We start from the raw sequence: 57,671 nt of genomic DNA on the forward strand, positions 1-57,671 counted from the left end.
ATGTCGGGTCGATGCGGACGCACGAGCCGGACCATCCGCAGCGGCAGTTTGTGCAGTTTGTCGACGTGCGCGAAGTACCGGAACTCGGCCCACCCCCAGCAGGCAGCGAACACCAGTAGCGCGACGGCGTCCATCGTGACGGTGTTCCAGGGGCGGTGTGCGATGTGGATCGGCACCACGACGAGGGCGATCGCCTGGATGACGTAGGAGTCGAGACTGCGGGTGCCGGTCATGACGAGTGGACGCAGCCAGTCGTGATGCCACCGCCTGAGCAGCAGTCGGAAGATCCCGTAGACGGCCGGGATGGCCAGGTAGGCGCCGATCGCGCGGGCCGGGCGGAAGTCGAGTTTGTCGGCGACCGCCGGTTCGAGATGGGCCCACGGCCCGTAGTCGATGCCGAAGTGGAAGAACAGTGCCACCGCGAGCGCGACGGCGACGATCGCGATGATCCAGCGGTCGACGAACTCCGACACACGCCACTGCGACCAGTTCCAGCCGATCACCAGTGCCGGGACGAACATGATCTGCCAGCCGGCGACGTTCTGGATGTGCGGTGCCGCCTGGTAGGCGCTCAGATAGAACCAGTCGGGGGAGTGGACCAGCGAGATCAGGTACAGGGCGATCGAACCGGCGAGCACCCAGCGCCACCAGCCCTGACGCAGGAGGGGGAACAGCCCGAACGCGGAGATGAGCAACACCATGTACAGCAGCAGGATGTTGCCGCCGCTGGGCAGATAATCCATGGTCAGCGCCAGGCGCAGGCCGTCACCCCACCCGTCGACCGGCAGCAGGAGCGTCAGCCATCGGTGACCGGCCAGGGCGGCCGCGACCGCGACGAGGGCGATCGCCAGCTGGCACAGATAGAGGACGACGATCCGCTTGGCAAGACGCTTGTAGGCGAAGGCCAGCCCATGGCGAGCGACCCACCGTTGATAGACCAGACCCAGCACGACGCCCGAGAGCATCACGAACGCGGACATGCCGTCGACGTACGGGAAGGCGTGGGTCGGGGTGGCCAGCACGGACTCATGCGCGAAGTGCGCGGTGATCATGCTCCAGATGGCCACCCCGCGGGTGGCATCGATGGCCAGGTCTCGTTTCATTGACTTGCACGATAGACAGCGCCGCGGCCCGGGGGCATCCCGGGCCGCGGCGAGTCGTGAAGAGAGATCCGCTCAGGTGTAGAGGTCGGCGATCGCTTCCTTGTGCGCGTCGTGGATGACGTTGCGCTTGAGCTTCATCGTCGGGGTGAGCTCACCGGTGTCGATGGTGAAATCGGTGTCCAGGATCGAGAACTTTTTGATCGCCTCGGCGTTGGAGACCTTGGTGTTCGCCTCTTTCACCGCGGCGTCGATCTCGGCCTTGAGGTCGGCGTTCTCGACCAGGTCCGAGATCGGGGTGTCGGCGGGCAGGCCGTGACGGTCCAACCAGCCGGGCACGGCCTCGGGGTCGATCGTGATCAGTGCGGCGATGAAAGGCTTGTTGTCGCCGACGACGAGGCACTGGCTCACCATCGGGTGCGCCCGGATGGTGTCCTCGAGCTGTGCCGGCGAGACGTTCTTGCCGCCCGCGGTGACGATCAGTTCCTTCTTGCGGCCGGTGATGAAGAGGTAGCCGTCGTCGAGGGTGCCGATGTCGCCGGTGTGGAACCACCCGTCGCGGATCGCGTCGTCGGTGGCGGCCTGGTTCTTCCAGTACCCACCGAACACGACCGGCCCCTTGAGCAGGACCTCGCCGTCGTCGGCGATGGCGACGGTGACGCCGGGGATCGGGCGTCCGACCGAACCGACCTTCTGGTTCTCCTCGTTGTTGGCCGTCACCGCGGCCGTGGTCTCCGACAGTCCGTAGCCCTCGTACACCGGGATGCCGACGCCGCGGAAGAAGTGGCCGAGGCGCGCACCGAGCGGAGCGCCACCGGAGATCGCTCCCTCGCACTGGCCGCCGAGGGCGTCGCGCAGCTTTCCGTACACGAGCTTGTCGAAGACGGCGTGCCGGAGCTTCAGGCCGAGGCCGACCTTGCCGGCCGCCGTCGCCTTGCTGTATTCGATCGCCGTGTCGGTGGCCTTGTCGAAGATCGACCCCTTGCCGCCGTCGTAGGCCTTCTGCTTGGCCGAGTTGTACACCTTCTCGAACACGCGCGGCACCGACAGCACGTAGTTCGGCTTGAACACGCCCAGGTCCGCGACGAGGTTCGTCAGGTCGTTGGTGTGGCCGAGGATCACGCCGTTCTCGACGCAGCCGACGGCGACGACGCGGGCGAAGATGTGCGCCAGCGGCAGGAAGAGCAGCGTCGACTTGCCCTCCCGCATACCGGCGCCGACCGCGTCGCGGGTCGCGGCCGTCTCGGCGAGGAAATTCGCGTGCGTCAGGACGACGCCCTTCGGCCGTCCGGTGGTGCCCGAGGTGTAGATCAGCGTGGCGGCATCCGACGACAACGCATTCGCCTGACGCTGGTCGAGGTCCGCGTCGGCGGTCTTCGCGCCGCGCTTGGTGACCGTGGGGAGCGCGTGGTCGTCGATGACCAGGGTCTCCTTGAGGGTGGGCGTCTCGTCGATGACCCGGAGATGGCGGGTGTAGTGCTCATGGTTCTCGACGAACAGGAGCTTGGCGCCGGAGTCCTCGAGAATCCACTGGACCTGGTCGGGGGCGGACGTCTCGTAGATCGCGACGGTGCACGCCCCGGCGCGCCAGATCGCGTAGTCCAGCACGGTCCACTCGTAGCGCGTCGACGACAGGATCGCGACGCGGTCGCCGGCCTGCACACCCGAGGCGATCAGACCCTTCGCGACCGCGTCCACCTCGTCGGTGAAGTGCTTGGCGGTGACGTTGACCCACTGGTTGTGCGAGCGCTTGCGGAAGAGCGGCATCGTGGGGCGCTCCGCGCGGTAGCGCAGGATCGTGTCGACGGTCGTCGCCTTGTCGTCGATCGTCAGATCGGACGGGGTGGCGTACTGCTGCTGCATGGCACTCCTGAGACGAGAGAACAAATGGACATTCCGGACATCGGTGTGCGTGTGACCGGGACCGATGGCCGGATGAGTGGCACTGACAGTACCAGTATTCGTTAGATGCATCACACCGGTGACCGAACGTGGCTCGTGCCCTGCTCAGGGGGCTGATGCGACCCCGCCCGGGCGTGATGCCGACTTTCTGGTGGACGGCCATTACAGTTGAGGGCGATGAATGAGACTTCCGCCGCATGAGTACCTCGAATCACGGCGAGCACGACGCCCCCGCCGACCCGCAGGTCGGCTCGTTCGACGACCTCGAGATCGACCCGCGGGTACGCGCGGCCATCACCGACGTCGGCTATGAAACCCCGTCGCCCATCCAGGCGGCGACCATCCCGCCGCTCATGGACGGACGCGATGTCGTCGGCCTCGCGCAGACCGGTACCGGCAAGACCGCCGCGTTCGCCATCCCGATCCTGTCCCGCCTCGACACCTCCGCGCGTACCCCGCAGGCGCTGATCCTCGCGCCGACGCGAGAGCTGGCACTGCAGGTCTCCGAGGCCTTCGGCAAGTATTCGGCGCACATGCCCGAGGTGAAGGTGCTGCCGATCTACGGCGGGCAGTCCTACGGCGTCCAACTCGCGGGTCTGCGTCGCGGCGCGCAGGTCATCGTCGGCACACCCGGTCGGGTCATCGACCACCTCGATCGCAAGACCCTCGACATCTCCGGTCTGGAGTTCCTGGTCCTCGACGAAGCCGACGAGATGCTGACGATGGGCTTCGCCGAGGACGTCGAGCGCATCCTCGCCGAGACCCCGGACACCAAGCAGGTCGCGCTGTTCTCGGCGACCATGCCCAGTGCCATCCGGCGCCTCGCGCAGAAGTACCTGAACTCGCCGCAGGAGATCACGGTCAAGTCCAAGACCGCGACCGCGCAGAACATCACGCAGCGCTATCTCCAGGTTTCCCACCAGCGCAAGCTGGACGCGCTGACACGCTTCCTCGAGGTCGAGACCTTCGACGCGATGATCGTGTTCGTCCGCACCAAGCAGGCGACGGAAGAACTCGCCGAGAAGCTGCGCTCGCGCGGGTTCTCCGCGGTCGCCATCAACGGCGACCTCGCGCAGGCGCAGCGGGAACGGACCATCAACCAGCTGAAGAACGGCTCGATCGACATCCTCGTCGCGACCGATGTCGCGGCCCGCGGGCTCGACGTCGACCGCATCTCGCATGTCGTGAACTACGACATCCCGCACGACACCGAGTCCTACGTGCACCGCATCGGCCGTACCGGGCGCGCCGGCCGCTCGGGCAACGCGCTGCTGTTCGTCTCGCCGCGCGAACGCCACCTGCTGCGTGCGATCGAGCGCGCCACGCGGCAGACGCTGACCGAGATCGGCCTGCCCAGCGTGGACGATGTCAACGCACAGCGGGTCGCGAAGTTCGCCGACTCGATCACCCAGAACCTGTCCTCGGACAACCTGGATCTGTTCCGCGGGCTGATCGAGAACTACGCGCGGGACAACGACGTCGCGATGGCCGACATCGCGGCCGCGCTGGCGCTCGAGACACGAGACGGCGGTTTCCTGATGACGCCGGACCCGCCGCAGTCGGAGAAGCGCCCCGAGCGTGAGCGTGCTCCGCGGCGCCCGGGCGCGAGCTTCGCGACGTACCGCATCGCCGTCGGCCGCAAGCACAAGGTGTCGCCCGGTGCGATCGTCGGTGCCATCGCCAACGAGGGCGGCCTGACCCGTGCCGACTTCGGCAACATCAGCATCCGCGACGACTTCAGCCTCGTCGAGCTTCCCGATGATCTCGACAACGAGACCCTCTCGTCGCTGCGGCATACCAAGATCGGGAAGAACCCGATCGACATCCGCAAGGACATGGGCGCACCGCGCACGCGCGGGGGCGCCAAGCGCGGAGCCGGCGGGCACGGCGGCGGGCGGGACGGTCGTCGTGGCGACAATTGGGGTAAGCGTCCGTCCCCGCGTGTCGCGGGCCGCGGTCGCCATTCCTGACCCTGACGGTTCCGCTGCGGCTCGTCTAGCAGAGGGAGCGCATGAATGCGCCCTTCTGAGAGCTGTGTGAGAAAACTTGTCAATTCGAGATCGTTCCGTAACCTGGTCGACGGGGGTCATTCACGCCACGGCCGTCACCCGATGGCCGTCGCGAACGCATGAACACGGACAAATTCGAGCAACAGGATTGGTGAGTCACCGGTGTCAGTGGTGAATTCGATTTCGGCAGTCGAGGCAATGAATCACAGCCGCGAGGGGAACGCGGTCGTCGTCGACGCACGGCCCCAGGTGGTCCGGCATCAGGGGAGTCTGCCCGGTGCCCTCGTGGTTGACCCGACCGAGGTGCCGAAGCGGTTCACCCCGACCCCGTCGGGCACCTTCCCGGTGATCCGCGACCGCGACACCGAGATCGCCGTGGTGTCGGTCCGTTCGGAGGCCCCGCGGATCGCCGAACAGATCGCCGAGTGCGGATACACCAACGTGCGCTATGTCGACGGCGGATACCGCGCGCTGCGTTCGAGTTCCGTCGGCTGACCGGCCCGGTGTCGGGAATCCGGCCGACCCGCGCGGCGGCACGGAGTTCCTCTGACCAGCGTCTTGTAGCGTAGGAGTCGCCGGCGACGAGAGGAACACATCGGTATGCAGGATGACACGCGCGAGACGTTGCGCGATCAGGTCACCCGACTGATGACGTTTCTGGCCGATCTCGTCCGGTCTCGCTCCGGTGACGTCCACGACATCTCCGACCACCCCGGCCATGTCTGGGTCGGTCCGTCCACCGCCGTCGCCGTACGGTCGAACGCGGTGCCGGGCCAGGTCGTGGTGGAGGTCGGCCCGGACGATCCCGACGCCGCTCGGGCCGGCGCGGTCCACGCCGAACTCGCCGCGTTGGTCGACGCGCTCGGCGCGGAGCCCGAAGAACTCGAACTCGTCATCGCGTCCGCACTGGTCACGGTGCGGGACGCAACAGACGCGGACGCCGACCCGATGGTCCGCGAACACCTCCTCAGTCAGGTTCTGGTCGCCGACCGCGACGCGGACGACACGATCCGGTTGACGCTCGGGGCGGGCTCGTCTCCCGCGGTTCGCGATACCCATCTGCTCGCTGCTCTCGACGGTCTCGATCTCGCGGGTGCTGTCGGGATCCGCGGCAAGCTGTCCGCGCAGACCTCGGTGCTGTCGCCGAAGACCGCCGAGCTGACGGGCGAATGGCGCGAGGCGATCGAGGTCGACGCCGAGCGTGTGTCGTTGACGGTGGAGAGTCGGCCCGCGGTGGTCCTCCGTCGCCGCGGGGTGGAGAGTTCCCTCGCGTTCTACGACGCCATCATCGACGACCTGCGGGACGAGGAGTCGGAGGTACCGGTCGGGCTGACCCAGCTCGTCCGCCCGATCGAGGCTCCCGACCGTCTCGCCGCCCTCCGCGCCCCCGGCGTCCTCGATCCAGCGGACCTGGTCGCCGATGCGCTGTTCCCGTTGCCGTCCAATGCCGAACAGCGCGATGTGCTCGCCCGGCTCGGGTCCGACACCGGTGTGGTGGTCGAGGGTCCGCCCGGAACCGGCAAGACCCACACCATCGCCAACGTGACCTCGGCCTTGCTGGCGAAAGGACAGCGCGTCCTGGTCGTCAGCGAGAAAGCCCATGCGCTCCACGTGCTCCGGGACATGCTGCCGCCCGCTCTGCGGGCGCTCACCGTGTCGATCGCCGACGTGTCCCAGGACAGTTCCGAGGGCATCGTCGATGCGGTGACCGAGCTCGCCGAACGCAAGGCGTCGTTCACGCCGGGGGTCGCCGACGCGGAGATCGCCGACCTGGCCGCGCGCCGCGATCACGCTCTGCGACAACGGGATCAGCTGCTCCGCGAACTCTGGGAACTGCGTGCGGAAGAGACCGAGGTCCACGAATGGGTCGCGGGGGACTATCGGGGATCCCCGGCGGAGATCGTCCGCCGGGTGCGGGCGGACGCCGCCGCGTTCGACTGGATGCCCGGGCCGGTCCACGGCGCGGTGCCCCCGCTGGACTCGGCCGAGTTCGTCCGGCTGGCGGACCTGCTCGCGAGCACCGGTGGCTCCGGATCGCGTCTCGCGCAACGGTTCGTCGACCTCGACCACCACCTGCCCGAGCCGGGGGAGATGGACTCCGTCTGCACCCGGATCGCCGCGCGGCCCCGCGAGCCGATGGCCGGCGCCGGGACGCTGCTGTCCGTGCTCGACGGGGTCGACAGTGACCGGTTGGTCCGGATCAAGGACATCTGCGACGAACTCGCCGTCGCCTCCGGCGAGGTGGCGTCGTACCCGGAGCCGATCGTCGACATGGCGGATCGGCTGCTCGCCGGACGCGCCGCGCACCTCTGGTCGCGGGTGACGACGCTGTCACCGGTCATCGCCGAGGCCGCTCGTCGGGACCGTGACCTGGGCGCGCACGCGGTCGTCGTCGACGGGGCGCGGCCCGGCGACGCCGCGTTGTTCGACGCCGCCGCCGACTTCCTGCGGGACGGCGGTCAGTGGCGGGGACGGTTGCGGCGTTCGCCCGAGCAGCGCGCGGTCGAGGAGTCGCCGGTGCGGGCCACCGTGGACGGGCGGCCTCCTCGCGACGAGGCCTCGTTGCGCCGGGTCGCCGATCACCTCACCGTCATCGACGCGGTACATCAGGTGCATCGCATCCTGGCGGACCTGCACGTCCCGGTGGACGCGTCGGGGTCGCGGTCGGCGCAGCTCGACCACCTCGTCCGCCTGGACAACCAACTGGCGTGGATCTCGAGGCTGCTCACCGGCCGGGAGCATCTCGTCCGTGAACTCGAGGCGATCAGCCCCGGCGGCCCGAGACCACGTACCGTCGCCGAGGCAGCCGAGGTGGCCCATCAGGCGCGATCGGTGGCGGCCGCCAACGACGCGGTCCTCGCCGAACAGGAACTCGCCGACCGCGTGTACGGCCTGACGACCGAACTCGAACAGGGGCCGTCGCCGGAGGGTGACGCGCTGCTCTCGGCACTCGCCACGGCCGACCCGGTCGCGATCCGAGACGCGCGGCGCGCGTTCGCGGCCGCCGCAGCCGAGGCCGACGAGCAGAATGCCCTGGAGCTTCTCGGGCTCCGATTGCGCAGCCGGGCACCCGAACTCGCGAAGACGATGTGGTCGAGCGCGCAGGACCCGATCTGGACCGAACGCGCCCGGGACATGGGCGCGGCGTGGGCGTGGCGGTTCGCCCACACCTGGGCGGAGGAACGCAGCGATCCGTTTGCCGAGGACCGGCTGCAGTCCGACCTCGACGCCGTCGAGGTCGACATCGCGGCCCTCACCACCCGGCTCGCCTCTGCGCGCGCCGTCCGCGAGGTGCTGGCGCGCACCACGGCCGGCGAGTTGCAGGCCGTGCAGTCCTACCGCGACCACATGATCAACCTGGGCAAGGGATCGGGCAAACATGCCAATCGTTTCCGACGCGCGGCGCGCGAGGCCATGGCCGAGGCGCGCAACGCCGTGCCCGCCTGGATCATGTCGATCAGCCAGGTGGCCGAGACCCTCCCACCGCGCCGCAACTCCTTCGACGTCGTCATCGTCGACGAGGCGTCCCAGGCCGACATCACCAGTGCGTTCCTTCTCTGGCTGGCCCCGCGCGTGATCGTCGTCGGTGACGACAAGCAGTGCGCGCCCGTCGGTCTCAGCGGCACCAGCCTCGATTCCGCGTTCGCCGAACTCGATGCCACGCTGCCCGACCTCCCGACATACCTACGCGACGGGTTGACGCCGCGGTCCAGCCTGTTCTCGTTGTTGCGCAGCCGTTTCGGCAACGTCGTGGGACTGCGGGAACACTTCCGGTCCATGCCCGAGATCATCGAGTTCTCGTCGCGCCAGTTCTACGGGTCCGCGCCGCTGATCCCGGTGCGCCAGTACGGTTCCGACCGGCTCGAACCATTGCGGACGGTCGCGGTCGACGGAACGGCCACCGGGACCGGCAACGGCATCAGCAACGAGGCCGAGGCGGCCGCCATCGTCGACGCCCTCCGGGGGTGTCTGGCCGATCCGGCATACGACGATCTGGACTTCGGTGTGATCGCGTTGCAGGGCGTCAAGCAGGTGGAGACGATCGAGAAGGCGCTGCGCGCCGCGATCGACACCGAGACCTGGCGCTCGCGTCGTATCCGCGTCGGCTCACCCCCGGACTTCCAGGGAGACGAGCGGCGCGTGGTCTTCCTGTCGATGGTCGTCTCGGACGCCGGTGCGATCTCCGCGCTGACCCGCGCGGAGTCCCAACGCCGGGTCAACGTGGCGGCCACCCGGGCCATGGACCAGTTGTGGCTGTTCCATTCGATCGGACTCGACGAGTTGCGCCCCAACGACCTTCGTGCCTCGCTGCTGTCCTATGTGTCCGCCAACGAGGGTCCGTCGATCGGGGCCATGCCGTCCGACGTGCCCGACGATCGACGCGTGAGCCCGTTCGACAACCTCCTCGAACAGCGCGTGTTCAACCGTCTCGCGGCGCTCGGCTATCACGTGACCCCGAAGGTCACGGTCAACAACCGGATCGTCGACCTGGTCGTGTTGGGGGCCGATGCGCGCATGGCCGTCGAGTGTGATGCCGACGAGTTCGCCGGGACCGGGCAGCAGGCTCGGTCGGATCTGGAGCGCGAGCGTGAATTGCGCCGTTGCGGTTGGGAATTCGTCCGCGTGCGCGAGTCGGAGTTCGAACTCGATCCCGACCGCGTGCTCGATCATGTCGCCGCCGTGCTCGACGAGCGCGGGTGCAAGCCGGGGTCGCTCGTCGCGGTTCAGACGACGGACGACGTCGGGAGATGGCAGCCGATCGACCTCACCGCGGGGGAGTGACGCCGCACCTCGTCAGCCGAGTGACGCGAGCAACGCCGGCAGACCGACGGCGGCGGGCATCCGCAGACTGTGGGTCACGATGTCGGACAGCGCGGACGGCGACGGGTTGAACTCGATGACCGGGATGCCCGCACGCACCGCGCGTTCGGGTAGCGCGGCTGCCGGGTAGACGATCCCGCTGGTGCCCACGACGAGCACCACCTCGGCCGCACGGAACGCCTGATCCGCTCGCTGCCAATCCGATTCGGGCAGTGCTTCGCCGAACCACACGATGCCGGGCCGTACCCTCCCGCCGCAGCGCGGACACGTGGGCGGGTCGACGCGCGGGTCATCCGGCGCGGTACCGGTGTCGCCGGGATCGGGGAATGCGCCGGGGCCGTCGTACGGGGTCCCACAGACCGAACACCGGGGGGCGAACAGGCTGCCGTGCAGGTGGCTGACGACGTCGCCGCCGGCCCTCTCGTGGAGATCGTCGACATTCTGCGTCACGATCATGACGGTGCGGCTCGTGGCGAGTTCGGCGAGCGCGCGGTGGCCCGCATTGGGCTGCGCGGCAAGCACTTCGCGGGCGCGCCAGCGGTACCACCCCCAGACCAGTGCGGGGTCGCGCGCCCACGCTTCCGGGGTGGCGAGTTCGGCGGGATCGAACTTCTCCCACAAACCGGTCTGGGCGTCCCGGAAGGTGGCGATGCCGCTCTCGGCCGACATACCCGCGCCGCTGAACACCGTGATCCACTCCGCGCGACGCACGAGGTCGGCCACCGCGTCCGGAATCCGGGTCCCGGCCCCGGTGTCCGGGTCGGGCTCGCCGGCGAAGGTCATCCGACGGACTCGATCCCGGCGCGCACCGCAGCCGCGGTCTCGTCGGGGTCGGGGTCGCGGCGGACGAGGAAGCCCTTGGCGAAACTCAGCTTGTCCCCGTCGTGTCTGGGGACGACGTGCAGGTGGGTGTGGAAGACGGTCTGGAAGGCCGCGCGGCCGTCGTTCAGTGCCAGGTTGACCCCGTCGGCGGACACCGGTCCGGTCTTCATCGCGGTGGCGACTCGTTGGCCGGCGCGGAAGAGAGCGGCGCCGAGGGTGGGGTCGAGGTCGTCGAGCCCGGAGGAGTGGACCCGGGGCACGAGGAGGGTGTGCCCGCGGGTCACGGGCCGGATGTCGAGGAACCCGAGGACGTCGTCGTCGGAGTAGACGATGCGACCCGGGGAGGTGCCCGCGATGATGGCGCAGAAGATGCAACTGCTCATGCGGCCGACTCTAGTGGGGTGTCTCGATGGCACTCGGCCTGCGGCTCGGCTGGACCGCGACGCGCAGTGGTGCCCCACATCACATAACGGTTTGATAACGGTTGACCGAGCGAGAGTTCGGGCGCACGCGTACCCCTGGGTATGTTGCCTGGCCTGGCGGTTTTCCGACGCTTCCCATGGTGGTTGACACGGTGCCGAAAGTTACCCGCGCGGTTACTGGTCGGTATACCGACAGGTCACCGACAAACATGAGGGTTCCCTCACTTTCGTGTGTCATCATAGGTGTCATGTTCACGCCGACGCCGGCTCCGGACAAAACCGGTGCGCGCCAATGTTGTTGTGCGGCAGGCGTGTTCCTTTGTTGTACCAGCTAGTTCGATCCGGCGGTGTCGCCACCGCGGCCGGTCGTGCGCGACGGCGGCGAGACCGATCACGTCAGCGCACGGAAAGGCCGCTGCCGACAGCGTTTCTCGCGCCGCCGCGACTCGCAGACCAACCGCACAACACCCATAGACATCTACTGCACCGCACCTACGCACTCCGCAAATCCACACTCTGAGACCGACCACCACAGAGGAGTATCCGTGACCGTCGACCAGTTCCGCTCCGGCTCGCAGGGCGCCGCCAACGCAGAACGGCCCACCACCACGCTCATCGAGCGGCTCACGCAGGGCGAGCCCTACGCGATCAGCTTCGGCGGGCAGGGCGGCGCATGGCTGCCCACACTGACCGAGCTGGTCGTCGACGCCGACCTGGAACACCGGGTCGCCACCATCGTCGATTCCGCCGAACGGCTCGTCGAGCCGGTTGCCGACGAACTCGTCGTGGCACGGGTGTCCGGATTCCACCCGCTCACCTGGGTGCACGCGCACGACGCAGGCGAAGACGTGCCCGCCGAGGCCACTCTCGCCGACTTCACCCTCTCGGGTCCGGGTGTGCTGCTCACCCAGCTCGCCGCCGTGGAGGCACTCCGCAAGCAGGGCCTGGACACCGCCGTGCTCCCGCCGAAGGCCGTGGTCGGGCATTCCCAGGGCTCGCTGGCCACCGATGCGGTGGGCGCCGACGGCCGGATCGCCGAGTCCGGTCAGGGCCTGCTGCTGGCCGTCGCGCACCTCATCGGCGCCGCCGGTTCGTTGACCGCGCGTCGCCGCGGGCTGGGCGTCACCACCGACGGCACGCCGATGCTCGCACTGACCAACGTCAGCCCGGCTCGCGTCGACGAGATCCTGGCGCAGTACCGCGCCGGCCTGTCCGACAACGATCTGACGACCGCCCCGGTGGTCGCCATCAAGAACAGCCGCACCGCCGTCGTGCTGTCCGGGGCACCGCGGCACCTCGCCGCGTTCGCCGCCCTCTGTGAGCGGGTCGCCGCGACCGAGGCCGACGAGCGCAAGCGCAAGCGCACCGGCGGGGCGCCGTTCGCGCCGAAGTTCGACCACCTGCAGGTGTCGGTGGCCTTCCACCACCCGGCGATGGCCGAGGCTGTAGAGCTGGTCGGCCAGTGGGCCGACCGCTGCGGCATCGACCGTGACCTCGCCACCCGCCACGCCCACGACATCCTCGTCGGGCACGTCGACTGGGTCGCCTCGGTCGACTCGATCGTCGCCGGCGGCGCCAAGTGGGTCCTGGACTTCGGTCCCGGGGACATCGCGACCCGTCTCACCGCATCACTGGTCCGCGGGCAGGGTGTCGGCCTGGTGCCCGCCGCGCTGCGCGTCGGACAGCGCAACCTGTTCAGCCCCGGCGGCGTGCCCGAGGTCGCGACCCCGTGGTCGCAGTTCGCGCCGACCCTCGTCGAGCTGCCCGACGGCCGTACCGTCGTCGAGACCTCCTTCACCCGCCTCACGGGACGTTCGCCGATGCTGCTCGCCGGCATGACGCCGACGACCGTCGACCCGGCCATCGTCGCCGCCGCGGCCAACGCCGGACACTGGGCCGAGCTGGCCGGTGGCGGTCAGGTCACCGAGGAGATCTTCGCGCGCAACATCGCCACGCTCACCGATCTGCTCGAGCCGGGACGCGAGGCGCAGTTCAACGCGTTGTTCCTCGACCCCTACCTGTGGAAGCTGCAGCTCGGCGGCAAGCGCATCGTGCAGAAGGCCCGCGCGCAGGGAGCCCCGCTCGACGGCGTCATCGTCTCGGCGGGCATACCCGAACTCGAGGACGCGGTCGCGCTCGTCGACGAGTTCGTCGAGGCCGGACTCCGGTTCGTCGCCTTCAAACCCGGCACCGTGGAGCAGATCCGGTCCGTCGTGCGCATCGCGGCCGAGGTTCCGCATCACCCGATCATCGTGCAGATCGAGGGCGGCCGCGCCGGTGGCCACCACTCGTGGGAAGACCTCGACGACCTGCTGCTCGCGACCTACGGCGAGCTCCGCGCCCGCCCGAACGTCGTGATCTGCGTCGGCGGTGGCATCGGCACGCCCGAGCGCGCCAGTGAATACCTCACCGGCAGCTGGTCGGCCGGCTACGGCTACCCGACGATGCCGCTCGACGGCATCCTCATCGGCACCGCCGCCATGGCGGCCAAGGAAGCGACGACGACCCCCGAGGTCAAGCAGCTCCTCGTCGACACCGCCGGCATCGACGAGTGGATCGGTGCCGGTCACGCCACCGCCGGAATGGCCTCCGGCCGTTCGCAGCTCGGCGCCGACATCCACGAGGTCGACAACACCGCGTCGCGCTGCGGCCGGTTGCTCGACGAGGTCGCCGGTGACGCCGACGCCGTGGCCGCCCGCCGCGACGAGATCATCGCCGCGATGGCCGACACCGCGAAGCCGTACTTCGGCGACGTCGCCACCATGACCTACCGCGAGTGGCTCGACCGGTACGCCGCGCTGGCCGTCGGTGACGCTCGGGGCGAGCAGGCCCCGTGGGCCGACATCACCTGGCAGCAGCGCTTCGTGGAGATGCTGCAGCGCACCGAGGCGCGCATGCACCCGCAGGACTCCGGGCCCATCCCGACGATGTTCGCCGAGGTCACCGCCGCCGCCGATGCGTATGCCGCAATCGACGCGCTCGGCAGCGTGTACCCCGAGATCGACACCGACATCCTGCATCCCGCGGACGTCGCGTTCTTCCTGGAGCTGTGCCGCACCCCGGGCAAGCCCGTCAACTTCGTGCCGGTGATCGACAAGGACGTACGCCGCTGGTGGCGCAGTGACTCCCTGTGGCAGGCCCACGATCCGCGCTACGGCGCCGACGCGGTCTGCGTCATCCCGGGGCCGGTCGCCGTCGCGGGCATCACCCGCGTCGACGAGCCCGTGGGTGAACTGCTCGATCGGTTCGAGGCCCGTGTCGCGTCCGATCTGCAGGCCTCCGGGGAGCGCCCGGTCGCCGTCGCCTCCCGGCACCGGGCCGGGCTGGCCGAGGAAGCCGGCGTGCTGACCTCGGTGCTGGAGTCCGACGACGTCAGCTGGGCCGGCCGGATCGTGGCGAGCCCGATCGCGCTGCTCGGCGATCGCGACGCCTGGACCGTGGTCGGACCCGAGCGGGCCGAACACGCCGTCAGCGGCGCCGTCCTGGAGCAGGTCTCCGCCGACTCCGACGCCACCCGTTTCGACCTCGTCGTCCCCATCTCGGGCGCTTCCGTGCGTATCCCGCTGCTGGCCGGCGAGAGCCTGCGCGACGGTGGTTCGCCGCTGGTGGGCCTCGACGACGCGTCGACCGCGATGCGCGAGATCCTTACCGTGGCCGCCGGCGGCAGCCTGGCCGAGGTGACCGATGGCGTGTCGGTCACGACCGTCTCCTGGCAGCCGGACTCGGTCGCCGATCACGCTGCGGTGACCGGGTTCTCCCTGCCGCCGCACCTGCGTCCGACCACCCCGACCGACCCGTTCGGTTTCGCCGTGCCCGACACCCTGGTCGGCGCGTGCTGGCCGAGCGTGTTCAGCGTCATCGGCGCCGCCCGCACCGATTCCGGTGACCCGGTCGTCGAGGGTCTGCTCGACCTGGTCCACCTCGATCACGCGATCGCGCTGACCGGGGAGATCCCCGCGACCGCAGCCGAACTGACCGTCACCGCACGGACCGGCGCGGTCCGGGATGCCGACGTCGGTCGTGTCGTCGAGGTCACGGTGGAGATCGCCGGACCAGCCGGCCCGATCGCGACGCTCGAGGAGCGTTTCGCGATCCGTGGGCGTCTGGGCGCCGCCGAGCTCACCGACCCGGCCCGGGCCGGCGGTGCACCCGCCGCCGAGCAGTCGGCCACCCGCAAGCTGCTCCGGACGGCCACCATCACCGCGCCGAACCGGATGACCGGTTTCGCCGTCGTGTCCGGTGACCGCAACCCCATCCACACCGACGCCGCAGCCGCGAAGCTGGCCGGTCTCGGCGACCCGATCGTCCACGGGATGTGGCTGTCGGCCGCCGCGCAGCAGGTCGTCACCGCGACCGACGCGAAGAATCCGACGCCATCGCCTCGTCCGCTGATCGGCTGGACCGCACGCTATCTCGGCATGGTCCGGCTCGGCGACCGCATCTCGGTGCGCGTCGACCGCGTGGGTCTCGACAACGGCCGCGAGGTCGTCGAGGTCAGCGCCAAGGTCGGCGACAACCTCGTGATGAGCGCGACCGGTCTGCTCGCCGCGCCGCGGACCGTCTACGCGTTCCCCGGCCAGGGCATCCAGAGCAAGGGCATGGGACTCGACGCCCGCTCGCGGTCGAAGGCCGCCCGCAAGATCTGGGATCGTGCCGACAAGCACACCCGTGCGGCGCTGGGCTTCTCGATCCTCGCCGTGGTCCGCGACAACCCGACGACGCTCGTCGCCAACGGGACCACCTACAACCACCCCGACGGCGTGCTGTACCTGACGCAGTTCACCCAGGTCGCCATGGCGACGCTCGGTGTCGCGCAGATCGCCGAGCTCAAGGAGTCCGGTGGCTTCGTCGAGGGTGCCATCACGTGTGGTCACTCGGTCGGTGAGTACAACGCGCTCGCCGCATGTGCCGGCGTCCTCCCGCTCGAGGCCGTCCTCGAAGTCGTGTTCCAGCGCGGCGAGGCCATGCATCACCTCGTCCCGCGAGATGAGCAGGGGCGCAGTGACTATCGGATGGCCGCCATCCGGCCGAGCCAGTTCGGTCTGGCCGACGCCGAGGTCACCGACTTCGTGTCCGGCGTGGGCGCCGCGGGCGGCGAGTTCCTGGAGGTCGTCAACCTCAACCTCCTCGGCTCGCAGTACGCGATCGCCGGCACGGTTCGCGGTCTCGAACTGCTCGAGGCCGAGATCGACCGGCGGCGTGCGGAGTTCGGGGGCAAGCGCGCGTTCATCCTGATCCCGGGCATCGACGTCCCGTTCCACTCGAGCGTGCTGCGCGCCGGGGTCCCGGAATTCCGCGGCAAGCTCGCCGAGCTGCTGCCCGCCGACATCGACATCGACATCCTGATCGGCCGCTACATCCCCAACCTGGTGCCGCGCCTGTTCAACCTCGGACGCGACTTCGTCGAGGAGATCGCGGCGCTGGTGCCGTCGGATCCGCTGAACGAGGTCCTCGCCGACTGGGACGCCTGGGAGGCGACCCCGAGCGAACTGGCCCGGGTGATCCTGATCGAGCTGCTCGCCTGGCAGTTCGCCAGCCCGGTGCGGTGGATCGAGACCCAGGAACTGCTGTTCAGCGGTCCCGAGCGGAACGGGCTGGGAGTCCAGCGCTTCGTCGAGATCGGTCTGAAGGGCGCCCCGACGCTGTCGGGTCTGGCCACCAACACCCTCAAGCTCGACGACTACGCCGCGGCCACCACCGAGGTGCTCAACGTCGAGCGCGACACCGACACGATCCTGGCCAAGGACGCCGGGCACGAGCCCGACGAGGACGAGCTCGACGTTCCCGCAGCGGCCGAGACGTCGGCGGCGGACGCGGCTCCGGCCGCCGCGGCGGCGCCCGCGCCTGCTGCTCCCGCGGCACCGGCGGCACCAGCCGGCGGCCCGCGTCCCGACGACATCGCGTTCACGCCGTCGGATGCGGTGAAGTCCGTGATCGCGCTGTGGACCAAGATGCGCGTCGACCAGATCGGGTCCGCGGACACGATCGAGGCGCTCTGCGACGGTGTGTCGTCGCGTCGTAACCAGCTGCTCCTCGACATCGGCGGCGAGCTCGGACTCGGCGCCATCGACGGTGCCGCCGAAGCCGACATGACCGCGCTGTCGTCGACCGTGGAGACCCTCGCCCGTGGCTACCGGCCGCTGGGTGCGGTGCTCACCGATGCGGTCAGCGACCAGGTCCGCAAGGTGCTCGGCCCGCTGGGCAAGCGCCAGAACTACATCACCGACCGCGTGTCGGGTGTCTGGCAGCTGGGTCCGGGGTGGGGTCTGCACACCACCGTCGCGCTGGCGTTGGGCACCAGGGACGGCGCGTCCGTCCGCGGCGAGGCGCTGGGCAATCTGCTCGACGGCCCGCTGACGGACACCGATTCCCTCGACGCCCTCATCGACAAGGCCGTGTCCGCGGTGGGTGCGGTCAAGGGCATCCCGGTCGGCAAGCCGGCCGCCGAATCCGGTGGTGGCGCAACGGTCGACGCCGCGGCGCTGGGAGAGTTCACCGAGCAGATCACCGGCCGGTCCGGCGCGCTGGCCTCGGCCGCGTACACCCTGCTGGACAAGCTCGGACTCGCCGAGGTCGCCGATCTCGCCGAGGCCGTGGCCGACCCGAACGCCGAGCTCGCCGAGCTGGTCAGCGCCGAACTCGGGTCGGACTGGGCCCGTACGGTGGCGCCGGCCTTCGACGCGGCCAAGGTCGTCCTCATCGACGACCGGTGGGCAACCGCCCGTGAGGATCTCGTCCGACTCTGGCTGACCGACGAGCAGGACCTCGACGCCGACTTCGACACCATCGTCGGCGGGTTCGCCGGAGCCGGTGACACCGTCGCCGACCACGCCACCTGGTGGCAGGGCAAGGCCCTCGCGAACGGAAACGCCGTGCACGGCCGCATCTTCGGCGCGATCGCGCACGCTGCGGAGAATCCCGAGAAGGGTGCCTACAGCCGCGAGATCGCCGTGGTGACCGGTGCGAGCAAGGGTTCGATCGCCGCCGGCGTGGTCGCCGGGCTGCTGGCCGGTGGCGCGACCGTGATCGCCACGACGTCGCGCCTGAACTCCGACCGTCTCGCCTTCTACAAGAAGCTGTACCGCGAGAACGCCCGGGCCGGTGCCGCGCTGTGGATTGCTCCCGCGAACATGGCGTCGTACGCCGATGTCGACGACCTCGTCGGCTGGATCGCGGGGGAGCAGACGGAGAACCTCGGTGGCACAACGGCAGTGGTGAAGCCGGCGATGAAGCCGACGCTGCTGTTCCCGTTCGCCGCACCGCGGGTCGCCGGTGATCTCACCGACGCCGGTGGTCGCGCCGAGCTGGAGATGAAGGTGCTCCTCTGGTCGGTGGAGCGGCTCATCGGCGGTCTCGCCGACGTCCATTCCGATCACGACATCGCCGCCCGCGTGCACGTCGTGTTGCCCGGTTCGCCGAACCGCGGCATGTTCGGCGGCGACGGTGCCTACGGCGAGAGCAAGGCCTCGCTCGACGCACTCGTACAGCGCTGGTCGGCCGAGGAGTCCTGGGGTTCCAAGACGACGCTCGCCCACGCCCTGATCGGCTGGGTGCGCGGCACCGGGCTGATGGGTCACAACGACGGGATGGTCGACGCGGTCGAGGCGGCGGGTGTGCGCACCTGGAGCACCGACGAGATGGCGGCGAACCTGCTCACCCTGTGCCGCCCCGAGCAGCGGTCGGCCGCGGTGAGTGCGCCGATCCTGGCCGACTTCACCGGCGGCCTGGACAGCTCGACCGACCTCAAGGCGCTCGCGGCCACCGCGGCGGCGGCCGCCGAGGAGTCCGCGGACACCGACGAGGTGTCGGCGACGACCGTCGCGGCGCTGCCGGCACCGGCGCGCGCCCCGAAGGCGATGCGTCCGCAGTGGCCGTCGATCGACGCCCGACCCGAGGACCTCGTGGTCATCGTGGGTGCCGGCGAGCTCGGCCCGTTCGGTTCGGCCCGCACCCGCTTCGAGATGGAGGTCGACGAGAAGCTTTCGGCCGCAGGCGTTCTCGAGCTCGCCTGGAACACCGGACTGGTGCACTGGGATTCGGCGCCGAAGCCGGGCTGGTACGACACCGCGTCCGGAGACCCGGTGCCGGAGAGCGAGATCGCCGAGCGGTACCACGACGAGGTCGTCGCCCGCTGCGGTATCCGCCGCTACGCCGACGACGGGGCGATGGTCGACAACACCTCGCCGCTGCTGACCTCGGTCTTCGTCGACGAGGACCTGACCTTCACGGTCAACTCCGAGGCCGAGGCGCGAGCATTCGCCAGTGCCAACCCGGAGAAGACCCGGGTCACGCAGAACGCCGACGGCGACTGGCAGGTCACCCGGTTGGCGGGCACCGAGATCCGCGTTCCGCGCCAGTTCGCGCTGACCCGGACCGTGGGCGGTCAGATCCCGACCGGTTTCGACCCGACCCGCTGGGGCGTCAGCCCCGACATGGTCGAGTCGATCGACCGGGTCGCCCTGTGGAACCTGGTGGCCACGGTCGACGCCTTCCTGTCGTCGGGCTTCACGCCGAGCGAACTGATGCGCTGGGTGCACCCCGGTCTGGTCGCCAACACGCAGGGCACCGGTATGGGCGGCATGACCTCCATGCGCGACCTGTACATCAACACCCTGCTGGGCGAGGCCAACGCCAACGACATCCTGCAGGAGGCCCTGCCGAACATCGTGGCGGCACACGTGGTCCAGTCGTATGTCGGTAGCTACGGCGCGATGATCCACCCGGTGGCGGCATGTGCGACCGCAGCTGTGTCGGTCGAGGAGGGCGTCGACAAGATCCGCCTCGGCAAGGCGCTGTTCGCGGTGGCGGGCGGCTTCGACGACCTGGGTATCGAGGGCATCGTCGGCTTCGGCGCGATGTCGGCGACCGCCGACTCGGCGAAGATGACCGCGCGCGGCATCGACGATCGCCGGTTCTCGCGTGCCAACGATCGCCGACGCGGCGGGTTCGTCGAGTCGGCCGGCGGCGGCACGATCCTGCTCGCCCGCGGCGATGTCGCGGCCGAGATGGGTCTGCCGGTGCTCGGTGTGGTCGCGTGGGCGCAGAGCTTCGGCGACGGTGTGCACACCTCGATCCCGGCTCCGGGTCTCGGTGCCCTGGGCGCGGCTCGCGGGTCGCTGTCCTCGCCGCTGGCACGTGCGCTCGGTTCGCTCGGCGTCAGCGCCGACGACGTGGCGGTCGTGTCCAAGCACGACACCTCCACCAAGGCGAACGATCCGAACGAGTCCGAACTGCACGAGCGGCTCGCGGCGGCCATCGGCCGCGGCAAGGGCGCACCGCTGTTCGTGGTGTCGCAGAAGTCGCTGACCGGTCATGCCAAGGGTGGCGCGGCGGCCTTCCAGCTCATCGGTCTGTGCCAGATCCTGCGTGACGGCGTGATCCCGCCCAACCGCAGCCTCGACTGTGTCGACGACAAGATGGCCGAGTACCCGCACCTGGTCTGGCCGCGGGAGACCCTCCAGCTCGGCGAGCGGTTCCCGCTCAAGGCGGGTCTGCTGACCAGCCTCGGCTTCGGTCACGTGTCCGGACTGATCGCGGTGGTGCACCCGGAGGCGTTCATCGCCTCGCTGAACCCGGAGGAGCGCGACGCCTACCGTCAGCGCGCCGACGAGCGGACCCGCCTGGGCAGTCAGCGCTTCCTGCAGTCGATCTGCGGTGGCGAGCCTGCCTACCAGCGTCCGCCGAACCGTCGCTTCGACGAGTCGGTCGACGAGCACGACGCCGAGGCGGGCATGCTCCTCGATCCGCAGACCCGTCTGGACGGCGCCGACGTCTACGTCGCCGGTGAGCCGGTGGCGGGTGGTCGGTGACACCCGGTGAGGCGAACGGCGCGAGTGACTCCCAAGGGATGAGCGTGCTCGGTGTGGGCATCGACATCGTGTCGATCCCGGAGTTCGGCGAGCAGCTCCGGCAGCCGGGTACGACGTTCGCCGACCGGTTCACGGTCGGCGAGCGTCGGGACTCGGCCGCCGGGACCGGCGACGACGCCCGGCATCTGGCCGCCCGCTGGGCGGCCAAGGAGGCCGTCGTGAAGGCGTGGTCGGTGAGCCGCTTCTCGCGGTCTCCGCTGCTGCCGCTGATCCGACACAGCGACATCGAGGTCGTGACCGACACGTGGGGCCGTCCGGCCATCCGCCTGTCCGGCGAGATCGGCGAGCATCTGCGCGACACGACCGTGCACGTGTCGCTGACCCACGACGGGGACACCGCTGCGGCGGTGGCCATCCTCGAGGGCAGGTAGCCCGCACGGCTCTCAGACCGTCGTCGACTCCTCGAGCAGCAGATAGCCCGCGAGCATCCGCTTGAGTTCGGCGACGGTCTCGTCGTGGTCGTGGCCGTCCTGTACGGAGAAGCTCAGCAGCGAGTAGGCCGTGTGGACGAGCACCTGGGACATCATCTCGCGGCGTTCGCGCTGCGACGGCGTGAGCGGCGCGATGATCCGCGCGACCTGTTCGGCGAGCACCCGTTCGTTCAGCGACGCCGTGGCGCGGGTCGCCGGTGTCGACTGGACGGCCAGCCACACCGCCCGCCGCGACGGGTCGGTGCGCCACAGGGCCGCCAGGTGATCGAGGAACTTCTCGAGCAGGCTGGGCCACTCCAGGGACGGCACCTCCGAGGAGAACGCCGTGAGTTCCTCGCGGACGTCGACGGTGTCCTGGCGGTCCAGCTCGCACACGATGACGTACTTGTTCGCGAAGTACTGATAGAGCGTGCCGATGGGGACCTCGGCCCGGGTCGCGATCTCCTCGCAGGTCAGCGATTCGAACCCGACGTCGATCAACAGCTCGCGTGCTGCTTCGAGCATCGCCTGGAACTTGCGCTTGCTGCGTTCCTGAGTGGGCCGCTTGCGCGGCACCAGCGGTTCGGCGGACTCGGGCATCGGGGCCGGCTCAGACGGACAGGTCGCGGCGCAGCTTGGCGACGTGTCCGGTGGCCCGGACGTTGTACTGCGCGAGTTCGATCGTGCCGTCGGCGTCGACCAGGAACGTCGACCGGATGACGCCGGTGACGGTCTTGCCGTACATCTTCTTCTCCCCGAATGCGCCCCACTCGGTGAGCACCTTCTTCTCCGGGTCGCTGAGCAACGGGAACGTCAGGCCCTCGGCCTCGACGAACTTCGCCAGCTTCGCGGGCTTGTCGGGGGAGATGCCGAGGACCGCGATCCCGGCCTCGTTCAGCTCGCCGAGGTTGTCGCGGAAATCGCACGCCTGCTTGGTGCACCCCGGGGTGGCCGCTGCGGGATAGAAGTAGACGACGACCTTGCGGCCGGCGTAGTCCGACAACGAGACCGGGTCGCCGTTCGCGTCGGGCAGCGTGAACGACGGCGCCGTGTCGCCCACGGACAGTCGGGTGGTGGTCTCAGCCATGAGAGCCAGGCTAGTGCATGGCGACATGCCCGGATGCCGGGATGTCGTAGCATCGAGACGCTGCCATCTGGCGGTTCGTCCCCGGCGCCGAGAGGTCGTGCGGCGGCCGGGAAGTGAGAAGACCAACGAGAAGCGCCGGAAGGATGCAACGTGGCCGGAGATACCGAACGTATCGAGCAGGACATCGCCAAGGCCCGTGAGGACCTCGCCAGTACGCTCGACGCGCTGGCCGAGCGCGCCAACCCCCAGCGGCTCGCCGACGACGCCAAGTCGAAGGCTCTCGCGACACTGCAGACGCCTGCGGTGAAGTACGCACTCGCCGGGGTCGGCGCCCTGGTCCTGCTCGTCGTCGTCCGCAAGGTCGCCTCGCGATGACCCGCTGATCCAGCAATCGGCGGCGCGACCTCGTCCGCACGGGCCCGTCGAACGGCAGAAGCCGCTCCGACCAGGCGATTTCACTTCTGCCGCGGGGGTCCTGTAAGGTTCCATCTCGCACCGCCAAGCGCCATTAGCTCAATTGGCAGAGCAGCTGACTCTTAATCAGCGGGTTCGGGGTTCGAGTCCCTGATGGCGCACAGAGTACTCAAGACGCCTCGCATCGAGCGAGGCGTCTTGTGGCGTCTCAGACGGTTTCGACCGCGGCCGGTGGTCGATGAACGGCAGATGAACGTTCGGCGTTTCGGGTGCGCAACACGCCGCTCGAATGGATAACGGCCGAAGCGTTCGGTCCGATTTCTCGTACACTGGTCCGCGACATCGGGGTTCGGAATGTCCGTTTCGGATTCGGGGTGTGCAGTGTTCTCAAGGTTGCGAGGCAGCGTGACCGACCGGTTCGGGGTCGGGGCGTCGACAGGCGGGAGTGAGATGGGGATCGGTCGTACTCGGCGGATGCCGCTGATCATCAGCGGTGTGATGTTGGCAATCGTCGCGCTGGTGACGTCGTGCACGCAGGAGGCGTCGTACTCCGACAACGTCAGCAGTTCGAGTCTCTTCGACGATCTGCTCAAGCCGGGTCTCGAAATCACCGAGTGGGCCGAACGTCCCCTGAACGACAACGCCGTCGGCGTGCAGCCGGGTGCGCCCATCAAGGTGAAGACCAGTGAGGGCACCATCAGCCGGGTGCTGATCAAGAAGTCCGACGGCACCCCCGTCAAGGGCACCCTCGCCGACAACGACACGGTGTGGGTCAGCAACGAGGCCCTGGGCTACAACCGCACCTACACCCTGGAGACCGACGCGGTGGGCATCGGTGGTGCGGTCACCAAGAAGGTCACCTTCACCACGAGCAGCCCCAACAACCTGACGCAGGCGTATCTGACACCGAGTCCCGGCGAGACCGTCGGTATCGGACAGCCGGTCGCGGTGAAGTTCGACGAGCCGATCGCGGATCGTCGTGCGGCGCAGCGCGCCATCCGGATCACCACCGACCCTCCGGTCGAAGGGGCCTTCTACTGGATCAGCCCGAGCGAGGTGCGGTGGCGGCCGGCGGAGTACTGGAAGCCGGGCACCAAGGTGCGGGTCGCGGTCAACACCTACGGCATCGACCTGGGTGACGGCCTGTTCGGCCAGGAGAACGTGCGGACCAACTTCACCGTCGGACGCTCGATGATCGTCACGGCCGACGACAACACCAAGCAGGTCGTCTTCGAACGCGACGGCAAGGTCATCCGGACCATGCCGACGTCGATGGGCAAGGCCGGCGACGAGACCGACAACGGCATCTACCTGGTCTCGGACAAGCACGACCACATCATCATGGACTCATCGACGTACGGCGTGCCGGTCAATTCGTCGAACGGTTACCGCACCCCGGTCGACTACGCGACCCGGATGTCCTACAGCGGCATCTTCTTCCACTCCGCACCATGGTCGGTGTGGGCGCAGGGCAACACCAATACGAGTCACGGTTGTCTGAACCTGAGCCCGGAGAACGCGCTGTGGGTCATGGAGAACACCCTCCGCGGCGACCCGGTCATCGTGAAGAACACCACAGGCGGAACGTTGTCGGGCACCGATGGTCTCGGCGACTGGAACATCCCGTGGTCGGTGTGGCGCAAGGGCAACGCCGACAACGCCTGACGCTCAGCACGCCTTCGGACGCCACCGAACCGCACCGCGGTCGGTGGCGTCCGTGCGTCAGCGGGACCCGATGCGGAACGTGCGACTCGTCCCGGAGACGGGCCTCGTCGACCCGTTCGCATCGCGGCTGTCCCCGAAGTAGCGGATGCGGTGCATCCCGGACGCGTCCGTCGGCGACCGCCAGGTGATCGTGATCCGCGACGTGTCGGTGCTGCCGGCCGGGCGCGCCCACCGGAACTCCGTGGACCAGTCGTTGTCGTCGGCGACCGTCGTCCACTCGCTGCCGGTACGCCGCTGCACCTCGAGATAGGTCCGGCCGTGCCGGAAGTCGTTGTTGGGATGCGCGCCGACGAACTGCACGGTCACGGTCGAACCGGCGCGGTACGTGGCGTCGGGTTCACGCAGGACGTCGCCGTAGCGTCGGCCCGGTATCGGACGGTCGGCGGGGACCGGGGGCACCAGGTCGGGTTGCAGTGCGGACTTGTCGACCGGCGCCGGACCACGGCCGATCCGGCGTCCGGACGACATGGCCGCGGCGAGTGCGGCGAACTCTTGCAGGTAGGCGGGCAGGGTGTATCGCCCGAATTGAGTCTCGCCGCCTTCGTAGTGCTGCAGGTCGTATTCCTCGGGCGTCGTGACGTACTGGGTGTAGGCGTTCGCGAACCCCTGCACGAGGACGTTGTCGACGTCGGTCCGCAGTTCGCCGGCGACCACTTGACGCAGCCGCAGACCCGCGACGATGGTGACCTCGGCGGGTACGGCGACGAGCACGAGTTCGCCGATGCGCATGAGCTGCAGCGGCACCACCGACGGGATCCAGCCCGAGGGCGGCAGCAGACCGAGCGGGAACGCGATCAGCTTGGGCGCCTGCATGTCTCGCATCCACGGCGCGATCGGTGGGACGCGGTCTCCGCCGAGCGCGGTGACGAGGGGATTGGTCATGCCCTCGACGAGGAAGGGGAGCGGTTTCTCGTAGTTGTCCTCGCTGCTGGTGGCCACCGCGCCGGCGCCCATCATCGCGGGGGTGGTCGACGCCGGTCGGCCGTCGGGTGTGTAGGTACCGGAGATCCGGACCGCCGACATGTCGACGTACCGCACGATGGAGTCGACGCCGCCCCGGGTCATCGGACGGGCCGCCTCGAAGCCTCGCCGTCCGGCGATGTACTGACGCTCGCCGATGAGTTCGCAGTTGCGTCTGTTGTCCGATGTCGGTCCGCGCGGATCGAACTGCGCGAGTGCGAGGTTCGGCGTCATGTCGCCGGAGTTGGTCTGCGGGAAGGCGGCCACGAACCCGGGCTGGGTGCGCTCCCACAGGTGGCTCGCGTAACCTTTGTTGTCGCCGGCGATGAGGACGTTGCGGTCGGTGAGAGACGTGCCGTGTGTCGGGAACCAGGTGATGGCACCGACATCCCGGCCGCCGGAGGTGTCGTGCTGCCGCAGTCGTAGCACCGTGACCTGAGGGTCGATCGCATCGGGGAAGTGCCGCTTGTCTGCCGACGGGTTCGCGTCGAAGGCGACCCGGGATCGATTCCGGCTGGCGTTGTGCAATTCCTCGCGGCCGATCGTGACGCTGCCGGGCGCGAGATTCTCGTGCGCGCGAACGATCGCGGCGAACATGCCGTCGATCTCGGCGTCGTAGGAGTTCTTCTTGAACCCGAACGCGGCGAGCGAATACGCGTAGTCCCAGGACGTGCCGCCGCAGGAGGCGTGCGTGTGCTGTGCGTTCAGATTCACGTTCGATTCGGTGTACAAGGAGCCGAATCGGTTGCGCAGCTTGGCCATCAGGCCCATGTGGTGCGACTGGAACAGGCACGCGAGGTCGGCGGTCAGGAAGACGACGCGCCGCCCGGTGGCGGGATCGACGATGATGTAGGCCCGCGCCCAGCAACGCTGCAGGAGCCCGGCCGCGACCTGCTCGGGATTCGAATACCCCATCATGCCCTGGCCGGCGACCGCGCCGGTGACATCTCCGATGCCGCAGCCGACGAGGTAACTCGTCGACCCCGGGGGCGACGCGCCGGCCGGGGCGGCGGACAGGCCGGACCCGAGCCCGGCCGCGGCGGCGGTCGCCGCGGCACCGGCCATCAACTGTCTGCGCGTGAGGTCCACGTGCCGTCCTTCCGGGCGTAGGACGACACCGGCAGACGTGCGATGTCATCGCGGCACACACCCTGACGGCGCGGCCGTGTGGTCGAGATCAGTTCAGGCGTCGAACTCAGTCGTTGTCGTCGCCGCCCGGGATCCCGATGATGAACCCGATCCCGATGATGATGCACGAGATCAGGGCAACGGCAGGCATGACCCAGTAGGAAGGCATGTGGTGAACGTTACTGCGAGGCATGCCCATGCGCCCGGCTTCGAGGACTTTCGGGGACGAAGGTCCCCGGTGGTGTCGAGGCCGAAGTCTGCCGGTCAGACATCCAGCCCGGACAGGGCGTCGGCGAGATAGTCGTCCTCGGCGCCGTTGCCGGGTAGTTCGAGCGCGCGGCGGTACGCGATCGCCGTGCCGCGGTCGTCGCCCAGTTCGCTCAGCGTGAGGGCGCGGGCGATGTGAAAGGGCCGGAACCGGTCGAGCTGTGTGTCCGACTGCAACTGATCGAGCATCGCGATACCGCGCGCCGGGCCGTACGCGCGTCCGACGGCGACTGCGCGACCGACGCGCACCACGGGTCCGGGATCGTGCACTTCGAGTAGTCGGTACAGGACGGCGATCTGGGCCCAGTCGGTCTCGTCCGGGGTGGCTGCCTCGGCGTGCACGGCCGCGATCGCCGCCTGGATCGTGTACAGACCGGCGTCTGGTTGTGCCGCAGCGTGTTCGGCGAGCGCGATGCCCTCGGCGACGAGGGTCCGGTCCCAGAGCCGGCGATCCTGGTCATCCAGCGGAACCGGTCGGCCGTCGGAGTCGAGCCGAGCCGGCCGGCGGGACTGGGTGAGCAACAGAAGGGCGAGCAGTCCGGTCGTCTCGGCGTTGGGGAGCAGTGCGCGCAAGGTCCGAGCGAGGGCGACGGCCTCGTCGGTGAGGTCGTCGCGGATGTGCGCGTCACCGGTCGAGCGCGCGAACCCCTCGGAGAACAGCAGGTAGATGACCCGCAGGACCCCGCCGAGTCGACGGGGGAGGTCGCCCTCGCGCGGCGGCGCGAACGGAACACCCAGCGCGCCGATCCGTCTCTTGGCGCGCACGATTCGCTGCTGGGTCGTCGGTACCGGGATCAGCAGCGCATGCGCGACCTCCGCGGTGGTCAGCCCGGCGACGAACCGAAGGGTGAGCGCGATCCGGTCCTCGGCGCGGAGCACGGGATGGGTGCAGGCGAAGAACATGCCGAGGCGTTCATCGGGCAACCCCGGTGGCGGTGCCTCAGCCGGGTCTGCGAACTCCGCAGGCGTGGAGGCACGTTCGGTCTCGGTGTGCAGCCGGGCCAGTTTCCCGTCGAGGACGGACTCACGCCGCACCACGTCGAGCGCCTTGCGTTTGGCCGTCGTCGTCAGCCATGCCTCCGGTGAATCCGGGACTCCGGTACGCGACCAGGTGATCAGGGCCTGCGCGATCGCGTCCTGCAACGCGTCCTCCGCGAGGTCGAGATCGCCGAACTTCTTCGTGAGCGTGGCGAGTACACAAGAACGGACGTCGCGATCGACGGCCGACACCGCCCGGCGGACCACGGACCCTGCGGAATCCGTGGCCGCCGAACGGTGTGAATTGTTCGTCATCGCTCAGTACGGTGCGAGCGGCCGGATCTCGACATGGCCGCCGGGCGCCGAACCGGGGCTGCGGCGGGCCCACTCGATCGCCTCGTCGACATCGGCGACGTCGATGACATAGACCCCGCCGACGAACTCCCGGACTTCCGCGAACGGCCCGGACGACGCGACCACCCGCTCGCCGCTGTCGTCGGTGTGCACCACCGCGCGCTCGTCCTCCAGCGCGAAGGAGTTGACGACGACCCCGGCCTTCGTGATCTCCTCGTCGAACGCGAAGAACTCTTCGGGGCTGGCGCCGCCGTCCTCACCACACGCCGGATCGTTGACATGTCCCATGAGCAGCAATGCGTACTTCATCGTTCCTCCAGTCTCGGCCGACTGATGTGGCCATGATGCCGAACCGGATCGGTCCGACACCATGGTGACGTACGGCGATTCCGGATATCGACAGCGCTGCGGAAAGAGATTCGGGACATGAGACGTAGCGCGCGAACGACGTCAACGACATGGTCCTGTGGGAGCAGACAAACGCCGAATGAGATTGACGAACAACTCGGTCGAGGAACCCACACCGGGCGACGGCGCGGACTACGATCCACAGATCGACACCGCAGCCGACGACGCACCGCCCACCCTTCCGCCCCCGGGCGAGCCGTCCTCTACTCATTCCGGAGGCGCCCCGCTCGGCGGCCCCACCCACGAAGACGCCGCCCAACTCGAACAGGTGCTCAACGACGACTTCCAGTTCGATCTGACCGGCGATGAGCTAGAAGCGGTCAGACGCTGGCAGGGTACGGACCGCTTCTACCAGCGCGTACAGATGCGGATGCGCGAACAACTTGGGGAGTTCGACGACGACGAAGCCGATCACGTGGGGTTCACGGACCCCGGCAGCGCCCCGGTGCTCCTGCGAGTGCTAGCCACACGAGGAACACGAGCCCTGTGAGTGCCACCGGTGGGCCACCCGGAGCTTGCGAATCAGCGAGAACTCCTGCTTGGAGCGTCCGCGCTGTACATTGTGGGTGTACAGGCCACTGAAGAAGGACTGACCGAAGTGACCGTGGAAGTGAGGTGAGCGTGATGTCCAACGAACGACTCTGGGACGATTCCGCGTTCACCCCTGTCGGACGAACCCCGCAGCCTCCCGCCTCACTGGACGCGCTCCTCGCCGACCTCGGCCTGGGACGCGCCGACGAGCGCGAACGCCGCCACGCTCTGAGTGACTGGCTCGCGAACCATGAACCGTCGAAGCGCCTCGTCCGAAGTTTCGAGCGTCGCGGGTACGGCGACCTCATAAGCGGCTGAGACCTTCTCCCACGCGCGCAACCCAGCGGGTGCGTGCGTCGAACGTCGATGTTGGGGATACCGTGCGGCAGCTACGGCGGCCATCACCCAGACGCTGGTCCACCGGGTGCCGGGAATCTTAGAACCAGGCCCACGTGTGGTGTCATCCGGATCGCTCTGATGCACAGCGTGTTGCATCACGGCCACGAAAAAGCCCCGCCTGCGGATCGCAGACGGGGCTTCGTCGGGGTGGATGACGGGACTCGAACCCGCGACAGCCAGGATCACAACCTGGTGCTCTACCAACTGAACTACATCCACCATCGGCGTCGGAAACCTGGGCGTCAGCGCCGGGTCTCAGAGCCATCAACACTCTAGCGGGTCGGTGCCGCAGAACTCCAATCGGTAACCCGACCTGCGTGTTCATGCGGGGCCGAGGTCTTTGACGATCTCGGCGAGGGTATCGGTGTCCGGGCCGGGGGCGGGCACGAACGCCGCGGCCCGGTAGTAGCGGAGTTCCCGGATCGACTCGCGGATGTCCGCGAGGGCCCGGTGCGCGAGCCCCTTCTCGGGCTGGCCGAAATAGACCTTGGGGTACCAGCGCCGGCACAATTCCTTGATCGAGCTGACGTCGACCATGCGGTAGTGCAGGTAGGCGTCGAGTTCGGGCATGTCCCGCGTGATGAATCCACGGTCGGTACCGATCGAGTTGCCCGCGAGGGGGACCGCGCCGGCTGTGGTCACATGCTTGCGGACGTAGTCGAGCACCAGCTTCTCGGCTTCGGCGAGGGTGACGGTGGACGCCCGCACCTCCTCGGTGAGACCCGAGGCCGCATGCATCTTGGTCACCACGTCGGGCATCGACGCCAGCGCCTCGTCGTCGGCGTGGATCACGACGTCGACGCCGTCGCCGAGGATGTTGAGGTCGCCGTCGGTCACCAGGGCCGCGATCTCGATGAGTTTGTCCGACTCGAGTCGGAGTCCGGTCATCTCGCAGTCGATCCACACCAGTTTGTCCTGCACCCGACAACCTTAGCCAACCTCGCGCGCGAATCCGTGGGACATCGGCCCCCGAGGTCTATTGTGTGCTCGTGACCGAAGCCTCCAGTCCGGCGCAGCACATCGCCGCCGGATACGCGTTCAGCACCGCCGCACTCGAACTGGGCGCCGTCTCGGTGGCGGGGCAGGTGGATCCCGCGGCGAAGGTCCGAATCCCGCTGTCGATGATGAACCGGCACGGTCTCGTCGCCGGCGCGACCGGGACGGGAAAGACCAAGACGCTGCAGCTCATCGCCGAGCAACTGTCGAGCAACGGCGTTCCTGTCGTCATGGCCGACATCAAGGGCGACCTGTCCGGACTCAGCCGAGCGGGCGTGGGCAACGACAAGATCGCCGAACGCTCCCACCAGACCGGCGACGACTGGCAACCGGCAGCGCACCCGGTCGAGTTCGTCTCGCTGGGTGCGGAGGGAATCGGGGTACCGATCCGTGCGACCATCACCTCGTTCGGGCCGATCCTGCTCAGTAAGGTGTTGGGGCTCAACGCCACCCAGGAGTCGACGCTGGGCCTCATCTTCCACTGGGCGGACAAGAAGGCCTTGCCGCTTCTCGATCTGAAGGATCTGCGGTCGGTCATCGCCTTCCTCACCAGCGACGAGGGCAAGGCCGAACTGAAGGGGATCGGCGGGGTGTCGCGGCAGACCGCCGGCGTGATCCTGCGGGCGCTGTCGAATCTCGAGGCCGACGGCGGTGACACGTTCTTCGGCGAACCCGAGATCGATCCCGCCGACCTCATCCGGACGGCGCCCGACGGACGCGGCATCATCACGTTGTTCGAGCTCGGTACCCAGGCGGCCCGCCCCGCGCTCTTCTCGACCTTCCTCATGTGGATTCTGGCCGATCTGTTCGAATTTATGCCGGAGGTGGGCGACCTCGACAAACCAAAGCTGGTCTTCATCTTCGACGAATCGCATCTGCTGTTCGACGATGCGTCGAAAGCCTTTGTGGACCAGGTCGTCCAGACGGTGAAACTGATCCGGTCGAAGGGCGTCGGCGTGTTCTTCTGCTCCCAGCTGCCGACGGACATCCCGAAAGAAGTGTTGTCCCAGCTGGGTGCCCGGATCCAGCACGCGCTGCGGGCCTTCACCCCTGACGACCAGAAGGCGCTGCGTACGACGGTCAAGACCTACCCAGTGTCGGAGGTCTACGACCTCGAGCAGGTGCTGACCTCTCTCGGTACGGGCGAGGCGGTCGTGACCGTGCTGTCCGAGCGCGGTGCGCCGACCCCGGTCGCGTGGACGGTGGTCCGAGCGCCCCGGTCGGCGATGGAGGCCATCGGCGCCGACGTCGTCACCTCGGCGGCGAAAGCCGGGCCGTTGTACGCGAAGTACGGCACGCCCATCGACCGCGAGTCGGCGTACGAGATCCTGGCCGCGAACACCCTCGCACCGGGGGAGCCCGCCGACGCACCGGCACCCGTGCCGCCGACGCCCGCCCCGGAGCCGATGCCGGAGGAGCCGGGGCTCCTGACCGAGGTGCTCACGAGCAAGCCGATGCAGAGTTTCCTGCGATCGGCGGCGAGCGCGGCCGGACGTGAGTTCAGTCGCGCGATCTTCGGCACGGGGCGTCGCCGGCGGCGCTGAACGGCGCCCAGGCGATACCTACTCCGCGCTGAACTTGCGGTAGAACCCACCGACGATCGGGGCCACCACCCCGCGCGGTGTGTACCCGCCGGCCACCGACATCGCCTTGGACAGGGTGCCGGGCACGACGCGCATCTTGTTGTGCGCCAACGCGTCCAGACTCATCTCGGCGACCTTGGCCGAGGAGTGCCACAGGAAGTCCGGGACGACCTTGTCGACGATGGACGCCTCGTCCGGGGTGGGAGTGTGCGTGCGGACCGGGCCGGGCGCGAGCAGGGTGACATGCACGCCCTGCCCGGACACCTCGCCGCGCAGGGACTCGCTGAAGCTGTTCACGAAGGCTTTCGATGCCGCGTACGTCGCGTTGTTGGGAATCGGCATGTTTCCGGCGGCCGACCCGACCATCAGGATGCCGCCCGAGCCGCGCCTGACCATCTGCGGGAGCACCGCCAGAGTGAGGTCGTGGACGGCGTTGATGTTGAGGCGGACCTGCGCGCGTTCGTAGTCGGCGTCGAGGTCGGCGACCGGTCCGAAGGTCGCGATGCCCGCGTTGTTGCAGAGGATCGAGATCTCGCGGCCCGCGAACTCGGCGGCGAGCACTTCCACCTTCGTCGGGTCCGACAGGTCGACCGCGCGGACCTCGACCGAGACCTCGTGTGCCGTGCGGAGTTCGCCGGCGAGTTCCTCGAGAAGGTCGCCCCGGCGGGCGACGAGGATGACCGAATGACCCCGGGCGGCCAGCGCGCGTGCGAGTTCCCGCCCGATCCCGGACGAGGCCCCGGTGACGACGGCACGGGCGGTGGCGGAGGGCGGCGGTACCGGCATGTCGCAATGGTAGCCGCCGCCTCTCGCGCCGAGGCCGAGCGTCAGTCGATGCCGGCGGCGACCTCGGTGCCCTGCCGGATCGCGCGCTTGGCGTCGAGCTCGCCGGCGTAATCGGCCCCGCCGATCACATGCGTCGTGACCCCGGCCAGCGTCAACGGATCGACCAGATCGCGTACCGACTCCTGGCCCGCGCAGATCACCACGTTGTCGACCTCGAGCACGCGGGTGTCGGTGACGTTGCCCTCGTCGTCGCGGAAGCTCAGATGCAGCCCCTGGTCGTCGATCTTGTCGTAGGTGGCGCCGCTGATCTGCTCGACACCCTTCATCTTCATCGTCGCGCGATGGACCCATCCGGTGGTCTTGCCGAGGGACTTGCCCTGCTTACCGACCTTGCGCTGGACCAGGTAGACCTGACGCACCGGCGGAAGCGGCCGCGGCTTGGTGACGAAGCCGGGCTTCTCCGGATCCTCCGTCACGCCCCATTCCTGTTCCCACTCTTTGAGATTCATCGTCGGCGACTCGTCGGTGGTGAGGAACTCGCTGACGTCGAAACCGATGCCGCCGGCACCGATCACGGCCACGCGCTTGCCGATCTCCCGATGTCCGAGCACGGCGTCGGCGTACGACATCGCCATCGGGTGATCGACGCCGGGGAAGCTCGGGATGCGCGGCACGACGCCGGTCGCGACGATCACGTCGTCGAACTTCTCGGCGATGATCTGCTCGGCGTCGGCGCGGGTGTTCAGCCGGACCTCGATACCGAGCACCTCGATCTGACGGGTGAAGTAGCGGATCGTCTCGCTGAACTCCTCCTTGCCGGGAATGCGTGCGGCGATGGAGAACTGGCCGCCGATGGAGTCGCCGCCCTCGAACAGGGTGACCTTGTGGCCGCGCTTGGCGCCGGCGACGGCGGCCGACAGGCCGGCCGGGCCCGCGCCGATCACGGCGAGGCGCTTGGCCTTTCGCGTCGGACCCAGGATGAGCGTGGTCTCGCGTCCCGCGATCGGGTTCACCAGGCACGACACGTGTTTGCCGACGAAGGCGTGGTCGAGGCAGGCCTGGTTGCAGCCGATGCAGGTGTTGATCTCGTCGGAGCGACCCTCGCGGGCCTTGTTCGCCAGGTGGGGATCGGCGAGGAACGGCCGGGCCATCTGGATGGCGTCGACGCGTCCGTTCGCGAGGATCTCCTCGCCGAGTTCCGGGGTGTTGATGCGGTTGGCCGCGATCAGCGGGATCGAGACCTCGTCGCGGAGCCGTTCGGTGAACTTCACGAACGCGCCGCGCGGCACCGAGGTGACGATGGTGGGAACCTGGGCCTCATGCCAGCCGATGTCGGTGTTGATGGCGTCGACGCCGTACTGCTCGGCCTTGCGAGCCATCAGCGCGACCTCGTCCCAGGTCTGTCCCTTGCGGATCAGGTCGGCGATCGACTGACGCAGGATCACCGGGTAGTCGCGGGGGACCTGACGGCGGATCTCCTTGATGACCTCGACCAGGAAACGCTGGCGGTTCTCGGTGTTGCCGCCCCATTTGTCGGTGCGGTCGTTGGTGTGGGGGCAGAGGAACTGGTTGATGAGGTAGCCCTCGCCGCCCATGATCTCGATGGCGTCGTAGCCGGCCTTGCGTGCCAGCTTGGCGGACTGCCCGAACGACCTGATGACGTGGCGGATGATCGGCTCGGTCATCTTCAGATGCTTGAAGGGGTGGATCGGCGACGGATCGGTGCCGGGAGCGACCTTGAACGGCGTGTATCCGTAGCGGCCGGCGTGGATCAGCTGCATCGCGATCTTGCCGCCCTCGTCGTGCACGGCCTTGGTCACGCGCTTGTGGCGGGTCATGTCGACGACGTTGGTCATCTTGCCGCCGGCGAAGGCGAGCAAACCCGTCCGGCTGGTGCCGAAGCCGCCGGTGATGATCAGTCCCGCACCGCCTTTGGCGCGTTCGGCGAAGTACGCGGCCAGCTTGTCGGTGTCCCAGAACCGGTCCTCGAGACCGGTGTGCATCGAACCCATGACCAGTCGGTTCTCGATGGTCATGCCGCCGATCTGCAGGGGCGTGAACAGGTGCGGATAGTGCTGGTTCGGTTGTGCCGTCGGGGCTGACATGGCGCGACCTTTCATCTCGGTGAACCTGGGTGGACGGATTGGCGGTATCGAAGGTGTTGCGGGACTGGCGAACTCAGCTCTGGGTCAATTCCCGTTCGAGTCCGTGGATGACCTCGTCGCACCATTCGATGTATCCCTGCTCCTGGCGGATACCGCCGCGGAGGACGAGGTACTGGTGCAGCTTGCGGCCGGTGAGCGTGTCGGGATCGGGGTAGTAGTCGGCCTGGAAGCCGGTGTAGAGCTTCAGTTGCGCGAGGTGCTCGTCGCGGTGGGCCTTGAGTTCGCCGATGATGGCGGCGAGGTCGCCGAACTCCGCGGCCCGCAGCTTCACGCCGATGTCGCTGCGGAGCGGTTGCAGTGGGGTCGGACTCATCGCCCAGTCGGCCAGGGCGTCGCGCCCGGCATCGGAGATCGTGTAGACCTTCTTGTCCGGACGACCGTCCTGGCTGATCGACTCGACGCTGACCAGTTCGTCGTCGAGGAGCTTCTTCAGCGTCCGGTAGATCTGCTGGTGCGTGGCTGACCAGAAGTAGCCGATGCTGCGGTCGAATTGTTGACCGATCTCATAGCCCGTTCCCGGTCGCTCGGCCAGCGACACCAGAATCGCGTGTTCGAGCGCCATGAGAGCAAGCTAACACTGCAACAACGCACTATGCAACAAGGTGTATATGAGTCGAGTTGCATATGCCGTCCGTGCAGCATCGGCGGAGGAGACCCGAAGTGAGGCGTCGTCAGCATCCGTGCCGCACACTGTTCGGCATGGGTGAACCGGAGACGAGGTCTCGGAATCTGCTGTCCTGGAAGCTGACCGACAACGCGGTCGTGGCACCGGAGGAACGGCTGACCTGGCCTCGGACGGTCAGCATCGGCCTGCAACACGTGGTCGCCATGTTCGGCGCGACCTTCCTCGTCCCGGTGCTGACCGGGTTCCCACCGTCGACGACGCTGTTCTTCTCCGGCGTCGGCACGATCCTGTTCCTGCTGATCACCCGCAACCGCCTGCCCAGTTACCTGGGTTCGAGTTTCGCCATCATCGCGCCGGTGACGGCCGCCGTCGCCTCCGACGGGGCGTCGTCGGCGCTCGGCGGGCTCGTGGCGGTCGGCGCTCTGCTCGTCGTCATCGGGCTCATCAGTCATTTCGCGGGTGTGCGATGGATCGAGACCCTGATGCCACCCGTCGTGACCGGCGCGATCGTTGCGTTGATCGGGCTCAATCTGGCGCCGGCGGCCAAGAACAACTTCGTCGCCGATCCCGTCCTGGCGACGATCGTGCTGGTGCTGCTGGTGGCCTCCGCGGTGCTGTTCCGCGGGCTGCTCGGTCGCCTGGCGATCTTCCTGAGCGTCGTGGCCGGATATGTCCTCGCGCTGATCCTCGACCGGATCGACAGCGACAACGACTACATCGACACCTCCGCCATCGGCGACGCTGCCTGGATCGGACTGCCCGACTTCCAGACGCCCACGTTCGACCTGGGTGTCCTGCCGTTGTTCCTGCCCGTGGTGCTGGTGCTCGTCGTCGAGAACATCGGCCACGTGAAGTCGGTCGCGATGATGACCGGCAAGGACTACGACGCGACCATGGGTCGGGCGCTGGCCGCGGACGGCGTGGCCACGATGCTGGCCGGCAGCGGCGGTGGGTCGGCCACGACGACCTACGCCGAGAACATCGGTGTGATGTCGGCGACCAAGGTGTACTCGACGGCGGCCTACTGGGTGGCCGGCGGCGCGGCGATCCTGCTCGGACTGTCGCCCAAGGTCGGCGCCGTGATCGCCGCGATCCCCCCTGGCGTGCTCGGCGGTGTCACGACCGCGCTCTACGGTCTGGTCGGTGTCATCGGCGTCCAGATCTGGGTGACCAACAAGGTCGACTTCTCCAAGCCGATCAACCAGTTCACCGCGGCGATCCCACTCATCATCGGCATTGCCGACTACACCTGGCAGGTCGGCGACCTCGTGTTCGCCGGCATCTCGCTGGGCTCGGTCGCGGCACTGGTCATCTATCACTCCATGCGCCTCATCGGCGGGTGGCGGGGGACGGTGGACGTCGGCCGGACGGGCACTCACCACGGCGACGCATAGGTGTCCGACCGACGAACCTCAACTCGACTGATGGACTTCGATCGAGGTCCAGGAGTCGAGTTGAGGTTCGCAGGTGGACGGTCGCGAGGGGACCGGGATGGAACAGACGACTACTCGGAAGCCTGGCGTGTGTTCGAGTCGCGGCTCACCACGGCAGCCGTAGCGGGATGTCGGGAATCGGCCCCGGCAGGTCGATGTCCCCGTCGGCGCGATCGTTGACGAGATAGAGCCACCACAGGGGAGCGGGTGCGCCGACCGGTGGCGGGAGTTCGGCGACGTCGGGCTTGCGAGGGACGTAGAGGTCGGGTTCGGCGCCGACGATGACCTTCACCATGTTCTGGAAGGCCGTGGATTCCGTGTCGTTCCAATAAGCACCGTGGGTGACCAGACCCCCGTCGACTGTGCGCTCGTCGAGCTCGACTGTGCCGGTGTCGAGCCTGATCACGCCGGGCGCGGTGTCGGGGTCGTGGCCGTGCGGGTTCCCGGGAAAGGACTGGACGTAGTGGATCGGGTCGCCCGGGAAGGTCAGCGAGTATCGATCCACGCCGTCGGGATGCGGGGTGTCGTAGATGCCGGTGCCCGCCGACGACGCGTAGATGACGCGGTCGGGGGACAAGCCGAGTTGTTCGGCCGAGCCCACGACCGACCCGCCGTAGCTGTGACCGATGTAGGTGGTGGTCGCACCGGGTGCGAGGTGCGCGATCTCGGCGTCGAGTTCGGAACCGAACAGCTCCAGGCGGTGCGCCATGGCTGCGGCGAAGCTCGGACTCGCCGCCGCGCGGAGGTCGGGCGGGAGGTCGCCGTCGAGGTAGAGGAACACCGGGCCGCCGGTGCGTGCCGCGAGTTCGGTTGCGGCCGTGCGGTTGTGGCCGACAGCGGTGTCGAGGTCCGTACCGGTCCCGGGGACGTAGGTCGTCGTGTTCGGGGTGCCGGGCGGCAGCGATCCGATCATCTCGACCATGCGTCCGCGCGGAGTGTTGACGAAGGTGATGAAGGTCCGCTCGACGAGTCCGTCGTCGCCGCGGGGTTTCTCGTCGGCGATCGGGTCGGGGCTGGGCTCGAGGAGTCCGCGCAGGGTCCGAGCTCTTCGGCCGTGCCCGCGACCGGCCGCGATCTCGTCGAGAAGTGCGTTGCGGATGTTGATCTCGTTGGCCTGGGCGCGGATCGCGAACGGGACGCCCGGTAGGTTCCCGACGACGTGCGGGTCGGCCTGCACCAGGCGTCGGACGTCGTCGGCACCCATCTGTTCGATGACGTCGCGGACCTGGGTCGGCGTGAGCGTCTCCAGCATGCGGACGGCCTGATCCGCGTCCATCTCGGCGCCGCCGGGCAGTGTGACGTCGGGTTGACCCGCCGTCATCGACGCGAGGTCGGCCGCGAAGGTCTCGAGTCGTGCACCGTAGCGCTCGTCGAGGGCGTCGACGGTGTCGAGAGCCTCGGCGATGGATTCCGCGAGAAGGGCGGCCTGGCCGTCGAATTCGTGCTCTGGATGTGTCACCTCGCCGTCGTCGAAGACGGTGAAGCCCAGCCCCTCGGCTCCCCGGACGACACCAAGGGCGAAGTCGCGGGCGTAGCCGAGGTCGGCGGCGGCATCGGTGGCCTCGTCGGCGATCATCTGCACCACGTTGCGGACCTCGCCGGCATGATCGTGTTCCGCCCAGATGGCGTGGTGCGCAGCATCGTGCGTGCCGCCCGACCACCTCGAGGCGTTGTCGAAGGCACGCACTGCGCGACCGATGCCGGTGTCGATGCGCTCGGCGAGCGTCGAGGCAGCGGACCCGGCGGCGGCGATCGACTGCGGATCCCACGCGCGGAGCTGGGAGAGGGTGGGTCGCATCAGCGGTTCCGGAGCGAGCGGAACCGGGTGCCCGACCGCGCGTCGGCGTCTGCCGTCGTCGCGTCGAACGCCCGCAGCATCTGGCTCATCGTCGTCAGGCGTTCACCGATGGAGTCCACCGCCAGCCGTGCGGGTCCGATCGTGGCGGCGAGGGCACGCACGACGCGACTCGAGGGTCCGAGCGCCGCGCCGACGGCCTCGACATCCGCGGCGTGGATCGCGATCGCGGCGGCCCGCCAGGTGCGCGCGATGCCCTCGACCTCGGCGGGATCGACACCGAACAGCGATGTCTCTGAACCCGTCTGGTCTCGTCGACCAGGTGACAGCGGCGGGAAACCGGACAAGGAGCGGGGGAGCGTCATGATCCTCCAGGGAGTCGCGACCCACCGAGGTGTGGGGCAGGACTATGACGCACGGCGTGCCCTGAACGGTTCCCGATCCACTTCGAGCGGTCGGCGACAGGCACATGACGTGCCCCCGGCAGGACTCGAACCTGCGACCTAGGGATTAGAAGGCCCTTGCTCTATCCACCTGAGCTACGGAGGCTGACCGGCGAGCGTGACGTGGCGCACGAGCGGCCGGGCAGAGAGAGTCTACGACACCGTCGTCGCTATGCCGTGCGCCACGGCGGGCCACGTCGAATTGGGATTACGTCAGTGGCCGGTCCTACAGTTGGAGGATGACCCGCACGTCGACGCCCGCCTCCGCGGAGCAGCATCGCGACGCGATGAACGAACCGCGCGGCGTCGTCACCGCGATCCTGTGGGCATCGGGTTGGCTCGCCGCGATCGTCGCCGTCGCCGTCACCGCGATCTCCGCGGCGTCGGCGCTCCGGTTGACCGGTGTGCCCGATCCGGGGCCGCTGACCACCTACGGCGCACCTGCTCTGACCGCGATCGGCGAGTTCGCCGCGGCGATCGCGCTCGGGTCGGCCGTGTTCGCCGCGTTCTTCGTGCCGCCCCAGGCGAGCGGCGTCCTCGACGTCGGGGGTTACCGCGCCATCCGGATCGCGGCGGCGAGCGCGCTGACGTGGTCGGTCTCCGCTCTGCTGTCGATGCCGTTCTCGGCGTCGGAGGTCAGTGGGGCGCCGCTGGCGGAGGCGATCCGCCCGGCGAACCTGCTGACCGCCTACGGCCAGGTCGCGGAGGTGCGCACCTGGTTCTGGACCGCGGTGTTCGCACTGGTCGCGGCCATCATCGCCCGGATGACCCTGCACTGGGGTCCGACCATCGCGGTCATCGCGTTCTCCGTGTTCAGCCTGATGCCGTCCGCGCTCGCGGGCCACTCCTCGTCGGGTGGCAACCACGACGTCGCCACCAACAGCCTGATCCTGCACATCATCGGCGCGACCCTGTGGCTCGGCGGTCTCGCCGCGGTCGTGGTCTACGCCCTCGCCGACGGACGATGGCGTGCCCTGGCGGTGCGCCGGTTCTCGCGCGTCGCGTTCTGGTGCATCCTCGTCGTGGGGGCCAGCGGTGTCGTCAACGCCCTGGTGCGGGTGCCGCTCGGCGACCTGTTCACCGACACCTACGGCCGTCTGGTCGTGGCCAAGGTGGTGGCCCTGGTCGTGCTCGGCGGACTCGGCGCGTGGCATCGTCGTGTCACCATCGCCCAACTGGACGCCGACGACAAGCCGTCGCTGTTCGTCCGCTTCGGACTGGTCGAACTCGCCGTGTTCGCCGCGACCTTCGGCCTGGCCGTCGGCCTGAGCCGTACGCCGCCTCCACTCGTGGACACCACCCAGATCTCGGCGACCGAGAACGCGATCGGTTACGACCTCGACGGGCCGCCGACGTTCGTCCGCCTTCTCACCGAGTGGCGCTTCGACCTGATCTTCGGGCTCGCGGCGATCGTGCTCGCCGTCGTGTATCTCCGGGGAGTCATCCGCCTGAGGCGCCGGGGTGATGCCTGGCCGGTCGGTCGCACCGTCGCGTGGCTCCTCGGGTGTCTGCTGCTGTTGCTGGCGACGTCATCGGGATTGGGCCGCTACGCCCCGGCGATGTTCAGCATCCACATGATCGCGCACATGCTGCTGTCGATGATGGTGCCGGTCCTGCTGGTGCTTGGTGGCCCGGTCACGCTCGCCCTGCGGGCACTGCCGCCGGCCGGTCGGGGCAATCCGCCGGGCCCGCGCGAGTGGATTCAGCTGGGCGTGCACTCGGCGCCGTCCCGGATCCTGACGCATCCGCTGATCGCCGCGGTCATGTTCGTCGGCAGCTTCTACGTTCTCTATCTCGGCGGTCTGTACGAGTCCGTGGTTCAGTACCACGCGGCGCACCTGTTGATGAATCTGCACTTCCTGATCAGCGGCTACATCTTCTACTGGCTGGTGATCGGCATCGACCCGGCCCCGCGTCAGGTGTCACCCGTGGCAAAGCTGGGCCTCGTGATGGCCTCGATCCCGTTCCACGCGTTCTTCGGCATCGCCCTCATGATGACGACCGCGGTCATCGCCGAGACCTACTACCGCGGGCTCAATCTCCCGTGGAACTACGGCCTCTTCGACGACCAACGTGTCGGGGGCGGAATAGCCTGGGCCGCAGGCGAGATCCCCCTGGTGGTGGTCCTGCTCGCGCTGTTCGTGCAGTGGCAGCGCAGCGATACGAAGCTGGCGCGACGCTTCGACCGCAACGCGGACCGCGACCACGACGCGGACCTCGGCAGCTACAACGAGATGTTGAAGGAACTCAACAAGCGCGGTTGAGCGGCAACAGGTCTCAGCCGGACCCCGTCGACACCGTGCATACCGACGACCCGGCCTGGATCAAGGCGCCGGTGTGCAGGGGATCGAAGCCGAAATCGGCAGCGGTGCGGCCGGTCGCAGTGATCAGCTCTGGGGGACACCGGAAGCTCGTCACGAGTTCGCCTGCGGCGGCAAGCTGGTCGACGATGGCCACGGTGAACTCGTTGATCGCGGTCCGGACCGGACCGAGATCGGACGTCGCAGGTGGAGCAGTCTGCCCAGGCAGCCGCCACTGCGCAAACAGTCCGCGTTGGACGGTCTTGCTAGCCTCGATCTGATTGCGGAACACACCGCGTACGTAGGCGGGGTCGAGACCGCGGTCGGTGGCCAGCTGCGACACGGTGTCGAGGACCACCTGTTCGCGCGCCGGGTCGTCGATGGCCGCGCCGGACGCCCATTTCGTCGCGGCGACGGTGTCAGCCAGTGCGAGCCGGCCCGCGATCGCCTCGGTCAGACCGGTCAATGTCGGCGAAGCGACCGGCGCAGCGCCTGCGAGGGGCGGGGCAACCAGCATTGTTGCCGCTGAGATGAGACCTACCAGGAGCCTTCGGATGCGCACCCTGCGAAGTGTATGGGCGGCGAGCGTCAGGTGCATCGCGATCTGTGGGTAACCCGTCGAGTTCTCCACAGTCGTGCGGCCTCGACGGTTGACGGCCCCGCTGCGGGTGATGCTGGTGCGGCCACACCTTCCCGTGGCCGACAACCGTAGGAGACGACCATGTTTGAGACGTACACGACCGTCATCGGAACCGTAGTGTCCGATCCCCGTCGGCGGCAGACGACCACCGGGGAGGACGTGATCTCCTTCCGCGTGGCGTGCACGTCGCGCCGCATCGACAAGAGCACCGGCGAGTGGTCGGACGGACCCACGTTGTATCTCACGGTCAGCTGCTGGCGGCGTCTGCTGACCGGCGTCGGCCTGGCGATCGCGAAGGGGCGGCCGGTGATCGCGCACGGTCAGATCAAGACCAACGAGTACCCGTCGGCGGACGGCTCACGTCGCTCCGATCTCGAGATGACGGCCGTGGCCGTCGGACTCGACCTGAGTCGCTGCGTCGTCACGTATCGGGGCACGCCCGCCCAGGGGCGCGCGGCCGACGCACCGGTCGTCGCGACTGCGCCCGAGTCCCGCGAGTCGGCGGCGTGAACGCACGATCGTGGGGTCGAGCCGACTACAACTCAATCCGAACGGTTCCGGACCAGTCGCCAGTGGTTCTTGCCGTCGGCACGACGATAGGCGAGTTCGTCGAGGACGTTGATCGCGATGGCCAGGCCGCGGCCACGCTCGGCGAAGTCGTCGGGCAGGCTCACGGCGTCGAGATCGACGCGGGCGGGACTGCCGTCGTCGGAGTAGCGGGCTTCGATCCGGTCCGGTGCGACCTCCAGCTCGAGGCGCAGGGTGACGGTTGCGCCGTCCCCGGCGTGTTCGATGATGTTGGCGCCGATCTCGGCCACGGCGAGCTCGAACTGCATCGCGTCCATGTCGTCGATGGGGCACTCCGCGAGGAGATCGGCGAGGAGTGCGTGGATGTGGTCCATGGTCTCGAGCGAGGTGATCTCCTCGAGGGTGCGGGTCGCGGTGTTCTCGGTCATCGCCGGGTCCTCGATCTCTGGGTGAGTGGGACGGGTCCCGTCAGGCCCCGTCGAAGGCGTCGTCGGCCGACGGGTGGACGCGCAGAACGCGATTGAGATTGGTCAACTCCAGGACGGTGACCACCTGCGGCGTCGGGGCCGCGATCCGGAGGTCGCCGCCGGCCTGGCGTGCCACCTTCAACCCGGAGACGAGTGCGCCCAGGCCCGAGGAATCGATGAAGTCGGTGCCGGACAGGTCGACGACGATCCGGGCCGAACCGGACCCGACCAACTCGTGCAACTGGTCTCGGAGTCGCGGGGCGACAACCATGTTGAGCCGGCCCTCGGGCCGGATCGCCACGGCGCCGCCGTCGACGCTACGTGTTGCGAAATTCGCCATCACTGCCCTTCCTCATCGGGACCGCGGTACCGCACCGCGGTGATGACAACGCTCAGGATCACCAGATCGAACACTACCCAGAACAGGTTCACGCCGACGCCGAGAACGGAGACGGCGCCCCGGTACAGCTGCACGACACCGATGACCGAGGCCACCACGAGCAACGCCATCGCGATCAGCTGTGGCCGAACGATGTGCCAGGGCAACGCATCCTGCGACTGCTTGGTCTTCGGGGTCACCGCGAAACCGAGCGGACGGTTCATGTAGACGTTGCGAAATGCGGTGGTGCACGCCTTGATCCAGACGGGGAACAGAGCGAGGCTGTACTGCTGGCCGCGCCACGTCGGCGTGCCTCGTGCCACCACCAGGAACAGTATCTGGTTGACCACCAGGAACGGGATCAGCCGCAGGAAGAAGTCCCAGCTGTAGGCCTCGACCGGCAGGATGCCCAGCACCAGGTAGACCACCGGTGCCGCGATGTAGGCGATGGCCGCGAAACCGGCGAGGTAGCTCCACATCGTCGCCCAGTACATGAGTCGCTGGGTGAGGGTGAGGCCCTTCTGTACCAGCGGGTTCTCCCGCAGCATGACCTGGATCGTGCCCTGTGCCCACCTAAGCCGTTGCGTGACCATCGTTTTCAGGTCCTCGGGCGCCAGGCCGAAGGCAAGATTCTCGTGATGGTAGGCGGAGTTCCAGCCGAGGGCGTGCAACCGCATACAGGTCGCCATGTCCTCGGTCACCGAGATGGTGGCCAGGGGCAGCATGGGCTGGGCCTCGTCGGATCGCCCGACGTCGACCGCCGCGACCATGGCGCGGATGGATTCGATGGCGCCGAGCGGCGACCACTCCCGCTCGGCGAGGACCGCGAGCGCGTCGTAGTCGACGGCGCCGGCACCGGCTTCCTGCTCGCTCAGCTCGGTGAGCGCCTCGATGGCCTCGAGGTCGGCGCGCATGGCCTCGACGTCGGCGTCGACGAGCCCGCGTGCCGCCTCGTCGACGCGCGCCTGGAAGCGATAGGTGATCTCGGCCAGTGGCTCTTTCTTCTTCAGCTGCGCGCGAGCGTCTTTCACGGCCTCGTCGACGGCGTCGAGCGCGGCCGAGGCGGTGGGGTTGTCTTTCCCGACCTGCTTGCGCGTCGACTTGAGGACAGAACGCGCGGTGCGCAGGGCGCGATCGATGCCGTCGGAGACGGCGGAGACGTACTGGGTGATGCCGAGCTGCATCAGCGCCTCCCGGCGCAGCACGGCGTTGGATCCGCAGAAGAACGCGGCGTTCCACCCGTCCTTGCCCTGCTGGATCGGCCCGTAGAACAGCGGAGCCTGGCTGCCGAGCGGGTCCCCGGGCGGCACGTTCACGAAATACTGCGGCGTCTGGACGAGGGCCATCTTGTCGTCGTGGAAGTAGCCGAGCGTGCGGTCGAGGATCTGCGGTTCGGGGATCTGATCGGCGTCGAGGATGAGGAGGAACTCGCCGTCGGTCTGCATCAGGGCGTTGTTCAGGTTGCCGGCCTTGGCGTGCCGCGGTTTGTCGAGCCAGTTCGACGATCGCGTGATGTACCCGATGCCCGCCCGGGCCGCGGCCTCGGCGAGCTCGGCTCGATCACCGTCGTCGAGGATCCACGTGGTGTGCGGGTAGGTGATCGCCTTCGCGGCGACAGCGGTCTTCATCACCAGATCCAGGGGTTCGTTGTAGGTGGTGATGAAGACATCGACGGTGGCGCCCTCGGGCGGGGGAGGCGGATCGGGGCGGTGTTGCAGCCGCCACATCGTCAGCCCGAACAGCAGCGAGTCGATCAGGCTGTAGGTCTCGGCGACGACCAGGGGAACCGCGATCCACCAGGCGTCCCAGTTCACCGAGGCCAGCCAGCGCCACACGATGTAGTTGATCCCGAGGATCGCGGCGGCGACGATCACCAGCCGCAGCCACGGCGACGGGGCCGTGCGTGCGAGGGTGGCCTCCTCGACGCTCTCGCTCATCCCGCATCGTCTCGACGAATGGCCACGACGGTCACATCGTCGATCGGCGGCCGTGAGGCGACCAGTTCGCTCACCATCGAGCACACCTCCGACGGGGTCGAGGTGTCGGCGAAGAGTGCCTGCAACGCCGACTCGTCACCAGACGGCAAGAGGTCCAGCAGCCCGTCGGAGGTGATGACGACCATGTCGCCGGGATCGAGGTGGACCCGGGCGGAGTCCCAGGTGTCGTCGCGCAGGATGCCGATCGGCAGACCGCCCCCGGGGAGCGACTCCACACCTCCGGCGGCCCGGCGGACGATCGACAGACCGTGGCCGGCGTCCACGTATTCGAGCTGCCCCTCGTCGGTGTGCAGGCGTGCATGGAACGCGGTCGCGAACGTCTCGGTGCCGGCGAAGTCGTCGGCGAGCTGATCGGCCACCGTCTCGACCACCTTCGCGAGGTCGGCGTCGGCCGCGGCATGTCCGGCGGCGTCGAGTGCGCGGGATGCGGCTCGGATCGCCGATCGAACCGTCGCCGTGAGGATCGCCGCGCCGAGTCCCTTCCCCATGACGTCGGCGACGGTGAACACCAGGCCGTCGCTCCAGGGGTAGTGATCGTAGAAGTCCCCGCCGACGGCGAAGGCGGGCAGGCACATCGCCGCGATCGACCATCCGGGGACGACTCCGAGAGGCGGCGGCAGCAATTGACGCTGCACCAGTGCCGCGCGTTCCAGGTCGTCGCTGTTCGCGATCTCCCGCTGCGCCCATGCGGCGAGCTCGCGGAACGCCGCCTCTTGATCGGTGGTGAGTTCCCGCGGCCGGGTGTCATAGAGACAGAAGGTCCCCACGGGATGTCCGCCGGGGCCGTACAGCGGATATCCCGCGTAGAAGCGGATTCCGTCGTCGGCGGCGATCTGCGGGATCGCGGCGAAGGCCGGGACCTTCGAGACGTCGGGGATGATCAGCGCCGGATCGTCGGGGTGGTCGTAGGCGCGCGCGACCGTCACCTGGCACACCGTCTGTTCCCGCGGCAGGTTCTGCAGCTCGATGCCGTCGACCGCCTTGAACCACTGCCGGTCCCGGTCGAGCAGCGACACCGTCGACATCGGTACGCCGAACACGGCTTTCGCCATCCGGGTGATCTGCGCGAACCGATCCTCCGGTGGCGTGTCGAGAACGTTCAACTGCTGCATCGAATGCAGTCGTGCCTCTTCGATGTCGGCATCGATGTGCGCGTCCACCAGGGTCACCTCAGTCCCGCTTTCTCGAGTGCATGCGCCATCGCGGCGCCCGCTGCTGCCGTGCTGCCCAATCTCCAGTCCGCTTCTTTGTCGTGGTCGAACCAGACGAAGCCGGTGACGTCGTCGGCGTCGTCGAGGTAGGTCACCAGGTCGGCGATCCAGTCGGCTTTGGAACCACCGGCTTCTGTCGACCCGACCTCTGTGACGAGTATCGGTGTGTCGGAGGACAAGTTACGAAGCTGTGCAAACGAATCGGCGAACAGCTCCGCCGGCGGAGTCCATCGGTGGCCGGGCACCGCGCCCCAGTTGTAGCCGTCGATCCCCAGGACGTCGACGTAGGTGTCGCCCGGGTACCAGCGTGACAGCGGAGCGTCGTCGGAAAGGGGGACATTCGGGGCCCACACCCACTTCACGTTGGTCGCGTTCTTGGACGCGAAGAGGTCGTGGACATGGCGCCACGCGGCGATGTACAGCTCGGGGGAGGTCCCGCCCGCGGGGCTCCACGGGTACCAGTCGCCGTTCGGCTCGTGCGCGAACCGGAGGTAGACGACCCCGCCCCAGGCGACGAGTTCGTCGGCCCAGCGGTACAGGTAGTCGTCGTGGGCTCCGGCCACGATCGACGACATCGTGAACGCGCCCCAGTCGTAGTCGTCACCACCGAGGTGGCGCCACGGCTCCCAGGTGACCACGGGTTCGGCACCCGAGGCGACCACGGCGTCGAGTGCGGCGATCGGGGGGGATCGCGGTGAAGTCCTCGAAGAACAGGTTGACGGTCGGCCGGACCCCGACGAGGTCGGTGACCGCGGCGACCTCGGCCGGGCGGAGCGGGCCGCTCGGGGTGCTGACACCGAACCGCAGGCAGTCCCCGGCCGGGCCGTGCAGGGGAGAGATGGTCGGCGGACATTCGCGCGGCGCCGGCTCGCAGGCGACGACGCCCATCGACCCGACCATGACACCCAGGACCACGGACACGATCGTCCATCTGGGTACCGCACCCATCGACCGCTCCCATCGCCTCGCCGCCGCACACCGGCACGGCGCTCACCCATCCCCCCGTTCTTGTCCCCACGACATTCTGCCGACAAACCTGCCCACCCGCGCGTCAACCCGCGAAAGACGGTGCACCGAACCGGCGCAGACGCACCGGACCGTCGCCCGTCGTGCGACGGCGACTAGGCTGGACCCCATTGTGTGTGCGCCCGGGCGCCCACCCCCCGCGTCCGCGGCAGACAGATCACACGGCATCGAGCAGGTCCGAAGGAGTTTTCACGTGGCTGAGTTCATCTACACGATGAAGAAGGTTCGCAAGGCGCACGGCGACAAGGTCATCCTCGACGACGTCACCATGTCCTTCTACCCGGGCGCCAAGATCGGTGTCGTGGGACCCAACGGCGCGGGCAAGTCGTCGATCCTGAAGATCATGGCCGGCCTGGACCAGCCGTCGAACGGCGAAGCGTTCCTCGACCCCGACGCGACCGTCGGCATCCTCCTGCAGGAGCCGCCCCTCAACGAGGAGAAGACGGTCAAGGAGAACGTCGAGGAGGGTATGGGCGAAATCAAGGTCAAGCTCGACCGCTTCAACGAGATCGCCGAACAGCTCGCGACGGACTACTCCGACGAGCTGATGGAAGAGATGGGCAAGCTCCAGGAGGACCTGGACAACAACGACGCCTGGGACCTCGACTCCCAACTCGAGCAGGCGATGGATGCGCTGCGCTGCCCGCCGGCCGATTCGCCGGTCACCCACCTGTCCGGTGGTGAACGTCGCCGCGTCGCACTGTGCAAGCTGCTGCTGCAGAAGCCCGACCTCCTGCTGCTCGACGAGCCGACCAACCACCTCGACGCCGAGTCGGTGCTGTGGCTGGAGCAGTTCCTCGCGAACTACTCGGGCGCCGTGCTGGCCGTGACCCACGACCGGTACTTCCTCGATCACGTCGCGCAGTGGATCTGTGAGGTCGACCGCGGCAAGCTGCACCCCTACGAGGGCAACTACTCGACCTACCTGGAGAAGAAGGCCGAGCGTCTCGAGGTCCAGGGCAAGAAGGACCAGAAGCTGCAGAAGCGGCTCAAGGAAGAGCTCGCCTGGGTCCGCTCCGGCGCCAAGGCCCGCCAGACCAAGAACAAGGCCCGCCTCGCACGCTACGAGGAGATGGCGGCCGAAGCGGAGAAGACCCGCAAGCTCGACTTCGAGGAGATCCAGATCCCGACGCCGCCGCGCCTGGGCGACGTCGTGGTCGAGGTCTCGCACCTGGACAAGGGCTTCGAGGGCCGGGTTCTCATCAAGGACCTGTCGTTCACCCTGCCGCGCAACGGCATCGTGGGCGTGATCGGACCGAACGGCGTCGGCAAGACGACCCTCTTCAAGACGATCGTCGGCCTCGAGCAGCCCGATTCGGGCACGGTGAAGGTCGGCGAGACGGTCAAGTTGAGTTACGTTGACCAGAGCCGCGCCAACATCGACCCCAAGAAGACGGTGTGGGAGGTCGTCTCCGACGGGCTCGACTACATCGAGGTCGGCCAGAACGAGATGCCCTCGCGCGCCTACGTCAGCGCCTTCGGGTTCAAGGGACCTGACCAGCAGAAGCGCTCAGAGGTGCTCTCCGGTGGTGAGCGCAACCGCCTGAACCTCGCGCTCACCCTGAAAGAGGGCGGCAACCTGATCCTGCTCGACGAGCCGACCAACGACCTCGACGTCGAGACCCTGGGCTCGCTGGAGAACGCGCTGGAGCAGTTCCCCGGGTGTGCCGTGGTCATCAGCCACGACCGCTGGTTCCTCGACCGCACCTGTACCCACATCCTGGCGTGGGAAGGCAACGTCGAAGAGGGGCAGTGGTTCTGGTTCGAGGGCAACTTCGAGGCCTACGAGGCCAACAAGGTCGATCGCCTTGGCGCCGATGCCGCCCGCCCGCACCGGGTCACGCACCGCAAACTGACTCGCGATTAATCCCGGTTCCGCCCGGCGCGGGTGACTAGCATCGGCAGATGTGACGTCACTCGTTCCGGACGCGGTGGACCACTACTTCAGGTCGCGGACCGACGGGTCGGCAGGTGAGTCGGCCGCCGACCGGGTGCGCAGACATCTCGATGACGCGCGGGTCCGCCGCCGCGGAGAGGCGCTGGTCGGGGTCACCGCGGGCGAGGGCGGCACCGTCGAGATCCTCGTCGTCAACGACGACATGCCGATGCTCGTCGAAGCCGTCCTGGCCACGGTCGAGGCGCACGACCTCACCATCGACCGCATGGACCACCCGGTGATACCCGTTCAGCGGGACCCCGACGGCACACTCGTCGCCGTCGACTCCGGCGAGACGACCCCGGAGTCCTGGATCGCGGTCTGCGGCCTCGCACGTCACCCGGGCATCGATCCGGAGCCGCTGCGCGACGACCTCCGCGAGGTCGTCTCTCGGGTCATCGACGTCGACGCCGATGCGTCGGCGATGCGTTCGCGGATGGCCGAGTGCGCCGCCGGGATGGCCGACGCACCGCTGCCGGGGGCCGGAGTCTCCGACGCCGACCGTGGTGAGTACGCCGCGCTGCTCGAGTGGTTCGCCGGCAACCACTTCCACCCGCTGGGCCATGTGCGGGTGGGCGGGGACGGGCCCGCCGGCGACGCCGACCGTCTCGGCGTGTGGCGAACCGACTCCATCGACCGCGACTTTCCGGCGGTGACTGATCGTCCGCTGGTCCCGAGGGTCAGCCGGGTGTTCGTGGCGACCGGCATCCAGCGCACCAATTTCCCTGTGCTCGTGCAGGTTCCGACGTTCGATGCGAATGGCGAACACGACGGCGAGCATCGTTTCCTGGGTACCCTCACCTCCGCCGGCAATCATCAGGCGGTGCTCGACGTCCCGGTCCTGCGCGCCAAGGTGCACGACGTCCTCGCGCAGGCGGGCGTCGAGGAGGATTCCTTCGCCGGTCAGTCCATGATCGAGCTGCTGCAGAACTATCCGCTGGTGGAGATGTTCTCGTCCACCGACGACGAGCTCGAACGCCGCCTGACCGAGATGCTGGACGCGGTGGCGACACGGTCGCTGCGGCTGTTCCTGCGCACCAACTTCGACGGACGCACCGCCGTCGCCCTCATCTACCTGCCCCGGGACCGCTACAACACGTCCACCCGGCTCGCCCTCGAGCGCGCGCTCGTCGCCGAGGTGGACGGAACCGGGCTGGAGTACACGGCGCGTGTCAGCGAGATGCCGTTGGCACTGTTGCAGGTGCTGGTCTGTATCGACCCGACGACGGCGGCCGAGCTCGGATCGGTCGACACCGGATCACCGGCCCACGCACGCGTGCAGGCGGCGCTGGTCGCCGCCATCCGCGGTTGGGACGAGCGGGTGCGCGAACTGGCTGTCGCAGAAGACATCCCGGGACTCGACGGCGGCCCGGACGTGCTGCTGCGCCAGTTGTCCTCGTTGTCGGAGGACTACAAGGAGCTCCGCGAGCCGCACGCCGCCCTCGCCGACCTCATCCGCGTCGTGGGTCTGGAACCGGGTGAGATCGACGTGACCCTCGACGCCGCCGAGACGGCGACCGACGGGCGAGAGCCGGACCGGTGGATCTTCACGCTGTACCTCTGCGGTGCGTCGGCGACACTGACCGATGTCCTGCCGGTGTTGCACAGTCTCGGTCTCGACGTCCTCGAGGAGCACCCGTACGAGATTCATCGGCTCGACGACACCGTCTGCTGGGCCTACGAATTCAGCGTCCAACTCGCGGCCGGGATGACCGTCGACCTCGACCACGCCGACGACCTCGCCGACCGGTTCACCGAGGCGTTCCGCCGGATCTGGCTCGCCGGTGCGGACGTCGACGCCTACAACGAACTCGTCATCAGGTCGGGCCTGGACTGGCGGTCGGCGGCGATGCTGCGCGCCTACGGGCAGTACCTGCGCCAATGCGGGTTCTCGTACAGTTCGGCCCACGTCGCCAGCGTCCTCGGCCAACAACTCGCCATCACCCGCGGCCTCGTCGACCTGTTCGTCGCGTCGTTCGATCCCGACACCGCCGACGAACAGCGCCGAAAGCGGGTACGCGACAAGCTCGACGAGGAGATCGGACTCGTCCTGAGCCTCGACGCCGATCGCATCGTCTCCGCGTTCGCGGCGGTGCTGTCGGCGACCGACCGCACGAACTACTTCGTCGACGGCGGGTCGTCGGACTCCGATCACTGTCCGGTCATCTCGTTCAAACTCCGTCCGCGCGACATCCCGCAGACCCCGAAACCGCGTCCGCTGCACGAGATCTTCGTCTACTCACCGCGGGTGGAGGGGGTGCACCTCCGATTCGGCTCGGTCGCCCGTGGCGGCCTGCGATGGTCGGACCGCCGGGAGGATTTCCGCACCGAGATCCTCGGCCTGGTCAAGGCGCAGGCGGTGAAGAACGCGGTGATCGTGCCGCTCGGCGCCAAGGGCGGTTTCGTGGTCAAACGGCCGCCACCGCCGACCGGTGACGCCGCGCGGGACCGGGAGGCGCAGCGGGAGGAAGGGATCGCGTGCTACCGGCAGTTCATCGCCGGCCTGCTCGACGTGACCGACAACATCGACCTCGCGACCGGTGAGGTCATCCCCGCCCGCGGGGTCGTCCGGCTCGACTCCGACGACACCTACCTGGTGGTGGCGGCCGACAAGGGCACCGCCTCGTTCTCCGACATCGCCAACGACGTGTCGAAGTCGTACGGGTTCTGGCTCGGCGACGCCTTCGCCTCCGGCGGGTCGGCCGGATACGACCACAAGGCCATGGGTATCACTGCCCGGGGCGCGTGGGAGTCGGTCAAGCGGCATTTCCGCGAGATGGGGACCGACACACAGTCGCAGGACTTCACCGTCGTCGGGATCGGCGACATGAGCGGCGACGTGTTCGGCAACGGCATGCTGCTCAGCGAGCACATCCGGCTCGTCGCCGCGTTCGATCACCGGCACATCTTCGTCGACCCCGATCCGGAGGCGGCGGCGTCGTTCACCGAGCGGAAGCGGTTGTTCGGCCTACCGCGGTCGTCGTGGGCGGACTACGACACCGACCTCATCAGTGCCGGCGGCGGGGTGTGGGAGCGCGACCGCAAGTCGATCCCGATCACCCCTGAGATGGTGGACGCGCTGGGCATGGAAGACGGCACGACAGAACTCTCACCACCCGAATTGATACGCGCGATCCTGCTCGCTCCGGTCGACCTCCTGTGGAACGGCGGCATCGGGACCTACGTGAAGGCGTCGACCGAATCACATGCGAGTGTCGGCGACAAGTCCAACGACGCGATCCGCGTCGACGGAAACGAGTTGCGTGCCAAGGTGATCGGGGAGGGCGGCAACCTCGGGGTCACCGAACGCGGGCGCATCGAGTTCGACCTCGCCGGGGGTCGGATCAACACCGATGCCCTCGACAACTCGGCCGGGGTCGACTGTTCCGACCACGAGGTGAACATCAAGATCCTGCTCGACGCGGCGGTCTCGGCGGGCGACCTCGACGCCGACGAACGCGACCCCCTGCTGGAGTCGATGACCGACGAGGTGGCCGAACTCGTTCTCGCCGACAACATCTCGCAGAACTCCGAGCTCGGATTCTGCCGCACATTCGAGCTGCTGCGGGTGGAGGTGCACGCCCGGATGCTCGAACACCTCGCCGCCAAACGGGGCGTCGACCTACGCCTGGAAGCACTGCCCGAGCCGCGCGAGCTGCGCAAGCGGGTCGGCGGTGAGCTCCACCGCGGTCTCACGTCGCCCGAGTTCGCGACGCTCATGGCGCACGTCAAGCTCGAGTCCAAATCCGACCTGCTCGCCACCGACCTCCCCGACAACGACGTGTTCGCACCCCGCGTCGCGCGCTATTTCCCGGACGCGGTGCGCACCGAGTATTCCGACGCGATCAGCGGACACCGGTTGCGGCGTCAGATCGTGGCGACGACCCTCGTCAACGACGTGATCGACCACGCCGGGATGACCCACCTGTTCCGGCTGAGCGAGGGGAGCAGCTGCAGTACCGAGGAGGGCGTCCGCGCGTATGTGGTGTCCAACAAGGTGTTCGGCATGAACGAGGTGTTCGAGGGCATCCGGCATGCACCGGCTCCGGTCGAGGCCGTCGACGAGATGATGCTGTACGCGCGCCGTCTGCTGTTCCGCGCCTCGCGGTGGTTGCTCGCCTTCCGGCCGCAACCATTGGCCATGGCCGCCGAGATCACCCGTTACGGCGAGCGGGTGGCAGCACTGTCCGAGGTCATCGACGACTGGTACCAGCCGAGCTCGGCACGCGATGTCGCCGAGCGCGCCGACACCTACATCGAGCACGGCGTTCCCGAGGACCTCGCCCACAGCGTCGCGGCTAGCCTGCACCGCTTCTGTCTGCTCGACATCATCGACGCGGCCGAGATCGCCGACCGGGACGCCGGCGAGGTCGGCGACCTCTACTTCGGGGTGATGGAGCACTTCGGTCTCGAACAGCTGCTCACGGCGGTGTCGGGACTCGAATTCGGCGATCGATGGCATGCGCTGGCCCGGTTGGCCGTGCGTGACGACATGCACGGTGCGCTCCGTGCGCTGACCCTGCGGATCCTGGAGGTCAGCGAACCCGGCGAGAGCACGGCCGACAAGATCGCCGAGTGGGAGTCCTCGCGGTCGAACCGGCTGAGCCGGGTACGTAGCGTGCTCCGGGAGATCGAGGAGACGGGGACCGCGGATCTGGCCACGCTCTCCGTCGCGGCCCGGCAGCTGCGGAGCGTGATCCGCTGATGCGCAGGCGACGGGTGCCGTCGTCGAATCCATCGCGGTCAGGTGTGCCGAGCGCCTAGCCTGAGCACATGACCCGAACCGCACCGCGCATCTGCCCGCTCTGCGAGGCCACCTGCGGTCTGACCCTCACCATCGGCCGGGACCGCGCGATCGGCGGCGAGATCGTCACCGCCGCGCGCGGTGACGCCGACGACGTGTTCAGTGCCGGCTACCTGTGTCCGAAGGGTGCGAGTTTCGCCCAGCTCGACAACGATCCCGATCGCCTCGACCGTCCGCTCATCCGGCGCGATGGTCGGCTCATCGAAACCGATTGGGACACAGCGCTCACCGCTGCGGTCGACGGGCTGCGCGAGGTGATCTCGATCTCCGGCGGCGAGTCGATCGGCTTCTACCTCGGCAATCCGTCCGCGCACACCGTCGCCGGCACGATGTACGCGCCCTTGCTCATCCGGGCACTCGGTACCCGCAACGTGTTCAGCGCCAGCACCCTCGACCAGATGCCGAAGCAGGCGGCCACCGGTTACCTCGTCGGTCATGCCGGGACCTTCGCCGTCCCGGACCTCGACCGCACCGATCATCTCGTGATCATCGGAGCGAACCCGGTGGTCTCCAACGGCAGTGTGACCACCGCCGCCGACTTCCCCGGAAAACTGACCGCGCTGCGCCGCCGGGGCGGCCGCCTGACCGTCATCGACCCGGCTCGCACCCGCACGGCGAAGCTCGCGGACACCCACATCGCGCCGCGGCCCGGAACGGATGCGGCGCTGCTGTGCGCGGTGGTGCAGTGCCTGTTCGACGAGGATCTCGTCGCCGCCGACCTCGGCGGGATCGCCGCGCATGTCCTCGGTGTGGAGGCGCTGCGCGACGAGATGCGCGAGTTCACTCCCGAACGGGTGGCGTCGTTCTGTGGTGTGGCGGCCGCCGACATCCGGGCACTCACCCGGTCGATCGCCGCGGCGGAATCGGCCGCCGTCTACGGCCGGATGGGCACCACCACAGTGCAATTCGGGACCATCGGCAGTTGGCTCATCGACGTGGTGAACATCCTCACCGGCAACTTCGACCGGCCCGGGGGAGTGATGTTCCCGCTCGCACCGACCGCTCCGTCGCCCCGCCCGGCCCGTGCGGGCCGGGGGTTCCGTACCGGGCGGTGGCGCAGCCGGGTCTCCGGTCACGCGGAGGTCGGCGGTGAGCTCCCCGCCGTCGCGATGGCCGAGGAGTTCGAGACGCCCGGCGAGGGGCGGTTGCGGGCGCTGGTGACGGTCTCGGGCAACCCCGTCCTGTCCGCACCCAACGGTGCACGACTGGGACGCGCACTCCACGACGCACAGTTCGTGGTCTGCGTCGACCCCTATCTGAACGAGACGACGCGGCACGCACACGTCGTGCTGCCGCCGCCGCGCCCATCGCAGAGTCCGCATTTCGACGCCATCCTGAACAACCTGGCGGTCCGGGCCACCGCCCGCTACTCGCCGCCCGTGTTGCCGCTGCCAGCAGGCCGTCCCGACGAGATCGAGATCGTCTGCCGACTGATCCTGGGCCTGTCCGGGGCCGGGAGCGACGCCGACCCGGGCCTCGTCGACGAACAGGTCATCGCGGCCACGCTGTCCAAGGAGGTCACCGACCCCTATTCGCCCGTCGCCGGCCGTGACGTCGCCTCGCTCGTCGCGATGTTGCCCGACGCGCCCGGACACCAGCGTCGTCTGGACATGCTGTTCCGCCTCGGGGCGTACGGCGACGCCTTCGGCTCCCGCGACGGCCTCACGTTCGCGGATGTGCTGGCCGCGCCGCACGGCATCGACCTGGGGCCGATGCGGCCGCGCCTGCCCGGGGTGCTCCGCACGGCATCCGGCAAGATCGAACTCGCTCCCGACCCGCTCATCGGCGACCTCGCGCGCCTGAGCGCAGCGGTGGACGCCGGGGGCGACCCGGCGCCGGCCGCCGACGGCAGCCTGCTGCTGGTCGGCCGCCGCCACCTGCGGTCGAACAACAGCTGGATGCACAATCTCCCGGCCCTCACCGGCGGTACCAATCGCTGCACTCTGCTCCTGCATCCCGACGATGCCGACCGACTCGGCATCTCCGATGTCGCCAAGGTTCGCGGTGCGGGCGGTTCGCTGACCGTTCCCGTCGAGATCACCACCGACATCCGGCCCGGGGTCGCGTCACTGCCGCACGGGTGGGGCCACGATGTCGAGGGCATCAGACTGGGCGTCGCCGCCGCCGAGCCGGGTGTGAACGTGAACGACCTGAACGACGGCGCCCTGCTGGACCCGCTCTCGGGGACCGTCGTCCTCAACGGTCTGCCGGTGGAGATCGCGCCTGCTTGACCGGGTCGGGTTGTGCGTAGGGTTGGGCCGGGGTGGCCGCGAGGGCTGCACGCCGACGCCGATCAGACAGGGGATGACGCACGTGCTCAACGAGGACGCCGGGACCACGACCGCTGACGGATACCTGGTCAAGGTGCCGGTGCGCTGGTCGGACATGGATGTCTACGCGCACATCAATCACGCCCGGATGGTGACGTTGCTCGAAGAGGCGCGCATTCCCTGGCTCTTCTACGACGGCCGACCGACCGCGCCCCTGCGCGATGGCTGCCTCGTCGCCGACCTGCACGTGAGATACCGAGCGCAGCTGCGTCATTCCGAGGGGCCGATCGAGGTCACCATGTTCGTCGAACGCCTGCGGGCCGTCGACTTCACCGTCGGCTACGAAGTGCGCGCGGCGGGTGCCGACCCGGCCTCTCGCCCCGCCGTGGTCGCCAGCACACAGCTCGTCGCCTTCGACGTGGCGGCCCAGCGCATCGCCCGGCTCACCCCGGAACAGAAGGACTACCTCGCCGGATTCCGCCGCCCTGCCGGGGAATCGGCCACACGCGGCGGGCCGAGTTGATGGAGCGGTTCATCGAGTTCGCGTCCTCGGACCGATCGAACGCCCTCGCGTTCCTCTCGCACGCAGTACGTCTCGACGATGCCGCCGTCGTCCGGGTGGTCGCGCGTTCGGACGGTCTGGTGGCCTTGTGGGCACATACCGGGTTCGACGTCCTCGCC

38 protein-coding genes, 3 tRNA genes and 1 pseudogene (1 of these 42 running past the window's edge) are annotated in these 57,671 nt (G+C 68.5%); 19 read left to right on the forward strand and 23 right to left on the reverse strand.

Annotated features, from left to right (window positions below):
* On the reverse strand, window positions 1-1,103 hold a 1,103-nt coding region (gene opgC / locus FFS52_RS07200; protein WP_137809290.1), incomplete at its 3' end, for an OpgC domain-containing protein.
* A 72-nt stretch (window positions 1,104-1,175) separates the two neighbouring features.
* The gene (locus FFS52_RS07205) at window positions 1,176-2,963 is read right to left on the reverse strand and encodes a long-chain fatty acid--CoA ligase (RefSeq protein ID WP_137809291.1); all 1,788 of its coding nucleotides are present in this window, start codon (window positions 2,961-2,963) and stop codon (window positions 1,176-1,178) included.
* A 236-nt stretch (window positions 2,964-3,199) separates the two neighbouring features.
* On the opposite strand from FFS52_RS07205, the gene FFS52_RS07210 reads away from it, so the two are divergent.
* The 3 genes from FFS52_RS07210 (at window position 3,200) to FFS52_RS07220 (ending at window position 9,793) form a co-directional block, all read left to right on the forward strand.
* Window positions 3,200-4,972 carry a DEAD/DEAH box helicase gene (locus FFS52_RS07210; protein ID WP_065629041.1) on the forward strand — a complete coding sequence of 591 codons (1,773 nt, stop codon included), beginning with the start codon at window positions 3,200-3,202 and terminating at the stop codon, window positions 4,970-4,972.
* 201 nt (window positions 4,973-5,173) lie between these two features.
* Complete coding sequence (locus FFS52_RS07215) at window positions 5,174-5,506, forward strand: rhodanese-like domain-containing protein (RefSeq protein ID WP_058250009.1); 333 nt, start codon at window positions 5,174-5,176, stop codon at window positions 5,504-5,506.
* 105 nt (window positions 5,507-5,611) lie between these two features.
* Window positions 5,612-9,793, forward strand: a complete 4,182-nt coding sequence (locus tag FFS52_RS07220; protein ID WP_137809292.1) for an AAA domain-containing protein — start codon at window positions 5,612-5,614, stop codon at window positions 9,791-9,793.
* A 12-nt stretch (window positions 9,794-9,805) separates the two neighbouring features.
* Here the strand turns inward: FFS52_RS07220 and FFS52_RS07225 are convergent, their stop codons facing one another.
* Together FFS52_RS07225 and FFS52_RS07230 are read right to left on the reverse strand one after the other, a co-directional pair.
* Complete coding sequence (locus FFS52_RS07225; RefSeq protein WP_137809293.1) at window positions 9,806-10,615, reverse strand: NAD-dependent deacylase; 810 nt, start codon at window positions 10,613-10,615, stop codon at window positions 9,806-9,808.
* Window positions 10,612-11,037: an HIT family protein gene (locus FFS52_RS07230; protein ID WP_065629038.1), complete on the reverse strand. Its 426-nt coding sequence runs from the start codon at window positions 11,035-11,037 to the stop codon at window positions 10,612-10,614. The genes FFS52_RS07225 and FFS52_RS07230 overlap by 4 nt, the downstream gene beginning before the upstream one ends.
* A 584-nt stretch (window positions 11,038-11,621) precedes the next feature.
* On the opposite strand from FFS52_RS07230, the gene FFS52_RS07235 reads away from it, so the two are divergent.
* Together FFS52_RS07235 and FFS52_RS07240 are read left to right on the forward strand one after the other, a co-directional pair.
* Window positions 11,622-20,885, forward strand: coding sequence for a type I polyketide synthase (locus FFS52_RS07235; RefSeq protein WP_137809294.1), 9,264 nt, complete (start codon window positions 11,622-11,624; stop codon window positions 20,883-20,885).
* 38 nt (window positions 20,886-20,923) lie between these two features.
* On the forward strand, window positions 20,924-21,316 hold the full coding sequence (locus tag FFS52_RS07240) for a holo-ACP synthase (protein WP_055474732.1): 393 nt from the start codon (window positions 20,924-20,926) through the stop codon (window positions 21,314-21,316).
* A 12-nt stretch (window positions 21,317-21,328) separates the two neighbouring features.
* Here FFS52_RS07240 and FFS52_RS07245 read toward each other — a convergent pair whose 3' ends face one another.
* Window positions 21,329-21,955, reverse strand: a complete 627-nt coding sequence (locus tag FFS52_RS07245; protein WP_055474733.1) for a TetR family transcriptional regulator — start codon at window positions 21,953-21,955, stop codon at window positions 21,329-21,331.
* A 10-nt stretch (window positions 21,956-21,965) separates the two neighbouring features.
* Window positions 21,966-22,442: a thioredoxin-dependent thiol peroxidase gene (gene bcp, locus FFS52_RS07250; protein WP_055474734.1), complete on the reverse strand. Its 477-nt coding sequence runs from the start codon at window positions 22,440-22,442 to the stop codon at window positions 21,966-21,968.
* 150 nt (window positions 22,443-22,592) lie between these two features.
* On the opposite strand from bcp, the gene FFS52_RS07255 reads away from it, so the two are divergent.
* From FFS52_RS07255 to FFS52_RS07265, 3 genes are all read left to right on the forward strand, one after another.
* Window positions 22,593-22,817 (forward strand): DUF3618 domain-containing protein, encoded by a 225-nt coding sequence (locus tag FFS52_RS07255; protein ID WP_058250014.1) that lies wholly within the window; start codon window positions 22,593-22,595, stop codon window positions 22,815-22,817.
* A gap of 127 nt (window positions 22,818-22,944) precedes the next feature.
* A tRNA-Lys gene (locus tag FFS52_RS07260) sits at window positions 22,945-23,017 on the forward strand.
* 313 nt (window positions 23,018-23,330) lie between these two features.
* A complete protein-coding gene (locus FFS52_RS07265) occupies window positions 23,331-24,521 on the forward strand; it encodes an Ig-like domain-containing protein (RefSeq protein WP_058250283.1) in 1,191 nt (396 codons plus the stop codon).
* Between the two features lie 57 nt (window positions 24,522-24,578).
* Here the strand turns inward: FFS52_RS07265 and FFS52_RS07270 are convergent, their stop codons facing one another.
* From FFS52_RS07270 to FFS52_RS07280, 3 genes are all read right to left on the reverse strand, one after another.
* A complete protein-coding gene (locus tag FFS52_RS07270) occupies window positions 24,579-26,630 on the reverse strand; it encodes a neutral/alkaline ceramidase (protein ID WP_137809295.1) in 2,052 nt (683 codons plus the stop codon).
* A 303-nt stretch (window positions 26,631-26,933) separates the two neighbouring features.
* A complete protein-coding gene (locus FFS52_RS07275) occupies window positions 26,934-28,229 on the reverse strand; it encodes a DUF6596 domain-containing protein (protein WP_137809296.1) in 1,296 nt (431 codons plus the stop codon).
* Window positions 28,230-28,232: 3 nt separating this feature from the next.
* Window positions 28,233-28,577 carry a YciI family protein gene (locus FFS52_RS07280; protein WP_137809297.1) on the reverse strand — a complete coding sequence of 115 codons (345 nt, stop codon included), beginning with the start codon at window positions 28,575-28,577 and terminating at the stop codon, window positions 28,233-28,235.
* Window positions 28,578-28,755: 178 nt separating this feature from the next.
* Here FFS52_RS07280 and FFS52_RS07285 point away from each other — a divergent pair, with 178 nt between their 5' ends.
* Both FFS52_RS07285 and FFS52_RS07290 read left to right on the forward strand, forming a co-directional pair.
* Window positions 28,756-29,166 carry a hypothetical protein gene (locus FFS52_RS07285; protein ID WP_137809298.1) on the forward strand — a complete coding sequence of 137 codons (411 nt, stop codon included), beginning with the start codon at window positions 28,756-28,758 and terminating at the stop codon, window positions 29,164-29,166.
* A gap of 134 nt (window positions 29,167-29,300) precedes the next feature.
* Window positions 29,301-29,525: a hypothetical protein gene (locus FFS52_RS07290; protein WP_137809299.1), complete on the forward strand. Its 225-nt coding sequence runs from the start codon at window positions 29,301-29,303 to the stop codon at window positions 29,523-29,525.
* A gap of 227 nt (window positions 29,526-29,752) precedes the next feature.
* On the opposite strand, the gene FFS52_RS07295 is transcribed toward FFS52_RS07290, so the two are convergent.
* A tRNA-His gene (locus FFS52_RS07295) sits at window positions 29,753-29,825 on the reverse strand.
* A 102-nt stretch (window positions 29,826-29,927) separates the two neighbouring features.
* Window positions 29,928-30,527 (reverse strand): oligoribonuclease, encoded by a 600-nt coding sequence (gene orn / locus FFS52_RS07300; RefSeq protein WP_137809300.1) that lies wholly within the window; start codon window positions 30,525-30,527, stop codon window positions 29,928-29,930.
* A gap of 68 nt (window positions 30,528-30,595) precedes the next feature.
* On the opposite strand from orn, the gene FFS52_RS07305 reads away from it, so the two are divergent.
* A complete protein-coding gene (locus FFS52_RS07305) occupies window positions 30,596-32,146 on the forward strand; it encodes a helicase HerA-like domain-containing protein (RefSeq protein WP_137809301.1) in 1,551 nt (516 codons plus the stop codon).
* A gap of 18 nt (window positions 32,147-32,164) precedes the next feature.
* Here FFS52_RS07305 and cmrA read toward each other — a convergent pair whose 3' ends face one another.
* The 3 genes from cmrA to FFS52_RS07320 all read right to left on the reverse strand — a co-directional run bounded on the left by cmrA (window position 32,165) and on the right by FFS52_RS07320 (window position 35,698).
* Complete coding sequence (cmrA, locus tag FFS52_RS07310) at window positions 32,165-32,971, reverse strand: mycolate reductase (RefSeq protein ID WP_137809302.1); 807 nt, start codon at window positions 32,969-32,971, stop codon at window positions 32,165-32,167.
* 41 nt (window positions 32,972-33,012) lie between these two features.
* Window positions 33,013-35,076, reverse strand: coding sequence for an NADPH-dependent 2,4-dienoyl-CoA reductase (locus tag FFS52_RS07315; RefSeq protein WP_137809303.1), 2,064 nt, complete (start codon window positions 35,074-35,076; stop codon window positions 33,013-33,015).
* Between the two features lie 73 nt (window positions 35,077-35,149).
* Window positions 35,150-35,698: a PadR family transcriptional regulator gene (locus tag FFS52_RS07320; RefSeq protein WP_137809304.1), complete on the reverse strand. Its 549-nt coding sequence runs from the start codon at window positions 35,696-35,698 to the stop codon at window positions 35,150-35,152.
* Window positions 35,699-35,835: 137 nt separating this feature from the next.
* Here FFS52_RS07320 and FFS52_RS07325 point away from each other — a divergent pair, with 137 nt between their 5' ends.
* The gene (locus FFS52_RS07325) at window positions 35,836-37,155 is read left to right on the forward strand and encodes a solute carrier family 23 protein (protein WP_137809305.1); all 1,320 of its coding nucleotides are present in this window, start codon (window positions 35,836-35,838) and stop codon (window positions 37,153-37,155) included.
* Window positions 37,156-37,300: 145 nt separating this feature from the next.
* Here FFS52_RS07325 and FFS52_RS07330 read toward each other — a convergent pair whose 3' ends face one another.
* From FFS52_RS07330 to FFS52_RS07340, 3 genes are all read right to left on the reverse strand, one after another.
* Entirely contained in the window at window positions 37,301-38,992 is a 1,692-nt protein-coding gene (locus tag FFS52_RS07330; protein WP_137809306.1) for a hypothetical protein, read from the reverse strand.
* Entirely contained in the window at window positions 38,992-39,354 is a 363-nt protein-coding gene (locus FFS52_RS07335; RefSeq protein WP_137809307.1) for a hypothetical protein, read from the reverse strand. The genes FFS52_RS07330 and FFS52_RS07335 overlap by 1 nt, the downstream gene beginning before the upstream one ends.
* A 110-nt stretch (window positions 39,355-39,464) precedes the next feature.
* Window positions 39,465-39,538, reverse strand: a tRNA-Arg gene (locus FFS52_RS07340).
* Window positions 39,539-39,671: 133 nt separating this feature from the next.
* Here FFS52_RS07340 and FFS52_RS07345 point away from each other — a divergent pair.
* The gene (locus FFS52_RS07345) at window positions 39,672-41,696 is read left to right on the forward strand and encodes a cytochrome c oxidase assembly protein (protein WP_137809308.1); all 2,025 of its coding nucleotides are present in this window, start codon (window positions 39,672-39,674) and stop codon (window positions 41,694-41,696) included.
* A gap of 13 nt (window positions 41,697-41,709) precedes the next feature.
* Here FFS52_RS07345 and FFS52_RS07350 read toward each other — a convergent pair whose 3' ends face one another.
* Window positions 41,710-42,294, reverse strand: a complete 585-nt coding sequence (locus FFS52_RS07350; RefSeq protein ID WP_137809309.1) for a chorismate mutase — start codon at window positions 42,292-42,294, stop codon at window positions 41,710-41,712.
* Window positions 42,295-42,453: 159 nt separating this feature from the next.
* Between FFS52_RS07350 and FFS52_RS07355 the strand changes: the two genes are divergently transcribed.
* Entirely contained in the window at window positions 42,454-42,882 is a 429-nt protein-coding gene (locus FFS52_RS07355) for a single-stranded DNA-binding protein (RefSeq protein ID WP_137809310.1), read from the forward strand.
* A 32-nt stretch (window positions 42,883-42,914) separates the two neighbouring features.
* On the opposite strand, the gene FFS52_RS07360 is transcribed toward FFS52_RS07355, so the two are convergent.
* The 5 genes and pseudogenes from FFS52_RS07360 to FFS52_RS07380 all read right to left on the reverse strand — a co-directional run bounded on the left by FFS52_RS07360 (window position 42,915) and on the right by FFS52_RS07380 (window position 47,902).
* Window positions 42,915-43,328 carry an ATP-binding protein gene (locus FFS52_RS07360; protein ID WP_137809311.1) on the reverse strand — a complete coding sequence of 138 codons (414 nt, stop codon included), beginning with the start codon at window positions 43,326-43,328 and terminating at the stop codon, window positions 42,915-42,917.
* A gap of 40 nt (window positions 43,329-43,368) precedes the next feature.
* Window positions 43,369-43,707 carry an STAS domain-containing protein gene (locus FFS52_RS07365; protein WP_058250027.1) on the reverse strand — a complete coding sequence of 113 codons (339 nt, stop codon included), beginning with the start codon at window positions 43,705-43,707 and terminating at the stop codon, window positions 43,369-43,371.
* On the reverse strand, window positions 43,707-45,683 hold the full coding sequence (locus FFS52_RS07370) for a glycosyltransferase family 2 protein (RefSeq protein WP_137809312.1): 1,977 nt from the start codon (window positions 45,681-45,683) through the stop codon (window positions 43,707-43,709). Before FFS52_RS07370 ends, FFS52_RS07365 begins: the two co-directional genes overlap by 1 nt.
* Window positions 45,680-46,912 carry a SpoIIE family protein phosphatase gene (locus FFS52_RS07375; RefSeq protein WP_137809313.1) on the reverse strand — a complete coding sequence of 411 codons (1,233 nt, stop codon included), beginning with the start codon at window positions 46,910-46,912 and terminating at the stop codon, window positions 45,680-45,682. Before FFS52_RS07375 ends, FFS52_RS07370 begins: the two co-directional genes overlap by 4 nt.
* Window positions 46,909-47,902, reverse strand: a pseudogene (locus FFS52_RS07380) (glycosyl hydrolase). Before FFS52_RS07380 ends, FFS52_RS07375 begins: the two are co-directional and overlap by 4 nt.
* Before the next feature lie 271 nt (window positions 47,903-48,173).
* Here FFS52_RS07380 and ettA point away from each other — a divergent pair.
* The 5 genes from ettA to FFS52_RS07405 form a co-directional block, all read left to right on the forward strand.
* On the forward strand, window positions 48,174-49,847 hold the full coding sequence (gene ettA / locus FFS52_RS07385; RefSeq protein ID WP_065629023.1) for an energy-dependent translational throttle protein EttA: 1,674 nt from the start codon (window positions 48,174-48,176) through the stop codon (window positions 49,845-49,847).
* A gap of 40 nt (window positions 49,848-49,887) precedes the next feature.
* Window positions 49,888-54,621, forward strand: a complete 4,734-nt coding sequence (locus FFS52_RS07390) for an NAD-glutamate dehydrogenase (protein ID WP_137809314.1) — start codon at window positions 49,888-49,890, stop codon at window positions 54,619-54,621.
* A gap of 68 nt (window positions 54,622-54,689) precedes the next feature.
* Window positions 54,690-56,951 carry a molybdopterin-dependent oxidoreductase gene (locus FFS52_RS07395; protein ID WP_137809315.1) on the forward strand — a complete coding sequence of 754 codons (2,262 nt, stop codon included), beginning with the start codon at window positions 54,690-54,692 and terminating at the stop codon, window positions 56,949-56,951.
* A gap of 73 nt (window positions 56,952-57,024) precedes the next feature.
* Window positions 57,025-57,513 (forward strand): thioesterase family protein, encoded by a 489-nt coding sequence (locus FFS52_RS07400; protein WP_137809316.1) that lies wholly within the window; start codon window positions 57,025-57,027, stop codon window positions 57,511-57,513.
* On the forward strand, window positions 57,513-57,671 hold the 5' portion of the coding sequence (locus FFS52_RS07405; RefSeq protein WP_058250035.1) for a hypothetical protein. 531 nt of this gene lie beyond the right edge of the window; the window shows 159 of its 690 coding nt (coding positions 1-159); the start codon lies at window positions 57,513-57,515; its stop codon lies off the right edge, out of view. Before FFS52_RS07400 ends, FFS52_RS07405 begins: the two co-directional genes overlap by 1 nt.

Origin of the sequence: Gordonia sp. ALPHA1B1 (assembly GCF_005502615.1) — a bacterium.
GTDB classification, from domain to species: Bacteria; Actinomycetota; Actinomycetes; order Mycobacteriales; family Mycobacteriaceae; genus Gordonia; species Gordonia hongkongensis.

Coding starts and splice junctions, on each gene's coding strand:
- FFS52_RS07355 (WP_137809310.1), top strand. CDS start 42,454: ATGTTTGAGACGTACACGACCGTCATCGGAACCGTAGTGTCCGATCCC.
- FFS52_RS07280 (WP_137809297.1), bottom strand. CDS start 28,577: ATGAAGTACGCATTGCTGCTCATGGGACATGTCAACGATCCGGCGTGT.
- FFS52_RS07290 (WP_137809299.1), top strand. CDS start 29,301: ATGTCCAACGAACGACTCTGGGACGATTCCGCGTTCACCCCTGTCGGA.
- FFS52_RS07230 (WP_065629038.1), bottom strand. CDS start 11,037: ATGAGCAGTTGCATCTTCTGCGCCATCATCGCGGGCACCTCCCCGGGT.
- FFS52_RS07245 (WP_055474733.1), bottom strand. CDS start 21,955: ATGCCCGAGTCCGCCGAACCGCTGGTGCCGCGCAAGCGGCCCACTCAG.
- FFS52_RS07370 (WP_137809312.1), bottom strand. CDS start 45,683: ATGAGCGAGAGCGTCGAGGAGGCCACCCTCGCACGCACGGCCCCGTCG.
- FFS52_RS07345 (WP_137809308.1), top strand. CDS start 39,672: ATGACCCGCACGTCGACGCCCGCCTCCGCGGAGCAGCATCGCGACGCG.
- FFS52_RS07365 (WP_058250027.1), bottom strand. CDS start 43,707: ATGGCGAATTTCGCAACACGTAGCGTCGACGGCGGCGCCGTGGCGATC.
- FFS52_RS07220 (WP_137809292.1), top strand. CDS start 5,612: ATGCAGGATGACACGCGCGAGACGTTGCGCGATCAGGTCACCCGACTG.
- FFS52_RS07335 (WP_137809307.1), bottom strand. CDS start 39,354: ATGACGCTCCCCCGCTCCTTGTCCGGTTTCCCGCCGCTGTCACCTGGT.
- FFS52_RS07395 (WP_137809315.1), top strand. CDS start 54,690: ATGACCCGAACCGCACCGCGCATCTGCCCGCTCTGCGAGGCCACCTGC.
- FFS52_RS07210 (WP_065629041.1), top strand. CDS start 3,200: ATGAGTACCTCGAATCACGGCGAGCACGACGCCCCCGCCGACCCGCAG.
- FFS52_RS07315 (WP_137809303.1), bottom strand. CDS start 35,076: ATGTCAGCCCCGACGGCACAACCGAACCAGCACTATCCGCACCTGTTC.
- cmrA (WP_137809302.1), bottom strand. CDS start 32,971: ATGCCGGTACCGCCGCCCTCCGCCACCGCCCGTGCCGTCGTCACCGGG.
- FFS52_RS07265 (WP_058250283.1), top strand. CDS start 23,331: ATGCCGCTGATCATCAGCGGTGTGATGTTGGCAATCGTCGCGCTGGTG.
- FFS52_RS07360 (WP_137809311.1), bottom strand. CDS start 43,328: ATGACCGAGAACACCGCGACCCGCACCCTCGAGGAGATCACCTCGCTC.
- FFS52_RS07285 (WP_137809298.1), top strand. CDS start 28,756: ATGAGATTGACGAACAACTCGGTCGAGGAACCCACACCGGGCGACGGC.
- FFS52_RS07320 (WP_137809304.1), bottom strand. CDS start 35,698: ATGGCGCTCGAACACGCGATTCTGGTGTCGCTGGCCGAGCGACCGGGA.
- FFS52_RS07225 (WP_137809293.1), bottom strand. CDS start 10,615: ATGACCTTCGCCGGCGAGCCCGACCCGGACACCGGGGCCGGGACCCGG.
- FFS52_RS07330 (WP_137809306.1), bottom strand. CDS start 38,992: ATGCGACCCACCCTCTCCCAGCTCCGCGCGTGGGATCCGCAGTCGATC.
- bcp (WP_055474734.1), bottom strand. CDS start 22,442: ATGGCTGAGACCACCACCCGACTGTCCGTGGGCGACACGGCGCCGTCG.
- FFS52_RS07205 (WP_137809291.1), bottom strand. CDS start 2,963: ATGCAGCAGCAGTACGCCACCCCGTCCGATCTGACGATCGACGACAAG.
- FFS52_RS07400 (WP_137809316.1), top strand. CDS start 57,025: ATGACGCACGTGCTCAACGAGGACGCCGGGACCACGACCGCTGACGGA.
- FFS52_RS07325 (WP_137809305.1), top strand. CDS start 35,836: ATGGGTGAACCGGAGACGAGGTCTCGGAATCTGCTGTCCTGGAAGCTG.
- FFS52_RS07275 (WP_137809296.1), bottom strand. CDS start 28,229: ATGACGAACAATTCACACCGTTCGGCGGCCACGGATTCCGCAGGGTCC.
- FFS52_RS07240 (WP_055474732.1), top strand. CDS start 20,924: ATGAGCGTGCTCGGTGTGGGCATCGACATCGTGTCGATCCCGGAGTTC.